Source organism: Pseudomonas sp. 2848 (assembly GCF_003253945.1).
Lineage (GTDB): Bacteria > Pseudomonadota > Gammaproteobacteria > Pseudomonadales > Pseudomonadaceae > Aquipseudomonas.
Window position 1 is genome coordinate 53,114 of record NZ_QKZD01000012.1, and the last position, 55,773, is coordinate 108,886.

At 61.9% G+C, this 55,773-nt stretch carries 50 protein-coding genes and 1 tRNA gene (2 of these 51 only partly in view); 25 read left to right on the forward strand and 26 right to left on the reverse strand.

The genetic code is table 11. The features are described from left to right. Nucleotides 1-119, forward strand: partial view of a TSUP family transporter gene (locus DFS21_RS21805; RefSeq protein ID WP_110698285.1) — the end only. Its footprint begins 643 nt before the window's first position; only the last 119 of its 762 coding nucleotides appear in the window; its start codon lies beyond the left edge, outside the window; the stop codon is at nucleotides 117-119. Between the two features lies 1 nt (nucleotide 120). Here the strand turns inward: DFS21_RS21805 and DFS21_RS21810 are convergent, their stop codons facing one another. The 5 genes from DFS21_RS21810 to lpxO all read right to left on the reverse strand — a co-directional run bounded on the left by DFS21_RS21810 (nucleotide 121) and on the right by lpxO (nucleotide 5,670). Then, nucleotides 121-1,539, reverse strand: coding sequence for a GGDEF domain-containing protein (locus tag DFS21_RS21810; RefSeq protein WP_110698283.1), 1,419 nt, complete (start codon nucleotides 1,537-1,539; stop codon nucleotides 121-123). 115 nt (nucleotides 1,540-1,654) lie between these two features. Next, the gene (locus DFS21_RS21815) at nucleotides 1,655-3,484 is read right to left on the reverse strand and encodes an SLC13 family permease (protein ID WP_110698281.1); all 1,830 of its coding nucleotides are present in this window, start codon (nucleotides 3,482-3,484) and stop codon (nucleotides 1,655-1,657) included. A 154-nt stretch (nucleotides 3,485-3,638) separates the two neighbouring features. Then, nucleotides 3,639-4,208, reverse strand: coding sequence for a GNAT family N-acetyltransferase (locus DFS21_RS21820; RefSeq protein WP_110698279.1), 570 nt, complete (start codon nucleotides 4,206-4,208; stop codon nucleotides 3,639-3,641). A 78-nt stretch (nucleotides 4,209-4,286) separates the two neighbouring features. Next, a complete protein-coding gene (locus DFS21_RS21825; RefSeq protein ID WP_046856072.1) occupies nucleotides 4,287-4,631 on the reverse strand; it encodes a carboxymuconolactone decarboxylase family protein in 345 nt (114 codons plus the stop codon). Nucleotides 4,632-4,770: 139 nt separating this feature from the next. Continuing rightward, nucleotides 4,771-5,670 (reverse strand): lipid A hydroxylase LpxO, encoded by a 900-nt coding sequence (gene lpxO / locus DFS21_RS21830; protein ID WP_110698277.1) that lies wholly within the window; start codon nucleotides 5,668-5,670, stop codon nucleotides 4,771-4,773. A 216-nt stretch (nucleotides 5,671-5,886) separates the two neighbouring features. Here lpxO and thpR point away from each other — a divergent pair, with 216 nt between their 5' ends. Beyond that, the gene (thpR, locus tag DFS21_RS21835; RefSeq protein WP_111533097.1) at nucleotides 5,887-6,432 is read left to right on the forward strand and encodes an RNA 2',3'-cyclic phosphodiesterase; all 546 of its coding nucleotides are present in this window, start codon (nucleotides 5,887-5,889) and stop codon (nucleotides 6,430-6,432) included. Here thpR and DFS21_RS21840 read toward each other — a convergent pair. The 3 genes from DFS21_RS21840 to DFS21_RS21850 form a co-directional block, all read right to left on the reverse strand. Further along, the gene (locus DFS21_RS21840) at nucleotides 6,396-7,823 is read right to left on the reverse strand and encodes an ATP-binding cassette domain-containing protein (RefSeq protein ID WP_110698273.1); all 1,428 of its coding nucleotides are present in this window, start codon (nucleotides 7,821-7,823) and stop codon (nucleotides 6,396-6,398) included. The two genes, thpR and DFS21_RS21840, sit on opposite strands and share 37 nt — an antisense overlap. A gap of 124 nt (nucleotides 7,824-7,947) precedes the next feature. Next, nucleotides 7,948-8,160, reverse strand: coding sequence for a cold-shock protein (locus tag DFS21_RS21845; protein WP_007956027.1), 213 nt, complete (start codon nucleotides 8,158-8,160; stop codon nucleotides 7,948-7,950). A 163-nt stretch (nucleotides 8,161-8,323) separates the two neighbouring features. Then, nucleotides 8,324-8,626, reverse strand: coding sequence for a hypothetical protein (locus DFS21_RS21850; protein ID WP_046856070.1), 303 nt, complete (start codon nucleotides 8,624-8,626; stop codon nucleotides 8,324-8,326). 336 nt (nucleotides 8,627-8,962) lie between these two features. On the opposite strand from DFS21_RS21850, the gene thrS reads away from it, so the two are divergent. The 14 genes from thrS to DFS21_RS21920 all read left to right on the forward strand — a co-directional run bounded on the left by thrS (nucleotide 8,963) and on the right by DFS21_RS21920 (nucleotide 23,149). Next, entirely contained in the window at nucleotides 8,963-10,885 is a 1,923-nt protein-coding gene (gene thrS / locus DFS21_RS21855; RefSeq protein WP_046856069.1) for a threonine--tRNA ligase, read from the forward strand. Beyond that, nucleotides 10,885-11,436: a translation initiation factor IF-3 gene (gene infC, locus DFS21_RS21860; RefSeq protein ID WP_172670897.1), complete on the forward strand. Its 552-nt coding sequence runs from the start codon at nucleotides 10,885-10,887 to the stop codon at nucleotides 11,434-11,436. The genes thrS and infC overlap by 1 nt, the downstream gene beginning before the upstream one ends. Nucleotides 11,437-11,499: 63 nt before the next feature. Next, nucleotides 11,500-11,694 carry a 50S ribosomal protein L35 gene (rpmI, locus tag DFS21_RS21865; RefSeq protein WP_003250667.1) on the forward strand — a complete coding sequence of 65 codons (195 nt, stop codon included), beginning with the start codon at nucleotides 11,500-11,502 and terminating at the stop codon, nucleotides 11,692-11,694. 27 nt (nucleotides 11,695-11,721) lie between these two features. Next, the gene (rplT, locus tag DFS21_RS21870) at nucleotides 11,722-12,078 is read left to right on the forward strand and encodes a 50S ribosomal protein L20 (RefSeq protein ID WP_003250671.1); all 357 of its coding nucleotides are present in this window, start codon (nucleotides 11,722-11,724) and stop codon (nucleotides 12,076-12,078) included. 111 nt (nucleotides 12,079-12,189) lie between these two features. After that, the gene (gene pheS / locus DFS21_RS21875) at nucleotides 12,190-13,206 is read left to right on the forward strand and encodes a phenylalanine--tRNA ligase subunit alpha (RefSeq protein WP_023629191.1); all 1,017 of its coding nucleotides are present in this window, start codon (nucleotides 12,190-12,192) and stop codon (nucleotides 13,204-13,206) included. Nucleotides 13,207-13,237: 31 nt separating this feature from the next. Beyond that, the gene (gene pheT, locus DFS21_RS21880) at nucleotides 13,238-15,619 is read left to right on the forward strand and encodes a phenylalanine--tRNA ligase subunit beta (RefSeq protein ID WP_111533098.1); all 2,382 of its coding nucleotides are present in this window, start codon (nucleotides 13,238-13,240) and stop codon (nucleotides 15,617-15,619) included. A gap of 4 nt (nucleotides 15,620-15,623) precedes the next feature. Continuing rightward, nucleotides 15,624-15,926 carry an integration host factor subunit alpha gene (gene ihfA, locus DFS21_RS21885; protein ID WP_009394049.1) on the forward strand — a complete coding sequence of 101 codons (303 nt, stop codon included), beginning with the start codon at nucleotides 15,624-15,626 and terminating at the stop codon, nucleotides 15,924-15,926. Next, a complete protein-coding gene (locus DFS21_RS21890) occupies nucleotides 15,907-16,263 on the forward strand; it encodes a MerR family transcriptional regulator (protein ID WP_023629031.1) in 357 nt (118 codons plus the stop codon). Before ihfA ends, DFS21_RS21890 begins: the two co-directional genes overlap by 20 nt. 99 nt (nucleotides 16,264-16,362) lie before the next feature. Next, nucleotides 16,363-16,439: transfer RNA gene (locus DFS21_RS21895), tRNA-Pro, on the forward strand. A 212-nt stretch (nucleotides 16,440-16,651) separates the two neighbouring features. Beyond that, the gene (locus DFS21_RS21900) at nucleotides 16,652-17,059 is read left to right on the forward strand and encodes a very short patch repair endonuclease (RefSeq protein WP_111533099.1); all 408 of its coding nucleotides are present in this window, start codon (nucleotides 16,652-16,654) and stop codon (nucleotides 17,057-17,059) included. Between the two features lie 37 nt (nucleotides 17,060-17,096). Then, nucleotides 17,097-18,476 (forward strand): DNA cytosine methyltransferase, encoded by a 1,380-nt coding sequence (locus DFS21_RS21905; protein WP_111533100.1) that lies wholly within the window; start codon nucleotides 17,097-17,099, stop codon nucleotides 18,474-18,476. 11 nt (nucleotides 18,477-18,487) lie between these two features. Further along, nucleotides 18,488-19,930: an McrB family protein gene (locus DFS21_RS21910; RefSeq protein ID WP_111533101.1), complete on the forward strand. Its 1,443-nt coding sequence runs from the start codon at nucleotides 18,488-18,490 to the stop codon at nucleotides 19,928-19,930. After that, a complete protein-coding gene (locus DFS21_RS21915; RefSeq protein ID WP_111533102.1) occupies nucleotides 19,930-21,672 on the forward strand; it encodes a DUF2357 domain-containing protein in 1,743 nt (580 codons plus the stop codon). Before DFS21_RS21910 ends, DFS21_RS21915 begins: the two co-directional genes overlap by 1 nt. 397 nt (nucleotides 21,673-22,069) lie before the next feature. Then, a complete protein-coding gene (locus DFS21_RS21920; protein WP_111533103.1) occupies nucleotides 22,070-23,149 on the forward strand; it encodes an endonuclease domain-containing protein in 1,080 nt (359 codons plus the stop codon). A 263-nt stretch (nucleotides 23,150-23,412) separates the two neighbouring features. Here DFS21_RS21920 and DFS21_RS21925 read toward each other — a convergent pair whose 3' ends face one another. Next, the gene (locus DFS21_RS21925) at nucleotides 23,413-23,676 is read right to left on the reverse strand and encodes a DUF3077 domain-containing protein (RefSeq protein ID WP_111533104.1); all 264 of its coding nucleotides are present in this window, start codon (nucleotides 23,674-23,676) and stop codon (nucleotides 23,413-23,415) included. A 129-nt stretch (nucleotides 23,677-23,805) separates the two neighbouring features. Next, nucleotides 23,806-24,057: a hypothetical protein gene (locus DFS21_RS21930; RefSeq protein ID WP_111533105.1), complete on the reverse strand. Its 252-nt coding sequence runs from the start codon at nucleotides 24,055-24,057 to the stop codon at nucleotides 23,806-23,808. Nucleotides 24,058-24,684: 627 nt separating this feature from the next. On the opposite strand from DFS21_RS21930, the gene DFS21_RS21940 reads away from it, so the two are divergent. Further along, nucleotides 24,685-24,879, forward strand: a complete 195-nt coding sequence (locus DFS21_RS21940; protein ID WP_111533106.1) for a DUF3077 domain-containing protein — start codon at nucleotides 24,685-24,687, stop codon at nucleotides 24,877-24,879. Between the two features lie 141 nt (nucleotides 24,880-25,020). Continuing rightward, nucleotides 25,021-25,485 carry a hypothetical protein gene (locus DFS21_RS21945; protein WP_111533107.1) on the forward strand — a complete coding sequence of 155 codons (465 nt, stop codon included), beginning with the start codon at nucleotides 25,021-25,023 and terminating at the stop codon, nucleotides 25,483-25,485. A 121-nt stretch (nucleotides 25,486-25,606) separates the two neighbouring features. Here DFS21_RS21945 and DFS21_RS21950 read toward each other — a convergent pair whose 3' ends face one another. After that, nucleotides 25,607-25,996, reverse strand: coding sequence for a hypothetical protein (locus DFS21_RS21950; protein ID WP_110698253.1), 390 nt, complete (start codon nucleotides 25,994-25,996; stop codon nucleotides 25,607-25,609). Continuing rightward, nucleotides 25,993-26,556, reverse strand: coding sequence for a hypothetical protein (locus DFS21_RS21955; RefSeq protein ID WP_110698251.1), 564 nt, complete (start codon nucleotides 26,554-26,556; stop codon nucleotides 25,993-25,995). The genes DFS21_RS21950 and DFS21_RS21955 overlap by 4 nt, the downstream gene beginning before the upstream one ends. Before the next feature lie 304 nt (nucleotides 26,557-26,860). Between DFS21_RS21955 and DFS21_RS21960 the strand changes: the two genes are divergently transcribed. Further along, complete coding sequence (locus tag DFS21_RS21960; RefSeq protein WP_110698248.1) at nucleotides 26,861-27,070, forward strand: hypothetical protein; 210 nt, start codon at nucleotides 26,861-26,863, stop codon at nucleotides 27,068-27,070. 18 nt (nucleotides 27,071-27,088) lie between these two features. Beyond that, entirely contained in the window at nucleotides 27,089-27,556 is a 468-nt protein-coding gene (locus DFS21_RS21965) for a type II toxin-antitoxin system YhaV family toxin (RefSeq protein WP_256591494.1), read from the forward strand. A 37-nt stretch (nucleotides 27,557-27,593) separates the two neighbouring features. Here the strand turns inward: DFS21_RS21965 and DFS21_RS21970 are convergent, their stop codons facing one another. The 8 genes from DFS21_RS21970 to DFS21_RS22005 all read right to left on the reverse strand — a co-directional run bounded on the left by DFS21_RS21970 (nucleotide 27,594) and on the right by DFS21_RS22005 (nucleotide 37,358). Continuing rightward, a complete protein-coding gene (locus tag DFS21_RS21970) occupies nucleotides 27,594-28,538 on the reverse strand; it encodes a carbohydrate kinase (protein WP_111533109.1) in 945 nt (314 codons plus the stop codon). 41 nt (nucleotides 28,539-28,579) lie between these two features. Then, complete coding sequence (xylB, locus tag DFS21_RS21975) at nucleotides 28,580-30,070, reverse strand: xylulokinase (RefSeq protein WP_111533110.1); 1,491 nt, start codon at nucleotides 30,068-30,070, stop codon at nucleotides 28,580-28,582. Nucleotides 30,071-30,086: 16 nt separating this feature from the next. Further along, nucleotides 30,087-31,562, reverse strand: coding sequence for a mannitol dehydrogenase family protein (locus DFS21_RS21980; RefSeq protein WP_111533111.1), 1,476 nt, complete (start codon nucleotides 31,560-31,562; stop codon nucleotides 30,087-30,089). A 365-nt stretch (nucleotides 31,563-31,927) separates the two neighbouring features. Continuing rightward, nucleotides 31,928-33,040, reverse strand: coding sequence for an ABC transporter ATP-binding protein (locus tag DFS21_RS21985; protein WP_111533112.1), 1,113 nt, complete (start codon nucleotides 33,038-33,040; stop codon nucleotides 31,928-31,930). 126 nt (nucleotides 33,041-33,166) lie between these two features. Beyond that, complete coding sequence (locus tag DFS21_RS21990) at nucleotides 33,167-34,000, reverse strand: carbohydrate ABC transporter permease (protein WP_046856056.1); 834 nt, start codon at nucleotides 33,998-34,000, stop codon at nucleotides 33,167-33,169. 10 nt (nucleotides 34,001-34,010) lie between these two features. Beyond that, entirely contained in the window at nucleotides 34,011-34,934 is a 924-nt protein-coding gene (locus DFS21_RS21995) for a carbohydrate ABC transporter permease (RefSeq protein ID WP_111533113.1), read from the reverse strand. A 70-nt stretch (nucleotides 34,935-35,004) separates the two neighbouring features. Next, nucleotides 35,005-36,315 carry a sugar ABC transporter substrate-binding protein gene (locus DFS21_RS22000; RefSeq protein ID WP_111533114.1) on the reverse strand — a complete coding sequence of 437 codons (1,311 nt, stop codon included), beginning with the start codon at nucleotides 36,313-36,315 and terminating at the stop codon, nucleotides 35,005-35,007. A gap of 137 nt (nucleotides 36,316-36,452) precedes the next feature. Next, entirely contained in the window at nucleotides 36,453-37,358 is a 906-nt protein-coding gene (locus tag DFS21_RS22005; RefSeq protein ID WP_110698234.1) for an AraC family transcriptional regulator, read from the reverse strand. Between the two features lie 177 nt (nucleotides 37,359-37,535). On the opposite strand from DFS21_RS22005, the gene DFS21_RS22010 reads away from it, so the two are divergent. Together DFS21_RS22010 and DFS21_RS22015 are read left to right on the forward strand one after the other, a co-directional pair. After that, on the forward strand, nucleotides 37,536-42,689 hold the full coding sequence (locus DFS21_RS22010; protein ID WP_111533115.1) for a RecQ family ATP-dependent DNA helicase: 5,154 nt from the start codon (nucleotides 37,536-37,538) through the stop codon (nucleotides 42,687-42,689). A 379-nt stretch (nucleotides 42,690-43,068) separates the two neighbouring features. Further along, nucleotides 43,069-43,365, forward strand: coding sequence for a DUF3077 domain-containing protein (locus DFS21_RS22015; protein ID WP_158539575.1), 297 nt, complete (start codon nucleotides 43,069-43,071; stop codon nucleotides 43,363-43,365). Between the two features lie 117 nt (nucleotides 43,366-43,482). On the opposite strand, the gene DFS21_RS22020 is transcribed toward DFS21_RS22015, so the two are convergent. The 4 genes from DFS21_RS22020 to DFS21_RS22035 all read right to left on the reverse strand — a co-directional run bounded on the left by DFS21_RS22020 (nucleotide 43,483) and on the right by DFS21_RS22035 (nucleotide 49,198). Then, nucleotides 43,483-45,162 carry an alpha-keto acid decarboxylase family protein gene (locus DFS21_RS22020; protein WP_111533117.1) on the reverse strand — a complete coding sequence of 560 codons (1,680 nt, stop codon included), beginning with the start codon at nucleotides 45,160-45,162 and terminating at the stop codon, nucleotides 43,483-43,485. Further along, complete coding sequence (locus DFS21_RS22025) at nucleotides 45,159-46,913, reverse strand: FAD-dependent oxidoreductase (RefSeq protein ID WP_110703850.1); 1,755 nt, start codon at nucleotides 46,911-46,913, stop codon at nucleotides 45,159-45,161. Before DFS21_RS22025 ends, DFS21_RS22020 begins: the two co-directional genes overlap by 4 nt. 176 nt (nucleotides 46,914-47,089) lie before the next feature. Further along, the gene (locus DFS21_RS22030) at nucleotides 47,090-47,857 is read right to left on the reverse strand and encodes a hypothetical protein (protein WP_111533118.1); all 768 of its coding nucleotides are present in this window, start codon (nucleotides 47,855-47,857) and stop codon (nucleotides 47,090-47,092) included. A 63-nt stretch (nucleotides 47,858-47,920) separates the two neighbouring features. After that, nucleotides 47,921-49,198 (reverse strand): bifunctional O-acetylhomoserine aminocarboxypropyltransferase/cysteine synthase, encoded by a 1,278-nt coding sequence (locus DFS21_RS22035; protein ID WP_110703846.1) that lies wholly within the window; start codon nucleotides 49,196-49,198, stop codon nucleotides 47,921-47,923. A gap of 179 nt (nucleotides 49,199-49,377) precedes the next feature. On the opposite strand from DFS21_RS22035, the gene DFS21_RS22040 reads away from it, so the two are divergent. Beyond that, on the forward strand, nucleotides 49,378-49,818 hold the full coding sequence (locus DFS21_RS22040; protein ID WP_111533119.1) for a hypothetical protein: 441 nt from the start codon (nucleotides 49,378-49,380) through the stop codon (nucleotides 49,816-49,818). An 86-nt stretch (nucleotides 49,819-49,904) separates the two neighbouring features. Here the strand turns inward: DFS21_RS22040 and DFS21_RS22045 are convergent, their stop codons facing one another. Both DFS21_RS22045 and DFS21_RS22050 read right to left on the reverse strand, forming a co-directional pair. Further along, the gene (locus DFS21_RS22045) at nucleotides 49,905-50,858 is read right to left on the reverse strand and encodes an SCO family protein (protein WP_111533120.1); all 954 of its coding nucleotides are present in this window, start codon (nucleotides 50,856-50,858) and stop codon (nucleotides 49,905-49,907) included. Nucleotides 50,859-51,002: 144 nt separating this feature from the next. Beyond that, on the reverse strand, nucleotides 51,003-54,398 hold the full coding sequence (locus DFS21_RS22050) for an Ig-like domain-containing protein (protein ID WP_111533121.1): 3,396 nt from the start codon (nucleotides 54,396-54,398) through the stop codon (nucleotides 51,003-51,005). A 364-nt stretch (nucleotides 54,399-54,762) separates the two neighbouring features. On the opposite strand from DFS21_RS22050, the gene DFS21_RS22055 reads away from it, so the two are divergent. Beyond that, nucleotides 54,763-55,503, forward strand: a complete 741-nt coding sequence (locus DFS21_RS22055) for a hypothetical protein (RefSeq protein WP_110703838.1) — start codon at nucleotides 54,763-54,765, stop codon at nucleotides 55,501-55,503. Between the two features lie 79 nt (nucleotides 55,504-55,582). Further along, nucleotides 55,583-55,773 carry the 5' portion of a type II toxin-antitoxin system Phd/YefM family antitoxin gene (locus DFS21_RS22060; protein WP_110703854.1) on the forward strand. The gene runs 55 nt beyond the window's last position, so only the first 191 of its 246 coding nucleotides appear in the window; it begins with the start codon at nucleotides 55,583-55,585; the stop codon falls past the right edge of the window.

Genomic DNA, 55,773 nt, shown 5'->3' on the forward strand with positions numbered 1-55,773 from the left:
GCGCGCTGACCGGCACCTGGCTAGCGGTGCGCAAGGGCGCCGGGTTCGTGCGGGGGCTGTTCCTGGTGCTGCTGTGCGTGCTGATCGCCAAGCTGAGCTGGGACCTGCTGGCCGGTTGACTCACACCACCTGGCGCTGCCCATCGGCTTGTTCGACACGGTTACGGCCCTGGGCCTTGGCCCGGTAGAGCGCCTGGTCGGCGCTGGCCAGCAACTCGTCGAGGCTGGGTGCCGGGGTGTCGGCAGCGCAGCCGCTCACACCGATGCTCACGGTGATCCGCAGCGGCTGCCCGGGCTGCGCGATGTGCTGGTCCTGCACCGCCCGGCGCAGGCGCTCTGCGGTGAACCTGGCCAACTCAGGCGCCAGCCCCGGCACGACGATGACGAACTCCTCGCCGCCCAGGCGGGCGAACAGCTCACCGTCGTGCAACTGGTCTTGCAGGGTCGTGGCGAACTGGCGCAGCACCTGGTCGCCGACAGCGTGGCCATGCTGGTCGTTGATGGTCTTGAAGTGATCGATGTCGAGCATCATCAAGGTCAGCGGCGCTTGCTGGCGGTTGTCGAGCAGGGCGTGGGCGCGGCGGATGAAGGCGCTGCGGCTGAGGGCGCCGGTCAGGTGGTCGATGGTCGCCTGGTGCGCGAGGCGCGCCATCAGGCTGCGGTTGGCGCTGCTGACGCAGGCCAGCACCAGCGGGCCGAGCACCAGCATGGCGATGCCCAGGCGCGCCGACATCAAGGTGGTGACCCCCGACTCGCTCTGCGGGATGTTGAAGTGCATGAGGTTCTGCGCCACGGCGACGATCAACGTGCTGCCCGCGGTAAGGGCCAGCAGCGAGACGAGGAAGGGCGAATAGCTGAGCGCGCACCACAGCAGCGCGGCAATCGGGAAGGCGATGGCGCCGGGCCCGCCGAAGACGATACTGACGCTCAGCGAGGCCAGCAGCACCAGCAACGGCGCCAGGCGCACCGTTTGCCCGGTACTGCCGGGGCGGGTCAGGGCCCTGGGCGATGGCGCGGTGAGCAGCACTGGAAGGACCAGCACGCTGGTGGAGAACTGTTCGCTGAACCAAGCCAGCCAGGTGGCGCGCAGCGATTGCTCGAACCACGGCGCGGCCATCACGCAAGCCAGGCTTGCGGCGACCACCGCACCGACGGCGCAGGCACCGAACAGGCACAGGGTGCCGTGCGGGGTGCGCAGGCGACGATGCACGCGCGGCAGCCGAGCCATCAGGTACCAGATGGTGGCGATGGCGCCGAGGTTGCACAGGTTGAACCACAGGGCCGGGCGCCAGGCGCTGCCGCAGGCCAGGTCGGCAGCGACCATGGCCAGGTAGATCAGGACGAAGCCAGCGGGGGTGGCCTGGCGCGGGTTGCGCAGCAGCACGCCGGCGAGCACCGCGTTCACAGGCCAGAACAGCGACAGTGATTCGATCGGGCGGGCGAGGATGCCGCCCAGGGTCAGCGCCAGGGTCAAGCCGAACAGGATCAGCGGGGGCAGCAGGCGCGACGGGACTGGAGACACCATGAGCTCGACCGGCAAGCGAAGACAGAATCCAGGAAAACGGCTGTAGGCACCTGGGACGATGTCGTGTCAGTGTCTTTCAACTGGTCAATTGATGTCAATTCGCCGCGATCGGCCCGGATCGTGCCGACGACTACAGCCCGAACACCCACGGCACCATCAGCACGGTCACCAGCATCACCAGCAGGGTGAACGGCACGCCAACCTTGACGAAGTCGGCGAAGCGGTACTGGCCGGGCCCCAGCACCAGGGTGTTGACCGGCGACGACACCGGCGTCATGAACGCCGCCGACGCCGCCAGGGCCACGGTCATGGCGAACGGGTAGGGCGACATGCCCAGCTGCTGCGCGGTGCTCACCGCCACCGGGGCCATCAGCACCGCGGTGGCGGTATTGGAGATGAACAGCCCGATCAGCGCCGTCACCGCGAACAGGCAGGCGAGGATCACGCTGAGCCCGGCGCCGCCGAGCGCACCGACCAGCGCACCGACGGCCAGGTCGATGCCACCGGTCTTCTGCAGGGCCAGGGCAAAGGGCAGCATGCCGACGATCAGCACCAGGCTCTGCCAGTGGATGGCGCGGTAGGCGCTGTTCATGTCGATGCAGCGCCCGGCGCCCATCAGCAGGCAGCCGATCAGCGCCGCGATGACGTTGGGCACCAGGCCGCTGACCATCAGCCCGACCATTACCCCTAGGCTGATCAGCGCATAGGGCGCCCGGGCGCGCGCCGGCGCGACCTGGTCGATTTCCGCCGGCAGGCTCAGCACCAGGAAGTCGCGCGGCTTGCCCTGCAACTGGCGCACTGCCTTCCACGGGCCGACCACCAGCAGGGTGTCGCCCAGGCGCAGCTTTTCTTCCACCAGTTGCCCTTCGATGGCTTGCTGGTCACGGCGCAGGCCGACCACGTTGAGGTCGTAGCGGGTACGGAAGGTCAGTTCGAGGATGCTCTTGCCGATCAGTTGCGAGCCGGGCGGCAGCGAGACCTCCGCCATGCCCAGCTCCTGGGATTGGTCGATGAAGTAGGCGGCCTTGAAGTGCAGGGGCTCGAGCAGCATGGTCTGGCACAGGCTGCGCAGGTCGTCGCGGTTGGCGAACAGGTCCAGCAACAGCACGTCGCCCTGCTGCAGCAAGGTGCCGGAGTCGGCGCTGATCACGCGGGTGGTGAACTTGTGCTGGCGCTCGATGCCGATCACGTTGGCGCCGTGGCGGGTGCGCAGCTCCAGCTCGCCGAGAGTGTGGCCGATCAGCGGCGAATGCGGGCGGATGCGCAGGCGTCGTTCGCGACCGTTGAGCTTGTAGTCCAGCACCAGGTCGAGCAGGGTGCGGCGGCTTTCGACCCGGCCGTCCTTGCGCACCTCGCCGTTGAGCCAGTGGCGGGTCAGCAGCATGTAGCCGATCCCGAGCACCAGCACCACCAGGCCGAAAGGGGTGAAGCTGAAAAAGCCGAAGCCGCTCTCGCCGTGGCGCACCAGCTCGCTGTGCACCACCACGTTCGGCGGTGTCGCCACCAGGCTCAGCATGCCACTGATCAGGCCGGCGAAGCTCAGCGGCATCATCAGCCGGCTGGGCGAAAGCTGCTGGCGCGCGGCAATGCTCAGCACCACCGGGATGAAGATCGCCACCACGCCGGTGGAACTCATCACCGAACCCAGGCCGGCCACGGCCACCATCAGCAGCGCCAGCAGGCGCGCCTCGCTGTTGCCTGCGCGCTCGCTCATCCACTCGCCGATGCGGTAGGCGATGCCGGTGCGCACCAGCCCTTCGCCGATCACGAACAGGGCTGCGATCAGCACCACGTTGGGGTCGCTGAAGCCGGCCATGGCCTGCTCCACGGTGAGGATGCCCGACAGCGGCAGGGCGACGATCACCAGCAGGGCGACCACGTCCATGCGCGGGCGGTTGAGGATGAACAGGGTGACGACGACGGCCAGCAGGCCAAGGACCCAGAGCAGCTCATGGTTCATGGGGAGGGGGTGTTCCTTCACACAGGCACGAAAGGCAATGGTCCTAGTGTGGCAGCTTGACGCGACCGCGTCGTTGACGTGCTGCAGTGTTTTGCCGGGTGATGACGCGGCCAGGGGTTGGGGCGGGCCGCTCGGCGACCCGTTGGAGCAGCCGCTAGCGACCGCGTCGCCGCGACACCCGCGCCTCGATGTTCTTGCGCCCGATCAACAGCGGCGGTTTCTCCACAACCGGCTCGTCGGCCAGCCACTTGTACATCACCAGGCAGTCGACCAGGCCGAGTTCAGCATGGCGGTAGGCCTTGGACAGGCGGCCGACGGTCTCGAAGCCGAGCTTGTGCCACAGCGCCACGGCCACTTCGTTGGTCGCCACCACCGAATTGAACTGCAGGGCCAGGAAGCCTTCCTGGCGGGCGAGCTTCTGCGAATGCTCGCACATCAGCCTGGCCACGCCACGGCCACGGGCGTTTTCGCACACCATGTAGCCGCAGTTGCCCACGTGCGCTCCGGGCCCGGCGGCATTGGCCTTGAGGAAGTAGGAACCGAGCAGTTCGCCGTCTGCCTCGGCCACCAGGGTGCGCAACGGGTTCTCCAGCCACAGCGTACGGGCCTGGTCGATATTCAGGGCGGGGTCGAAGGCGTAGGTCTGGCGAGCCTGGACAATGGCGTGGAAGGTCGGCCAGAAGCGCTCGAAGTCTTCCGGGGTCATGGGGCGAATCTGGATCATGGCGGCTCCTGCACGGGCTGAGCCGCCAAGTCTGGGTGTCAGGGCGTCGTCGCGCAAGGGCGGCGACGCCTTGGTGTGTCAGGCGCCGGCCTTGCCCACCGCGTCCAGGGCCCGGGCCGAGTAGACCAGTGCCGCACCGGCGTTCATCGCCACCGCCACGCCCAGGGCCTCGGCGATCTCCTCGCGGGTGGCGCCATGCTTGACCGCCTGCTGCGAATGCACGGCGATGCAGCCGTCGCAGCGGGTGGTGACGGCCACGGCCAGGGAGATCAGCTCGCGGGTCTTGGCGTCCAGGTGGTTGGTCTTGGCCCCGGCGCCACTGGCGGTCATGTAGCCGGCCACGGTATCGGGGGAGAGTTGCTTGAGATCGCCGATGCCGGCCATCAACTGCTTACGGTAGGCGTCCCAGTCCATCATGCTCATCGTCTTCACCTTGTCAGGTTGGCAACAGGAGCTTTCAGGCTAGTCGAAGACGGGATGTGCAGCGGGGAAAACACTCGCGGGGCAAGCCCGCTCCCACTGTTGGCAGGAGCGGGTTTGCCCCGCGAGGTTGACCACCGGATCAGATGTAGATGAACACCAGCACCAGCGCCGCGACCACTGCCCACTTCTCCAGGTAGTAGCGGGTGCGGTTGCGCTTTTTCATGGCCTTGCCGCGTTCACGGATCTTGTAGATGCGCGTGAACAGGCGGTTGATGCCGCCGGTCTTGTCATTGGCATCGTTAGGCGCGGCAGCGGCGGCCATCACGTTGCGGCTGAACCAGCGGTTGAACGCAGCCGCCCAGCGGTACTTCAGTGGACGCTCGACGTCGCAGAACAGGATGATGCGGTTGTGCTCGGTGGTGTTGGCGGCGTAGTGGATGTAGGTTTCGTCGAACACCACGCCCTCACCGTCGCGCCAGGAGTACTTCTCGCCGTCCACGTCGATGTAGCAGCCATCGTCGTTGGGCGTGTCCAGGCCCAGGTGGTAGCGGTAGGAGCCGGCGTACGGGTCACGGTGGCGTACCAGCTTGGCGCCCGGTGGCAGGGTGGCGAACATCGCCGCCTTGACTGTGCCGATGCCGGCCAGCAGTTCGGTGGTACGCGGGCACAGGGTCATCGCCGAGGGGTGGCTCTCGCCGTACCACTTCAGGTAGAAGCGCTTCCAGCCGGTCTTGAAGAACGAGTTGAAGCCGACATCGTCATAGTTGTCGGACTTCTTGATCTCGCCGGCCTGCAGCAGTTGCTGGCCTTCCTTGCGGATCTCCTGCCAGTGGTCCTGCAGCACCTGCAGCTCAGGGAAGGCGCTGACCGGCAGGTAAGGCTTGGCCGGGTGCTTGGAGAACAGGTACAGGAAGGCGTTGACCGGGGCCAGGAAGCTGGAGTGGTCACCCAGCTGGCGGGTCAGCTTGTGACGAACCCGACCGCGCAGGTGAACATAGGCGATCGAGAGGACGAAGATCAGTACGAATGCAATTTTCATGGACGTTTACTTGTCGAAAAAATGGCCATGCGCCATGGCGTAAGCCCGCCAGCATAAACAATCGTGGCCAGGGTTTGTACTTATTGTTACGACAAAACGGCCCGACTTAGGTGGCATGGCCTACAGCTTGCGCAAACGATTCATCCGCATGAGTGGGTATTTCTGACGACCCGGCGTTTACAATCCGGTGGCCGTCCATCCAGCAAGGAACTCCCGATGATTCAGGACGCACGCCCCAATGGGGCCCCCTTCAAGCGGCTGTTCTTCGCCCTGTCGCTGGGCGACGAACAGCGCCGTGGCATCAGCCAGTGGCGGCGTGGTTTGGGCCTGCGCAGCGGCAAGCCGGTACCGAGCGAGAACTTCCATGTCACCTTGCTATTCCTGGGCGATGTCGATGCCGCCCAGGTGCCGGCGGTGTGCGCCGCAGTGGATGCACTGCGGCTTCCTGAAGCCAAGCTGCGCCTGGTCCTCGACCAGTTGCAGGTGTGGCCGCGGGCTTCGGCGTTGGTGCTGGCGCCTGCGCAGGCGCCGTTGGCCCTGCGCCAGCTGGTGTACGACTTGCATCAGGCGCTGCTGCCGCTGGGCATCGAGCCGTCGGTGCGTGAGTACCGGCCGCACCTGACCCTGTCCCGGGATTTTCGTGAGCCATTGCCGGAGGCGGGCGAGGCGCCGGCGTTCCACCTCATCGCCCGCCACTTCACCCTGTACGAGTCACGCAAGGGCCGCTACTGGCCTTTGGCCGAGTGGTCCCTGGCGCAGTGAAAGTGACGGTCGATGCCCAGGCCGTCGAGGAAGTCCTGGTCGTGGGAAATCACCAGCAGCGCGTTGGGGTAATCCACCAGCACTTCCAGCAGGTGGGTGCGCATGCGCAGGTCGAGGTTGTTGGTCGGCTCGTCGAGGATCAGTAGCTGCGGCGGCCGGGCGGCGATGCAGGCCAGGGACAGGCGCGCCTTCTCGCCGCCGGACAGGCCCGCCACCGGAGTCTGCACCGCATCGGCCTGGCGGAACAGGAAGTCCGCCAGGTGTGCGCGTAGCTGTTCCAGCGGCCAATCCCGCACTATTCGCCCCAGGGCTTCCTGCACATTGGCATCGGCGGGCAGGGTGTCGTAGTGCTGGTCGATGTAGCCGACCTGCTCGGGCGCCGGCAGCAGCCAGTCGCCACGGCGCCAGACCCGCGGGTCGCCGAGGATCGCCCGCGCCAGGGTGGACTTGCCGCTGCCGTTGTTGCCGGTCAGGGCCAGGCGTTCGCCGCCTTCCAGCTGCAGGTCGATGCCGCTGAGCACCGGCGCGTCGGCGTAGCCGACGCTGCCGCCACGCACCTGGATCAGCACCCGCGACGACTGGCCCATCGCCGGCAGGTGGAAGCGCGGCACGATCACCGGCTCCGGGCGCAGCTCGGCCAACTGCTCGCCGAGCTCGCGCTGCTGCTGCAGGATCTGCGCCTGCTTGCGCCCGGCGGTGGTGTTGCCGCGGCCCAGCTTGGTCGGCGAGCGCACGGTCGCCCACTTGCTGTTCTGGATCGCCTTGACCCCGCGCTTGCGGGCGCCGGCGGCGCGGGCCTGTTCCTGCATCAGCGAGTCGTGGGCGTCGTCGCGGGCGCGGCGCACCTCGGCGATGCGCTTGTCGAGCACGCCGCGCTGCAGGTCGCGCTCGGCCATGTAGTCGGCATGGCTGCCGTTGAACACATCCAGGCGCCCGTGGTGCACGTGCCAGAGCGTGTCACAGGTCTGGTTCATCAGCGCCACGTCGTGGGTCACCAGCACCAGGGTGCCGTGGAAATGCTCGAGCATGCGCGACAGCGAGCGGCGGTTGGCGGCGTCCAGGTGATTGGTCGGCTCGTCCAGCAGCAGCAAGTCGGGGCTCAGGGCCAGGGCTTGGCTCAATGCCTGGTTGACACGCTGGCCGCCACTGAGCGACGACTCGCCGTCCAGTACCTGGGCCACATGGCCGACACGCAAACCACCGTGGCGCTCGATGTGCCCCTCGCTGGGCGCCAGGCTGCCCTGCAGCAGGCGCAGCAGTGACGACTTGCCGCTGCCGTTGTCGCCGATGATGGCGATGCGTTGCCCCCATTCGATGCGCGCGTCGAGTTCGCTGAAGAGGTGTTTGCGGCCATGGTGCAAGCCCACGCCGTGTAGTTCGATCATTGCCATGGGATGGTGGCCCTCCTGGCCACTGTCGCGCTTGATCGGCAGCGCACATGGGCACAGCCTGCCTTGGCAAGCGCCCAATAAAAAACCCGCCACGAGGGCGGGTTTTTTTGCAGCTATCCGAAAATTACTCCGGACGAACCTGCGCAGCCTGCATGCCCTTCTGGCCTTTTTCGGCTACGAAGGAAACAGTTTGGCCTTCTTTCAGGCTTTTGAAACCGTCGGTTTCGATGGCCTTGAAGTGTACGAACAGGTCGTCGCCGCCGCCTTGAGGAGTGATGAAGCCGAAGCCTTTTTCATCGTTGAACCACTTGACGGTGCCGGTTTGGCGATTGGACATGGGGTGAATCTCCAGAAACATGATTTTTTATCGGGGTGCAGTGTCGCCTAAGCTTCAGTGGCACCGACGACACTATAGTCTAATTCTTCGCATCTAGCCCCTATTACCTTCGCAGGATGTTGATCCAGGGCAAAAGATGCGACGGATCGCCGGAAAATCCGGCCTATTTCGGCTTGCAGCTGGCCTGGACCACCTGCTGGGCCTTCTGCATCAGCTTGGCGTCTACGCCGTCCTGGCTGTCGAGGTCCTCGATCTCCTTGTCGTTGAAATTCTTCTTGATGGCTTGGGCACCACACTCGCAGTGCTTCTTGGCTGTCGCCGCATCCACGCCTTGGCCGCTCGCCACTTGTTGGCACTGCGCCATATAGGACGCTTCCTTGCCGGCGGGGAAATTGCCTGCGTTGGCAGCCAGGGGCAGCAGCAGGGCGCTCGCGGCGCAGGCAGCCAGAAGGGACTGAAGTCGCATAACCGGACACTCCTTGGTTAATGGTCTCATCAAGAGTAGGTTGCTTCAGAAAGTCTGATAGGAAATTTTCCGCAAGAGTTCACCGCCACGGCGTAAATTCCAAATATTTCTGCCGGCCGCTCTAGCCCCGTGCTAGCATGCCTCCCTTGCGCCACGCCCTGTGCGGGCGCATTTCTTTTTATACCTTCCAGTCACTCTGGTTCGTCCCTGGCAGGCCGAAAGGTCTCTGCCACTGTGAGGCAGGCTTTCCCGCGGGAAAGGCAGGGCGGATCTTGTACTGGCTCATCCCAACCCACGTGACCTTTGGTAGGGGTCACCACTAGGAGAGGAGGCGCCATGCCCGTTATTACTCTTCCCGATGGCAGTCAACGCACGTTCGACCAGCCGGTATCCGTAGCCGAAGTCGCCGCCTCGATCGGCGCAGGCCTGGCCAAGGCCACCCTGGCCGGCAAGGTCGACGGCAAGCTCGTCGATGCCTGCGACAAGATCGACCACGACGCCACCCTGCAGATCATCACCCCTAAAGATGAAGAGGGACTGGAGATCATCCGTCACTCGTGCGCCCACCTGATCGGCCACGCAGTGAAGCAGCTGTACCCGACCGCCCGCATGGTGATCGGCCCGGTGATCGACGAAGGCTTCTATTACGACATCGCCTACGAGCGTCCCTTCACCCCGGACGACCTCGCCGCCATCGAAAAGCGCATGCAGCAGCTGATCGACACGGACTACGACGTCGTCAAGAAGATGACCCCGCGCGCCGAAGTCATCGACGTGTTCACCCAGCGTGGCGAAGACTACAAGCTGCGCCTGGTCGAGGACATGCCGGATGAACAGGCCATGGGCCTGTACTACCACGAAGAATACGTCGACATGTGCCGTGGCCCGCACGTGCCGAACACTCGCTTCCTGAAAGCGTTCAAGCTGACCAAGCTGAGCGGCGCCTACTGGCGCGGCGATGCCAAGAACGAGCAGCTGCAACGCGTGTACGGCACCGCCTGGGCCGACAAGAAGCAGCTGGCCGCCTATATCCAGCGCATCGAAGAAGCCGAAAAGCGTGACCACCGCAAGATCGGCAAGCAGCTCGACCTGTTCCACCTGCAGGAAGAAGCCCCGGGCATGGTGTTCTGGCACGCCAACGGCTGGACCGTGTACCAGGTGCTCGAGCAGTACATGCGCCAGGTCCAGCGTGAAAACGGCTACCAGGAAATCAAGACCCCGCAGGTTGTCGACCGTATCCTCTGGGAGCGTTCCGGCCACTGGTCCAACTACGCCGAGAACATGTTCACCACTTCGTCGGAAAACCGCGACTACGCGGTAAAACCGATGAACTGCCCGTGCCACGTGCAGGTGTTCAACCAGGGCCTGAAGTCCTACCGCGACCTGCCGCTGCGCCTGGCCGAGTTCGGCGCCTGCCACCGCAACGAGCCGTCTGGCGCGCTGCACGGCATCATGCGCGTGCGCGGCTTCGTGCAGGACGACGCGCACATCTTCTGCACCGAAGAACAGGTGAAGAAGGAAGCCGCCGACTTCATCAAGCTGACCCTGGACGTGTACAAGGACTTCGGTTTCACCGACGTCGCCATGAAGCTGTCGACCCGTCCGGCCAAGCGCGTGGGCTCCGAAGAGCTGTGGGACCGTGCCGAAGGCGCACTGGCCGACGCCCTGAACGAGTCGGGCCTGGAGTGGGAATACCAGCCGGGCGAGGGCGCCTTCTACGGTCCGAAGATCGAGTTCACCCTGCGCGACTGCCTCGGCCGTAACTGGCAGTGCGGCACCCTGCAGTACGACCCGAACCTGCCCGAGCGCCTGGATGCCAGCTACATCGCCGAAGACAACAGCCGCGTGCGCCCGGTGATGCTGCACCGCGCCATCCTCGGTTCGTTCGAGCGCTTCATCGGCATGCTCATCGAGCACTACGCCGGCGTGTTCCCGGCCTGGCTCGCCCCGACCCAAGCCGTGATCATGAACATCACCGACAAACAGGCCGATTTCGCCCTCGAGGTGGAAAAAGCCCTGAACGGTAGCGGATTCCGTGCCAAGTCGGACTTGAGAAATGAGAAGATCGGCTTTAAAATCCGCGAGCATACGTTGCTGCGGGTCCCTTATCTTTTGGTTATAGGGGATCGCGAAGTCGAAACGCAAACCGTCGCTGTGCGCACCCGCGAAGGCGCAGACCTGGGCTCGATGCCCGTCGCGCAGTTCGCTGAGCTGCTGTCGCAAGCGGTTTCCCGGCGTGGTCGCCAAGAATCGGAGTAATGACTATTAAGCGTGAAATGAGAAACGATAAACGAACTGCACCGAAAGCCCCGATCAACGAGAATATCTCGGCACGCGAGGTTCGGTTAATTGGTGCTGACGGCGAGCAGATTGGCATCGTCTCGATTGATGAAGCGCTGCGTATCGCTGATGAAGCGAAGCTGGATCTGGTGGAAATCTCTGCAGACGCGGTACCGCCCGTCTGCAAGGTGATGGACTACGGCAAGCACCTCTTCGAGAAGAAGAAGCAGGCCAACGAAGCCAAGAAGAACCAGAAGCAGATCCAGATCAAAGAAATCAAGTTTCGTCCAGGGACGGAAGAAGGGGATTACCAGGTAAAACTACGCAACCTGGTACGTTTCCTTAGCGATGGGGACAAGGCCAAGATCTCTCTGAGATTCCGCGGCCGTGAGATGGCCCACCAGGAGCTGGGCATGGAGCTGTTGAAGCGGGTCGAAGCTGACCTCGTGGAATACGGCACCGTTGAGCAGCATCCGAAGATGGAAGGACGCCAGCTTATGATGGTCATCGCCCCCAAAAAGAAGAAGTAATCTCCCGGGCACGGCAGGCCTGATGATTATTGTGTAATTTTTATTCGAATGCGGAGTTCCAACATGCCAAAAATGAAAACCAAGAGCGGTGCTGCGAAGCGCTTCCTGAAGACGGCTTCCGGCTTCAAGCACAAGCACGCTTTCAAGAGCCACATCCTGACCAAAATGTCGACCAAGCGTAAGCGTCAACTGCGCGGTGCCAGCTTGCTGCACCCGTCTGACGTGGCAAAAGTCGAGCGCATGCTGCGCGTTCGTTAATTCTGGTTAAGATAGAGGAAGTTACTCATGGCTCGTGTTAAGCGCGGCGTTATCGCTCGTAAGCGTCACAAAAAAATTCTGAAACTGGCTAAAGGCTACTACGGTGCACGCTCGCGCGTATTCCGCGTTGCCAAGCAAGCGGTCATCAAGGCAGGCCAATACGCCTACCGCGACCGTCGCCAGAAGAAGCGTCAGTTCCGCGCACTGTGGATCGCTCGTATCAACGCCGGTGCCCGCACCAACGGTCTGTCGTACAGCCGTCTGATTGCTGGCCTGAAAAAAGCGTCGATCGAAATCGACCGCAAGGTTCTGGCTGATCTGGCAGTGAACGAAAAAGCGGCGTTTGCTGCGATTGTCGAGAAGGCTAAAGCCGTACTGGCTTAAGTACCCACGACAATCATCCGGCGGCGCCTGCGCCGTCGGGTGTAAAACGTCATCGGATAGGGGAAGAGCCTTCAAAAGCTCTTCCCCTATTTTCGTATCTGGAGTCTGTACATGGAAAACCTGGACGCGCTGGTCGCCCAAGCCCTCGAGGCCGTGGAACGCGCTGAAGACATCACTACCCTGGAACAGATCCGGGTCCAATATCTCGGCAAGAAAGGCGAGCTGACCCAGGTGATGAAGACCCTGGGCAACCTGCCAGCCGAAGAGCGCCCCAAGGTCGGCGCGCTGATCAACGACGCCAAGGAACGCGTCACCGACGTGCTCAACGCACGCAAGGCCGCCTTTGAAGAGGCCGAGCTGAACGCTCGCCTGGCCGCCGAATGCATCGACGTGACCCTGCCAGGCCGTGGCCAGACCACCGGCGGGCTGCACCCGATCACCCGTACTCTCGAGCGCATCGAGCAGTTCTTCACCCACATCGGCTACGGCATCGCCGAAGGCCCTGAGGTCGAAGACGACTACCACAACTTCGAAGCGCTCAACATCCCCGGCCACCACCCGGCCCGGGCGATGCACGACACCTTCTACTTCAACGCCAACATGCTGCTGCGCACCCACACCTCGCCGGTCCAGGTGCGTACCATGGAAAGCACCCAGCCGCCGATCCGCATCGTCTGCCCAGGCCGTGTGTACCGTTGCGACTCGGATATCACCCACTCGCCGATGTTCCACCAGGTCGAAGGCCTGCTGGTCGATCGCGGCATCAACTTCGCCGACCTCAAGGGCACCATCGAAGAGTTCCTGCGGGTGTTCTTCGAGAAAGAACTGGCCGTGCGCTTCCGCCCGTCGTTCTTCCCCTTCACCGAGCCGAGCGCCGAAGTCGACATCCAGTGCGTGATGTGTTCCGGCAAGGGCTGCCGCGTGTGCAAGCAGACCGGCTGGCTGGAAGTGATGGGCTGCGGCATGGTCCACCCGAACGTGCTGCGCATGTCCGGCATCGACCCGGAAGAGTACCAGGGCTTCGCCTTCGGCATGGGTGCCGAGCGCCTGGCCATGCTGCGCTATGGCGTCAACGATTTGCGTCTGTTCTTCGACAACGACCTGCGGTTCTTGGCTCAATTCCGCTAGGCCCAATCGACGCAACTTTCAGGAGAACAGCATGAAATTCAGTGAACAGTGGCTGCGCGGTTGGGTAAACCCGCAAGTCTCCCGTGACGAACTGGTCGCCCGCCTGTCCATGGCCGGCCTCGAAGTCGACAGCGTGACCCCCGCTGCCGGCCAGTTCAGCGGCATCGTGGTGGGCGAGATCCTCACCACCGAACAACACCCGGACGCCGACAAGCTGCGCGTGTGCCAGGTAAGCAACGGCGCAGAGACCTTCCAGGTGGTCTGCGGCGCCCCGAATGCCCGCCCAGGCATCAAGATCCCGTTCGCCATGATCGGCGCCGAACTGCCGGGCGACTTCAAGATCAAGAAGGCCAAGCTGCGCGGCGTCGAATCCTTCGGCATGCTCTGCTCGGCTTCCGAACTGCAGATCAGCGACGAGAACGACGGCCTGCTGGAACTGGCCGCCGACGCCCCGGTTGGCCAGGACATCCGTCAGTACCTGAACCTGGACGACGCCAGCATCGAGATCGGCCTGACCCCGAACCGCGGCGACTGCCTGTCCATCGCTGGCCTTGCCCGTGACGTCAGCGCCCTGTACGACGTGCCGGTCACCCGCCCCGTGGTGCCAGCCGTACCGGCTGCCCACGACGAAGTGCGCCCGGTCGAAGTCAGCGCCCCGGCCGCCTGCCCGCGCTACCTGGGCCGCGTGATCCGCAACGTCGACCTGAGCAAGCCGACCCCGCTGTGGATGGTCGAGCGCCTGCGCCGCAGCGACGTGCGCAGCATCGACGCCGCCGTCGACATCACCAACTACGTGATGCTCGAGCTCGGCCAGCCGATGCACGCCTTCGACCTCGCCGAAATCAACGGCGGTATCCGCGTGCGCATGGCCGAGGAGGGTGAGAAACTCGTCCTGCTGGACGGCCAGGAAGTTGCCCTGCGCGCCGATACCCTGGTGATCGCTGACCACACCCGCGCCCTGGCCATTGCCGGCGTGATGGGTGGCGAGCACAGCGGCGTCAACACCGAGAAGACCCGCGACCTGTTCCTCGAGAGCGCCTTCTTCGAGCCGATCTCTGTCGCCGGCAAGGCCCGTTCCTACGGCCTGCACACCGACGCCTCGCACCGCTACGAGCGCGGCGTGGATTCGCAACTGGCCCGTGAAGCCATGGAGCGCGCCACCGCCCTGGTGCTGGAGATCGTCGGCGGCGAAGCAGGCCCCGTAGTCGAAGCCGTGAGCGAGCAGCACCTGCCGAACATCGCGCCGATCACCCTGCGCGACGAACGCATCACCCAGATGCTCGGCATGCAAATGCAAGCCGCGCAGGTCGAGCAACTGCTCAACGCTTTGGAGCTGAACACCAGCGCCAATGGGGCAGGGGAGTGGACTGTCACCGTCCCAAGCCACCGCTTCGACGTCAGCCTGGAAGTCGACCTGATCGAAGAGCTGGCCCGCCTGTACGGCTATAACAACCTGCCGGTCCGTTACCCGCAGGCCCGCCTGGCCCCGCAAGCCCGCCCGGAAACCCGTGGCGAGCTGCCGAACCTGCGTCGCCTGCTGGTCGCCCGCGGCTACCAGGAAGCCATCACCTACAGCTTCATCGATCCGAAACTGTTCGAGCTGTTCACCCCAGGCGTCGAGCCGCTGCTGCTGGCCAACCCGATCTCCAACGACATGGCCGCCATGCGCGCCTCGTTGTGGCCGGGCCTGGTCAAGGCCATGCAGCACAACCTCAACCGCCAGCAAGACCGCGTGCGCCTGTTCGAAAGCGGCCTGCGCTTCGTCGGCCAGCTTGGTGACCTCAAGCAGCAACCGATGATCGCCGGCGTCGTCACCGGCAGCCGCCTGCCGGAAGGCTGGGCCAACGGCCGCGACAGCATCGACTTCTTCGACGTCAAAGCCGATGTGGAAGCCCTGCTGGGTTACTCCGGTGCCCTGAGCGACTTCACCTTCGCTGCCGGCAAACACCCGGCCCTGCACCCCGGCCAGACCGCCCGCATCGAGCGCGACGGCAAGGAAGTCGGCTACCTCGGCGCCATCCACCCCGAGCTGGCCAAGACCCTCGGCCTCGACCGCCCGGTGTTCGTCTTCGAGTTGGTGCTCGGCGATGTAGTCGAAGGCCGCCTGCCGAAGTTCAGCGAACTGTCCAAGTTCCCGGAAACCCGTCGTGACCTGGCTTTGATCGCAGGACGTGATGTAGCTTCTAGCTCGGTGCTTGAAGTAATTCGTGACAATGCGGGCGAATGGCTCACAGACCTCAGGCTGTTTGACGTCTACCAGGGTAAAGGCATTGATCCTGATAGAAAAAGCCTGGCCGTCGGCTTGACCTGGCAACATCCATCGCGCACTCTTAACGACGATGAGGTGAATGAAACCCTGCAAACCATCCTCACCTCGCTTGAACAAAGGTTGAACACCACGTTAAGGAAATAACGGCATGGGTGCTCTGACGAAAGCTGAGATGGCCGAAAGGCTGTACGAGGAGCTGGGGCTTAACAAGCGTGAGGCCAAGGAGCTGGTCGAGCTGTTTTTCGAAGAAATTCGGCACGCGCTTGAAGACAACGAGCAGGTCAAGTTGTCCGGTTTCGGCAACTTCGACCTTCGCGACAAACGCCAGCGGCCGGGCCGCAACCCTAAAACAGGGGAAGAGATCCCGATCACCGCGCGCCGCGTCGTCACCTTTCGTCCAGGGCAGAAGCTGAAAGCCCGGGTAGAGGCCTATGCTGGAACCAAGCCATAACGACGAGCTGCCCCCCATCCCGGGCAAACGCTACTTCACCATCGGTGAAGTCAGCGAGCTCTGTGCGGTAAAACCGCACGTGCTGCGCTACTGGGAGCAGGAATTCACGCAGCTCAACCCGGTGAAGCGCCGTGGCAACCGGCGGTATTATCAGCGCCAGGACGTGCTGATGATCCGCCAGATCCGCGCTTTGCTGTACGACCAGGGCTTTACCATTGGCGGGGCGCGGTTACGGCTCTCCAGTGATGAGGTCAAGGATGAGTCCAGCCAGTACAAGCAGCTGATTCGGCAGATGATTGCGGAGTTGGAGGATGTGTTGGTGGTTCTGAAGAAGTGACCTGGTTGGCGACGAGTGGAAATTTTTGAAAAAAAGCTTCCATTATTCAAAAGGTTAGGTTAAATTCTTCAACGTTCTCAGCGGTATCGAGAATGATGTCGGGGCGTAGCGCAGCCCGGTAGCGCACTTGCATGGGGTGCAAGGGGTCGAGTGTTCGAATCACTCCGTCCCGACCAAAATACTCCAAAGAATCCAGTCACTTAGCGGTGACTGGATTTTTTTATGCCAGCATTTTTGATCCAGGGCTGATTTGCAGTATTTCGGTTACCGATAGGGCACCGTTAGCGAGAATCTGGTTGTTGCCTCTGGGCCCTGGCATGATTCGTAACGGTTACAACCATTTGCCCTTTGCACCAGCACCAAGATGCCCCCCCTGTTAGAATGCCTCATGGACCGCATTTCCATAGAAGAGCGGAGCAGACAAATGTCGCTCGTTCGCTCCAAAGACACTAAGCCAGAGCTATTGGTGCGCAAGCTTCTGTTTTCTATGAGGTTTCGCTATCGCCTTCATGCTAAGGATCTTCCCGGTAAGCCTGACCTGGTGTTCCGTTCGCAGAAGAAAGCGATTTTCGTCCATGGCTGCTTTTGGCATCGGCACGCCAGCTGTAGCAAAGCGACGATGCCATCGAGCAGAACCGAATATTGGTTGCCAAAGTTTGCTAGAACCCTGGAGCGCGACCAGGAAAGCTTGGGGAAGCTCCATACGATGGGTTGGCAAGTCCTCATCGTGTGGGAGTGCCAGCTGAAAAATACGGACGTCCTTGCCGCTAGGCTAAGGGCGTTTCTGAATGATTGAAAAGGCCCGAGGCCTTCTTGGGATGAGACTGCATTAAATGAAATACACGCTTGCTGAGTTCTTTTGTGGTTGCGGGGGTACTTCTCGCGGCTTTACCCGCTCGGGTCGATTCAATGTTGTGCTGGGCAACGACGTGAAGGCCGAGGCGCTCAGAACCTTTGCCTACAATCACCGAAATGATGATGTTCCCCCCGTAACAATCCGAGAAGATATCCGCACGCTGGAAATTTCGCAGATTCATAATGCCATGAAGGAACGCGGGGTTCAGCCGGGTGACTTAGACTGCATGATTGGCGGCCCGCCTTGTCAAGGGTTCTCCCAAATGCGGCGAGTCGAACATCGAGAAAAGGGAAAAATCGTTAAATTCAGCGGATATAGCAAATTGGCCCATGACCCGCGTAACGATCTTGTCTTGCGCTACTTGGAGGTTGCGGAGGCGCTGCGTCCAAAATTTTTGGTCATAGAAAATGTTCCACAAATGCTGAACCACGGTTTTGAAGGTAGGCTTGGTAAACTCTCCGAAATCGTCATCGAAATGTTGGAAAAAGATCTAGGCTACAAAGTTGAGGTCGCTGTTTTGAATGCTGCCGATTATGGTGTTCCTCAGCTGCGCGAGCGTGCCATCTTCATCGCTAGTTCAATCGGCGCTGCATCGCTTCCTCCTGCGACACACGCTGATCCATCTAAACCACATTTATTGGCACAAGGCCGTTTACCGTGGGTAACGGTGGGTGATGCAATCCGTGATCTACCATCGCCCTCTGACAAAACAGATGAGTTCGGTGGCATGGGGTTGGAACTTTATGCGAGTGCTCCGAGCGCATATGCAGCGGCAATGCGTACTTCGACCGTGTTTCCTTACAATCATGTCACCCGTTCTTATAAGCAGGCGATACTAAACATCATCAGAAAAATGCGTCCTGGCCAAACATGGGATGCTGAGAGTAAGCGAATTCGTATTGACTATGAGGTCGCCATTACCAAATTTGCGAGTGAGCAAGGGATTTCTACCGTTGCTGCTCGAGAGGTGCTAGAGAAGTCCGGTCAGATCAATCCAGTCTTTTACAAAGATTATTACTGGAGCGCATACACTCGATTAGCGTGGGATGCACCGGCTTTAACCATTACGGCCAACGCAAATTTCCTTGGTTCTGGTCGGTTCTCTCACCCAGAAGAGCTTCGCGGTATCACTATGCGCGAGGCTGCCAGACTTCAGTCTTTCGATGATGATTTCCGCTTCATCACTTCTGACAACGAACACTTGGATAGCGCTCGCATGGGGGTAGGTATGGACATGATCGGCGAGGCTGTTCCGCCAGGGTTGGCGCAAGCTATCGCCCAACACTTGGCAGCTCAGCTCGACGCACATCGTGCGGGGTCTCGACAGCAAGTACAAGAAAAAGTCGTTTACGCCTAGAAGGATTCTAAATGTCTCTTACCAACGACCAAGTTACAGAGCTGGCACGCGAAGCCATAAAAAAAATGTTCACCGAGCAGGGGCCGGACTTTAAATTTCCCGCAGATGTGATATGGCAAAATATTCGCCCAGGTGTCCAGATCCCCAGTACCGCTCGCCCACATCAACCAAAGCGACTGATGAAGGAGGGGTTGTTGGAAAAAACTGGTGCTATGGCCAAGGCCCAGTCCGAAGCGCGTAATGGCAGCTCGACAGCGGAGTATCGCTTCGGTCCCAGCCTTGTAAGTCGTAAAGCTCCAGCCACGCCACTTTCACTAGCCAATTCAACTCGAGCAAGTGACCTGCTAATTCGGCTTCAATCGAAGATTGAGTCCGAAGGTTATGCATTTTCGGTTGCAGAACTCGCTAATTTTTACTTGGCGATGATGGTGAGCCCATTGGTGATCCTCTCCGGTATTTCAGGTACAGGCAAGAGCTTGCTGCCACGAAAATTCGCAAAATATGCAAAGTCCGAGTTCAAGTTAGTCCCGGTTCAGCCGCAGTGGTCAGACAACAGCGACTTGTTCGGTTATGTGCCAACCCTTTGCCCCTCCGAGTACATCGAAGGAGCACTAATCACCAGTTTAGTAACAGCCAAAGAAAACCCTTCAACTCTTACAATCACGCTGCTTGACGAGATGAACCTCGCGCCAGTTGAACATTATTTCAGCGATTTTCTCAGCATCGCGGAGACCCGACGGCGGGACGCAGGTGCAATCGTTACAGATTCATTGCCGATTGAACTGCCAAAAATCCCAACAGAGCCGCTGAACAAGTATAGTTATTTGGAGAATATTGGCCTGCCCCATAATTTACGTGTTATCGGGACCGCTAATATGGATGAGACGACACACTCATTCAGTCCAAAAGTTCTTGATCGTGCGTTTACGATTGAATTCGACGATCCAGACTTAACCTCCTTTGCAAGCTTTACTGTGACTGCCGAGGAGGACTTTTCGAAGCTTGCCGATTTGATCATTGATGCTAAGAATCCTATCTCAATTCAGGAGGCTTATCAGAACAGTCAAGCACTATTCGATGAAGTGGCCGGCTTACTTCAAGAGGTTCAGAACATCCTCTCTCCGGCCGGCATAAAATTTGGCTATCGCACTCGCGACGCAGTGTTGTTGTACTTACATTTTTGGAAACAGCTTGGATTGGAAGACATCATAAGCGCCAATGCTGCGTTGGACTTCTGCTTGCTTCAGAAAGTGCTGCCAAAAATTTCTGGCAGTGGTGACCAATTGGCGGATGCGCTGTCGACGCTTACAGATTGGCTCAAGCACGAACGGACAAGTGATGGCAACGCGGGGGCTCAAACTTTCCTTGGACCATTCACTCGGAGCCAAAAAAAAACGGAGCGCATGACCAGCCTCCTCGATGTTGATGGTGCGACACATTACTGGGGTACGTGATGCCGCTACTCCTAGAAGCAGATGGCGTGGGCTGGAGGCTGGAAATCGTTGGGAAACTTCCAGAATTGCCTCCCTTCATTGATGTCATTCCGCAATTCTCAGTCGCAGTAACTGGCGTTCTCTCCAGCATGCGGACGCTGGAGCGTACATCCCAACAATTGGTGGCCTCGACCTCAGGTCAATTAATTGAGCCGCTATTCTTTGAGCAAGTCGCTTACGACATCCATCTTGAAAAGTCGTCGGATGTAAGCATTCTGCTGCCCCCAGGAGCGGAGGCTCGTCGAATCCGCCCGAGTTCTGAACACTACGTCATAAATTTCCGAAATAATGTCGGCTTTGCCGACATTCGCATAAATACACCAGAAGGTGTTGTAACTCTTCGCATAGAAGTGTTTTCTCGGAAAGTCGACTACCGGACTGACTACGTTTTGATGCGTGATGATGTATCCAGGATACTTCGTAACTTGGCTATGACGGCGAACGCTAAGAGCTATAGCCTTGCGGCCCCAGATCGAAACCACCGACCTACACTGGTGGAGTGGTTTGCCTTGCTTAAAGGGCACTTTGAGGAGTTAATTAAGTTGACTAATGCGGTAGCCAGAAAGCCGCATAGTGCATTGACCAGTAAAATAGTTAAGAGAAAGACGGAACAAGCACGCAAGCTTTCTCGCCATTCGATCTCACGTGCATTGCGCCGGGGCAATGGAGGGACTGTAATTCCGCGACTGAATATCGCCCTCCCGTGTAAGATTGATGAAGAGTTGACTGCCACTACCTTCGATACCCCTGAAAATCGCTACTACAAGGGATTGTTGAAAGCGACTTATCGAAACGTCCGAACTTTGTCCCGCGTACATCAAACTGCTGATGAGGATGGCGAAAAAGATTCAGAGAGGCGATTCTTTGAATCCATTCGTGTGGAGCTGAATGGGATGGAACGGCGTTTAGAGACAGCTCTAAAAGCACCATTCCTTGCTCTCGTCGGTGAGGGAACTCTGTTACGGCCAAATTCAATGGTCTTCCACAAACATTCGGCTTATTCTCGCATCGATAAGATAGCTAGATTGCTAAATGGCGGGCTTTCATTTACCGGAAATATAGTTCCTATTGGGGTGAAGGATACGGCACTACTTTATGAGTATTGGTGTTTTTTGAAAATTGTCGAGTTGCTCTGCGAGCAGTTTGAATTGGAAGAGCAATCTATAGTTAAGGTTTCTCGCTTCAGAACTACTGTCACGTTGGCGAAGGGGGTCACAGCTGCAATGCGATTCTTGCATCGTCCGACTGGTCAGAATGTTTATGTTATATACAATAGGTTGTTTAATAGACTGCCAACTATCGCGCAGAAGCCTGATAATGTAATTCAAATTGCAAGCGATAATCGATTCTATATATTTGATGCTAAGTATCGGTTGCAGTTTGATAGAGAGTACGTGGAGCAATATGGCGGGCCTGGTCCTACTGTTGAGGATATAAATACCATGCATCGATATCGAGATGCAATTGCTATTCCGCATCCAATGCGCCCCGACGAATACATAACTGGAGTCGTACAAGGCGCAGTCGTATTGTTTCCGCTTCCAGACGAAGCGGCTTACCAGGTGCAAAAATTTTACAAAAGTATTTCTCAGGTGGAAATAGGTGGACTTCCTTTTTTGCCGCGGACTACGAATTTAATTAAAGAAAAGCTTTTAAGAATTATTGATTCTGAGCTGAAATGTAAGGTTAATAGTCCCTCTTAGCTTTCTTGTTAAGCTGAACGGTTGATGTAGGTACTCAAGCTAATTAGCGATCGTGTTGATAGAAGTATGGTACGGGTTGGTAATGCTCTCCCAGTAGTTATCAGGATTGGGAGTTTGCTTTAGCTTGGTAAACGTACGGATAGGCCAGCCATGGAGGGTTAGTGCAAGTGAGCAAAGCACCTGAATGAGCGCAAGAACTAGATTCGGGCTGACTTGGCTTGATCTAAATTGAAAAGTTAAGTACCTTAAAGGGAAGAAAGCGTATTTTTAGTTAAAATCTGCAGTTGTTTTTTCTTGGTTTTCTGTAGCTGTTTCCACAGGGGCGATCCAAGTGATTGTAGTAAGAACCTTAACATCCAAAGGGCTTGGTGCAGCCATAGGTACTAAGGACAATTCAATGGAAGATGAAGCAGGTGACATTCAAAATCGACCAAAGGAACTGGAGGTGCTCCCCAACTACACTGATTTTCCTGACGAAAATTTCATCATAAAACTCGAGCATTCCACTGGGGAGTTTCTGGCGCACGACTTGCGTGAATTAATTGGTAGTCAGCCTGTAGAAGGGAAAATCCTAAGCCTTATGGGCGGTGAGTTTGACATAAATCCACCGAAAGAGGTGATAAAATTCTACGGTAAGCGTGGTGATGATTTTCAAATGGTAAACATTGTCGTCAGCTGTTACGCATTTGATAGAATTGACGGGCAATTGGTAGGCTTGCCATATCACATTTCTTTACGGCCCGCTCAAAAGCGTGGAAGCCCGCAGCATACTGGGCCAGGTACTATAGATGCACTTGATCTGGAAACCCTTCGCGATGGCTTTCCGCGATATATGGGATATAACCCATTTTCGAATGCTTTTGGCTTATTTGTAAAGGGGGCCATGGCAGTGCCGAAAGGTATGCATACTGATGTCGTTGGTATCGTGTATAACTCTTATTTCGTTTCGTCGAAGTATGATCGAAAAGATGTTCTGCTTCCGGCGAGTTGCATTGGCCTCCTCGGCGCTCGTAATGCGCTGTTAAAGGATTATCAGGACTTTCGCTGCGAGCACTATTTTAAACATTTCAAAAAAACAAAGCCCAGAAAGATCTGGGGGTGCGACTCTCCGATCGAACTATTTCTTTTGCAAGGAATGGGGGCCCTCGGGCTACGCCCGCAACTGCAAGTTATGATTTTTCCAGATGGATCGACATTTCCTCTACTGCACGAAATGTGGAGGGATGGGAGAAGAAGTAAGGCTTTTGCAAAAAAGATCACTGAGGTTGATTTCTACTTTGAGAGCAATAAATTAGCAGTGTTTTGCGACTCGGTAGCATATCATTCGTCAGAGGAAGCTATCGCGAAAGATAAAGCGATTGACGAAAAATTAGAACGGATTGGAATAAAAAGCTTGCGTATTAGTGGTCCCGATATTATGAGGTCACCCATGGAATGTGCTAAATATGTTCAGGAATGCTTGAATAGTAGGGTGTAATTGTCGATATCCAGTTCTCGAGAGTGCGTTAAAAGTCTCAAGCTATATCGCAGCGATATTTTGTGCTAGTTTATTAGTTTTTTACGGAAAGCAGCCGAGCCGCGATCAGGCAAAAAACAGGCAAGGAAGCGAATTGCGCTGGTTGCCAATGAGCATCCGAGCCTGTTTTCAACGCAGCATGGTCCGAGAGCTGGCACTTTTGTACTAGGCTAGAAGTGCAAGCGTACTTGTTGTACATGATAAGCCCGTAACAGCCTAAAATTTCAATACATCATGCCCAGCTCGGCATCGTCGAGTAAGGCTTTGGCCAAGGCGCAAAGGTAGTGAGATGCCCAGATCAGCTGAGGTTTGTCTTCCATCACACCGTCGACGGTCAAGTCCCGTGCGCAGCCCAGCAACTCGGAAGCCTGTTCTCTGGCATGCTGACAAGGGATTCCGGCTTCGATGCGGAACAGCGGTTGGGTCTGATTTTCCCCTTGGTAGAAGGTGGTCTTGCCTACTGTGAACTTGGTGTCGTCTGAGCACATTTTTCGATCTCCTTCAAATTCTTGCTGTCTAGTCTGGTCAGCTCCTATAAACAGCTCGCTTTCACACTCTGCGAAGTGTTGTAGGCATTTTTATAATGTTTCCGCGACAGCGCTATGCTAGTCAGTAAATTATTGGCTATTACTAGAGGGGCTGGGGCCGCTAGGCACCTGTAACTGGATCAGTGCAGACTCAAGCAATGCTTTAAGCGCCTCTATCTCATGCATCGACGCCATCATCAGAATCGACACCGGCGACTTGGGCTGTAATAACAATGCCTGTTGCACAACTGTCTCCGCACACAGAGCGTAATCAGTGGCCTGGATCAGAGTATCTTCAAGGGTGAGCAAACTGTGAGGGGGATCGGGAACGATCTTAAGCATGGTGTGGCTCCTGTCGTGATGGAGCAACCACCTAACGCGGCTAAACGAATAGGTGGCAGCTGTACGCGGGTTAGCCGACCGGGACGTCAGGCACCCGGCGCACCCGAAGGTGCCCCACGTACAGCCGCCATAAAGGCGCAGATGTCGATTACTCGGCATTGCACGGCTGTGGTGTCTGACGATGTCGGGCGGCTAAACCCGGTCGTTGAATAGCAACGACATGCCGAGACTAGAGCTCACTGTTGGCGCGTGCAACGGAAAATCAGCGGAGAGAGTATCTTTGGGAAATGGACTACAAGGAAGGGGCAAAATCTGATTTTTCACAACAATACCTTCAACGCCGCTTACCTGTAGCGAGCCGCATGCTCAAGTTAAATCACTAACTTTTGTGGCTTCTGCATAAGCCGGCATTTCGATAACTATCACCCGTGGCACCCGATTTTATGAGGGTGGGGTGAAGCGTGTTACAGCGTTCGTGGGCAAATGGTAGGTCTATGCCTAACCGCGAACAGGTGATAACTACCGCATGGATTGTGTAGGTAAGCATCGCATCAATGGTTTAATGGTTGAGCATCACCATACCGGTAAGACTGTCTGAACTAAGTTAGGCGATGACAGGGAGGTGGTGTGCGATACCCGCTGTTCCGAGTGGTGGCGGGGCATCCGCTGGACCATGCGGTGGAGCAGGCGACCGTGCTGATGTGTGCGGTGCACAAGATCAGTGATCTGGCGATGGTGGAGACTGATCGTCTGCCTATGCTGTTGACGGCGGTGCATTACCTCAGTGGCATGGCCAAGGCGTTGGCCCAGGATGTGAATTGAGTACATCGCCAAGGCAATGTTGCCTGGGCGCTTTCCCATTCTGACGTTGTGAGGGAATATTCAGCTGCACTAATCCAGCGCCACTGAGCAAGGTTGTGCGCTGTACCGCCGACGACACCGCTTTCAGCTATAGGCCCGCCCATGGATGCGACCATCGAACTGAAGATCAAAAACGCACTGCACGATCTCTTCGCCGCTGTCGGGCAACTGCAGGCGGCCTATCCTGGCAAGCCTTTTACCCTGGACGGCAGGTTGGTCGGCGATATCGGCGAGGTGGTGGCGAGCCTGGCGTACAGGCTGACGCTCAATGACGGGCTCACCAGGCATCACGATGCGCTTTGTGATGCGGGGCGTAATGTGCAGATCAAGACCACCTTCGGCACCACACTGACATTCCCCGTGCACCACGTGCCTGACTATTACCTCGGTATCCGCATGAACCGGGACGGCACGTTTGAAGAGGTCTACAACGGTCCGGGCTACTTGATTCAGCAGCAACTGGCTGGGCGTAGGCCTACGCGTACGGGGTTGCATGGGAATCTGATGGCCATGCTCAGGCGGCTAAATGGCACGGTGGCTGAGCAGGATCGGATACCGCGGCGTTGAGCGGGGTTGATTTGGCAGGGTAGGCCTCCAGCTCGCTACGAAGCAGGCCAAGTGGTGGATGTGGCTGCGCCGGTGTTCGCGGGCAAGCCCGCTCCCACAGGATTTGTGTTTCGCCTTGTCGCTATGGTGCCAGGTTCACCCCGTTACAGCGGCCCTTGGTGGAGAAATCGTTAATCTGCCGCGCCTTGTTCACCGACATCAGGATCGTGCAGCCGCCAGGGTGGGCCACGTCGTCCCAGTAATTGGTGTGGACCATCACGTTGCCTTGCATCTCGGCGGTGCTGCCGACCACCTCCTTTTGCACGTAGGTGGTATCGCGGTACCAGCCCAACTGCACCCCACCGCCGTCGGGCAACGGCTCCATGCGCATGGGCGGGCCGAAGAAGTCGATGGCCTGCTTGGCGTCGCGCCCTTGCCATTGGTTGCCTGCCATCAGCTCTGGCAGGGTCGGGATGCAGCCGGCCAGCGCAGGCAGCAACAGGCCAAGGATCAGCAGATGGCGTGTGCTCATCGTGGGGTGTTCGCCAGCATGTCGTCCAGCTCCTGCACCGCCTGGCTGTTGGCCTGCACGCCAATCAACTGGATGAACATGGCCTGGATGGTGGCGACCATCTTCGCCGCCGGCATCTTGCCGATCGACAGCATCTGGTTGCGCGCGCGGTTATCGGGGGCGCAGACGAAGGCGAAGGTGCGCTGCAACCAGTAGTCCTTTGGTGCGGCCCAGTCTTTGGCATTGGTTTTCACATCGCGCACGGCGCCGTCGAAGCGGCGTATCGCCCGGGCGCTGTCCAGGCGGATCTGCCGCTGTTTGCATTTGACCTGCACCTCGTAGGCGGCGAGGGTCGGGAAGGCCGGGTCTTCAAACAGTTGCATGACCTGGGCCGATTGCACCCCGCCGGGCTTTTGCAGGATGCCGGCGGCATCGGCGACGTAGACCTCGTTGTGCAAGCGTTCCCCTTTGCCGTAGATGATCCAGTAGTCGCCTGAGGCGGGGGCGGCGAGGGCCGGGGTGCTGCAGGTGAGGGCCAGGATGGCCAGCCATTGGCAGAGGGGTGGAGTTTTGTGACCCATGGAGTCCTTTCCTGGTTATTGTAATCAAGAAGGGACTATACGAGCGCTGGGTGAGCAGGGTCGATTAGGGCGGTTGTGCTAATGGCAAAGGGCCTGTGGCGTTCAGATGCGGTAATACAGAGCGTCCGTGAAAAGTTAGAGCAGGCGCCTGTGCCGATTGATCGGCAAAGGGTATGTAGTCCCGTTCTGAAACATGTAACGGTGGGCTTGGCCCTGATTTCCCTCAAGCGATTCTGCTGTACCATTCCCTTGGTCAGACCGCACATGCGGCAGCTGTCGCATGGTCCGGATGAAGGAGCAAAACATGTCCAAATCAAGGGTAAAAGTGGCCCTTCTAGCCGCCGAGCGCGAAGCGCAGGAGGCCAAAAGAGCCTTTCTCGAGCTTGTGCATGCTGACATTACCGAACACCCCGAACGTATCCAGCCCATTCCGGCATCGTTACTGAATCGCATGGCGCATCTTCGGGCCCGGGCGCAAACGAATCGCGAGCGTAACGAGCTGCTAGAGGGTTGAGACATGCCGTCAGGGACGATGACGATAGTCAACGACTGGGCGCTGTTCGGCCATCCGCTTTTTCTCGGACGCTTCGAAGCGCTGATTGCCGAAGCTGAGATACTGGCTGCTAAAGACCCGAACGGATTTCATCAGCATCCCCATTTCAAGCTTCTGGAGAAGGTCGATACCTCCATCATGGAGCGCGTTCCGGAAGATCCCAGTTCCAGGATCTACCTTCAGGGCAATACGCTCGGCAAAAATTGTCGGCACTGGCGCAGGGTGAAAGCCGGGCTTCCCAATCGATATCGCCTTTTCTTCCAGTACCGTTGCGACGCACCTAAAAGCATTATCTATGCATGGCTGAACGACGAGGCGACCCTTCGCAAAGATGGCTCTCGAACCGATGTCTATGCGGTTTTCAGGGGAATGCTCAAGCATGGCGCGATGCCGGGCACCTTCGCTAACCTTCTCGAGGCATCCCGCCCAGTGCCTGAGCATGGCTGAGCAAATCTGTTCCTTTTCGATGAAGCCAACCGGCCTCTCAGTTCAAGGGCGTCAGTTCGCGTTCGAACGGTAGTACTGGCCCAGACCGTGAACAGGTAACCGCTGCGGCACGGATTGCGTAACTCAGTACTGCGTCGATCATTGCGCGATCGAGCGTCGCCAACGTTGTTGGGTTGTCCTTGCCCAGCCGCGACAGGCAGGCAAGCACCGCCGCCTGGAAAGTATCACCAGCACCCACTGTATCGCTAACCGGCAACGAAGTATCCGCCGGACGCTGCCATGACCCATGCGCGCAATGCACGCTGGCACCGTGAGCACCATGGGTGATGAACACCAGCCGGCACCGTTCGTTCAACCAACCTCGGGCCACGTCACGCGCTTCTCGACCTGGATAGAGGATGCCGATGTCTTCCTCACTGGCCTTGATCACATGCGCATGCCCAGCAAACGCCTCCACCTGCCGTCGCCACAACGCCACATCCGGCTGCGGATTAAGCCGCACATTCGGATCCAGGCTGATCAACCGCCGGTCCCGCTCGCGCTCCACCAGCGCCATCAGCGTATCGGCCACGGGCTTCACCACCAGGGTGTACGAGCCCACATGCAGCCCCCGCACACGCTCATTCAGCACCGGCAAATGCTCCAACATCACCTGCCGATCCGCACAGCCTTCACCGCGAAACTGATACTGCGCCGAGCCATTGGCATCCAGCCCGACCATCGCCAGGGTGGTCGGCGCATCGCTGGTCACCACATAGCGGCAGTCCACCCGTTCCTCTTCCAGCACCCGGCGCAGCCGGGCACCGAGGTAGTCGCTGGACAACCCGCCAAATAACGCCGACGCCGCGCCCAGCCGACGCAGGCCGACGGCCACGTTGAACGGCGACCCGCCGGCAATCGCGGTAAACCCCAGCTCGTTGCTGCGGGTGCTGTTTTCCAGGCTGAAGACATCGAACAGGGCCTCGCCACACACCAGGTACATGCAGTTCTCCAGAACGATAGATAAGGGCAGGATACCTGCGCTCAGTGCGCAGGCAGTTGATCCCCGTAGCGTTGATAAGCAACCTCGTACTCGGCCTGTTGCGCCGGGCGGGGCAGGGTTCGGGTGCTTTCGTCGAGGGCGACGCAGCGTTCGCACAGGGCTTCGAGGCTGTCGCCCTGGCCCAGCTGGCGGCCGAGGCTCCAGGCGGCCTGGATCGCGGCGCCCAGGGCGGCGGCTTCGGTCTGTTGGGGGCATACCACCGGCAGGCCGAGCAGATCGGCCAGTGTCTGGCGCCACAATGGGCTTTTCGCCGCGCCGCCGACCAGGCGGATTTCGCTGCCTGGCAGGCCGCTGGCGCGCAGCAGGTCGAGGCCGTAACGCAGGCTGAAGCAGGTGCCTTCGAGCACGGCGCGGCAGAGGTTGGCGCGGGTCAGGTTGGCGCTGGTCATGCCGTGCAGGTTGGCCGTGGCTTCGGGCAACGCGGGCACGCGTTCGCCGTCGAAGAAGGGCTGCATCAGCAGGCCGTCGGCGCCGATCGGGGCTTGGGTGGCGAGCTCAGTGAAGCGGTCGAGGTCGAGTTCCAGCAGGTCGCGCACCAGGGCGCAGGCGCTGGTGAGGTTCATGGTGCAGATCAGCGGCAGCCAGCCGCCGCTGGAGGCGCAGAAGGTCGCCACTTCGCCCTGGGCGCTGACGTGGGGCTGGTCGGCATGGGCGGCCAGGGTGCCGGAGGTGCCGAGGCTCAGGGTGATCATGCCGGGGGCGATATTGCCGGTGCCGATGGCGCCGAGCATGTTGTCGCCGCCGCCAGTGGCTACCCAGGTCTGTGGGCTCAGGCCGAGGGCAGTGGCGGCCTGCGCGCGCAGGGTGCCGATGCAATCGCCGGATTCGACTAGCTCAGGCAGCGCAGCCAAAAGACGTTCGCCCGGCTCGATGTGCTGAAGAACATCAGGCGCCCAGGCGCGACGACGCACATCGTAGTAGCCGGTGCCGGAGGCGTCGCCGGGCTCAGTGCAGACGCGACCGGTCAGCCAGTAATTCAGGTAGTCGTGAGGCAGCAGGATATGGGCGAGGCGGGCGAACAGTTCGGGATGTTGGCGCTGGGTCCACAGCAATTTGGACAGGGTATAGCCCGGCGCGATGACCAGCCCGAGGCGTTCGAGCGAGCCTTGGGCGCCGCCGAGGGCATCGAGCAACTCCGCGTTCTCGGGCGCGCTTTCGGTGTCGCACCAGAGCTTGGCCGGGCGCAGCACCTGGCCTTGGGCGTCGAGCAGCACCAGGCCGTGTTGCTGGCCGGACACCGCCAATGCGCGAATGGCCTGGCCATCCACGCCGGCATCGCGCAAGGCAGCGGACACTGCCGTGCGCAGGGCTTGCAGCCAGTCGACCGGATCCTGCTCGCGCCGGCCATCGCGACCTTGGGGCGGTGCATGGGCAGCGCTGCCCAGGCCCAGCACCTGGCCGCTGCCGGCGTCCAGCACCAGGGCCTTGGTGCCCTGGGTGCCGCAGTCGATGCCGAGGAACAGTCCATCCATTTCGAAAGCCTCCGTGTCAGTCGCCGAGCACCTGGCGCAGGGTTTCACTCACGCCGACTTCGCGCAAGCTGTCGTACAGGCGCTCGAAGGCGCTGACGAAGGCTTTGGACGCGGGGATCGCCGTGCCGAAGATCGCCTCGTCGCCGAGCACCCGGGCAGCCAGGCCGTCGCGCTGTGCTACTCGGGCCTGGCAGTCGGCGGCGCGGGGGTCGGGGATGCTGTAGCGCGTGCCCTGTTCGTCTTCGCCGCGCAGGTACAGGGCCCAGGCGGCTACCACCAGGGCCACGCGCTCCAGGGGCTTGCCGTCGGCGATCAGGCGGTTGGCGGTGGGCACGATGAACTTGGGGAATTTCGACGAGCCGTCGGAGCACACGCGCTCCAGCTGGTCGGCGATGGCGCGGTTAGCGAAGCGTTCGGTGAGGCTGTGCTTGTAGCGCGTCAGGTCGATGCCCGGTACCGGGGCCAGTTGCGGGGTGACGTCCTGGTCCATGAAGGTGCGCATGTAGCGCTGCAGCAGTGGGTCGGCGAGGGTTTCGTGGACGAAGCGGTAGCCTTGCAGAAAGCCCAGGTAGGTGAGGGCCAGGTGGCTGCCGTTGAGCAGCTTGATCTTCATTTCTTCATAGGGCGTGACGTCGTCGGTGAACTGCACACCGACCTGCTCCCAGGCTGGGCGGCCGGCGACGAACTTGTCTTCCACCACCCACTGCAGGAAGGGCTCGCATACCACTGGCCAGGCATCGTCGACGCCGTGGCGTTCGAGCAGCTGCTGACGGTGGGCGGGGCTGGTCATCGGGGTGATGCGGTCGACCATGGCATTGGGGAAGCTGACGTGGCCGTCGATCCAGCGGGCCAGGTCGTGGTTCTGCAGGTGGGCGAAGGCCAGCAGGGCCTTGCGGGCGACGTCGCCGTTGTGCGGGAGGTTGTCGCAGGACATCACCGTGAGCGGCCCGCTGCCGGCCTCGCGGCGGCGGCGCAGGGCTTCGCAGAGGAAGCCGAACACGCTCTGCGGGGCTTGCGGGTTGGCCAGGTCGTGCTGGATCTGCGGCAGGTCGGCGCGGAATTCGCCGGTGCTGTCGTCGATGCAGTAGCCGCCTTCGGTGATGGTCAGCGAGACGATGCGGATGTCGGGTTCGGCCAGTTTGGCCAGCAGCGCTTCGGCGCCGTCCTCGGCCAGCAGCATGCCGTTGATCGCGGCGATCACGCGGACCTGGGTGTCGGGCTGGTCGCCCAGTTCGAACAGGGTGTAGAGGTGGTCTTGCGCGGCCAGGGCATCGCGCATGGCGCGGTCTTCGCGGCGCAGGCCGGCGCCGCAGATGGCCCAGTCGAGGCCTTCGCCCAGGTTCATCAGGGCGTCGGTGTAGGCGGCCTGGTGGGCGCGGTGGAAGCCGCCGACGCCGATGTGCACGATGCCCTGGCGCAATTGGCTTGGGTCGTAGGTGGGGCGGGCTACGGTGGGGGGGAGGTGGTTGAGGTTGGGGTGGTTGAGTTTCATGCTGGAGCGTTCCTTATCGAGGTCAGGTTGGATCGCGTGATGGCGGCGAAATGCTTGGCGGGAGCCTTGTGGCGTTATTGAGATCGAGCGCCGCCCACGCGGCGCATCGCGGGACAAGCCCGCTCCCACATTTGTTTCGGGCCAATCACTCCTGGGCCATTACCTGGTCCGCTTTGTTCGTACGACGCGGTTTCAGTGTGGGCACCACTGCCGCTCCGCCTGTCTCAAGGCATGCGCCAAGGCGGGCAGAGGTACCCTCACAGGACTCACTGGCCCGAAACAGATGTGGGAGCGGGCTTGTCCCGCGATGCGCCGCGCGGGCGGCGCTCGATCTCATAGGCGCCACAACCCTCTCGGCGAACACCTCAGGCCACCTTCTGCGAGCGCTTGTCGATCGCCTGCCCATTGCTATCAAACAAATGGCAATGGCCCGGATCAAAGCCCAACTCCAGCCCCTCACCAAACCCCGGCGCGAAGTCCCCGCGCACGCGCACCGTGAGCATCTCGCCGGACGCGGCGCGCACATGGCAGTAGCTGTCGCTGCCCAGCCGCTCGCTGACATCGGCCGTCACCTGCAGCGAGCCCGGCGTGCCCTGGCACACCGGGCTGATGCTCAGGTGCTCGGGCCTGATCCCCAGGGTCACCTGGCTGCCGGTATGCAGCTCGCCCGCGCACAGCGGCAGGGCGATGCGCGCACCACATTCGAGTGCCACCTCGCACTGGTTGCCCTGGTTACGGCTCAGGTGTCCGCGCAGGAAGCCCATCTTTGGCGTGCCGAGAAAACCCGCGACGAACAGATTGGCCGGATGGTGGTACAGCTCCAGCGGCGAGCCCACTTGCTCGACGCGTCCGCCGTTGAGCACCACCACCTTGTCGGCCAGGGTCATGGCCTCGACCTGGTCGTGGGTCACGTAGATCATCGTCGCGGCCAGCTCCTGGTGCAGGCGCGCCAGCTCCAGGCGCATCTGCACGCGCAGGGCGGCGTCGAGGTTGGACAGCGGCTCGTCGAACAGGAAGATCTTCGGGTTGCGCACGATGGCGCGGCCGATCGCCACCCGCTGGCGCTGGCCGCCGGAGAGCTGGCGCGGCTTGCGTTCGAGCAGCGGTTGCAGCTCGAGGATGCGCGCGGCGTTGTCGACCTTGGCGGTGACTTCTTGCTTGGCGACGCCGGCCAGGTCCAGGGCGAACGACAGGTTCTTGCGCACGGTCATGTGCGGGTACAGCGCATAGGTCTGGAACACCATGGCCAGGTCGCGCTTGGCCGGGGCGGTGTCGGTGATGTCGGCGCCGTCGAGGGTGATGCTGCCGCTGCTGACCTCCTCGAGGCCGGCGATCAGGCGCAGCAGGGTGGACTTGCCGCAGCCGGAGGGGCCGACGAACACCACGAACTCGCGGTCGCGCACGTCCAGGTCGATGCCCTTGATGATGGCGTGGCCATCGAAGCCTTTGTGCAGGTTGCGGATTTTCAGGTCAGCCATGGCTAGTCACCTCTGTGGTGGCCGGTTGATTGAATGTGGGTCTGTGGGGATCACTGGCTTGCAAAGGGGCCGCTTTGCGGCCCATCGCTGGCAAGCCAGCTCCCACAAGGGAATTGCGAAGCCAGGTCATTTCACAGCCCCGAAGGAGAGCCCGCGCACCAGCTGCTTCTGGCTGATCCAGCCAAAGATCAGGATCGGCGCGCAGGCCAGGGTCGAGACGGCCGAGAGCTTGGCCCAGAACAGCCCTTCGGGGCTGGAGTAGGAGGCCACCAGCGCGGTCAGCGGGGCGGCGGCGGACGAGGTCAGGTTGAGCGACCAGAACGCCTCGTTCCAGCACAGGATCAACGACAGCAGCAGGGTCGAGGCCAGCCCGCCGCGGGCGATCGGCAGCAGCACGCGGACGATCTCCTGCCAGGTGCCGGCGCCGTCCAGGCGCGCGGCTTCGAGGATGTCCACGGGGATGTCCTTGAAGTAGGTGTACACCATCCACACGACGATCGGCAGGTTGATCAGGGTGTAGACGATGACCAGCGCCAGGCGCGAGTCGAGCAGGCCGAACTGCTTGGCCAGCAGGTAGATCGGCATCAGCACACCCACCGGTGGCAGCATCTTGGTCGACAGCATCCACAGCAGCGTGCGCTTGGTGTGGCGGGTTTCGAAGAAGGCCATCGAATACGCCGCCGGCACGGCGATCAGCATGCACAGCAGGGTCGCCGAGAACGAGATCAGTACCGAGTTCCAGGCGTAGGCGAAGTAGTCGCTGCGCTCGTTGATGTGCAGGTAGTTCTCCAGCGTCGGCGCGAAGATGAACTGCGGCGGCGTGGCGAAGGCGTCCAGCTCGGTCTTGAAGCTGGTCAGCAGCATCCAGAAAATCGGGAAGAAGATCACCAGGGCGATGGCCCAGCACAGCAGGCCGAGCAGGGCGTTCTTCAGGGTGCGGGTTTGCTTGAGTGTCAGCATGGCGGGCTCCTCAGCTGCGCGCGGTGAGGTTCTTGCCGATCATGCGAACCAGCACGATGGCGGCGATATTGGCGATCAGCACGGCGATCAGGCCACCGGCCGAGGCCATGCCGACGTCGAACTGCAGCAGCGCCTGGTTGTAGATCAGGTAGGCAAGGTTGGTGGACTCGTATCCGGGGCCGCCGCTGGTGGTGGTGAAAATCTCGGCGAATACCGACAGCAGGAAGATGGTCTCGATCATCACTACCACGGCGATGGGCCGCGCCAGGTGCGGCAGGGTCAGGTGCCAGAAGATCGCCAAGGGGCCTGCGCCATCCAGGCGCGCGGCTTCCTTCTGCTCCTGGTCCAGCGACTGCATGGCGGTCATCAGGATCAGGATGGCGAACGGCAGCCACTGCCAGGAGACGATCAGGATGATCGACAGCAGCGGGTAGTGCGCCAGCCAGTCCACCGGTTGCGCGCCGAACAGGCGCCACACGGCGGCGAGAATGCCCGACACCGGGTGGAAGATCAGGTTCTTCCACAGCAGCGCGCTGACCGTGGGCATGATGAAAAACGGCGAGATCAGCAGCACCCGCACCACGCCTCGGCCCCAGAACTCGCCGGCCTCCAGCAGCGCGGCGATCAGCACGCCGAGCATCACGCTGATCGCCAGCACGCTGCCGACCAGGGTCAGGGTATTCAGGGCGCCAGGCACGAAGCCCGCGTCGGTGACGAAGAAGGCGAAGTTCTCCAGGCCCACGAACTGGTTTTCGCCGGGGTACAGCAGGTTGTAGCGGATCAGCGAGAAATACAGGGTCATGCCCAGGGGCACGATCATCCACAACAGCAGCAGCGCCACCGAAGGGCTGACCAGGAACCAGCCGGGGCCGACGCGGCGTTTGCCGGGGCGCGCGGTGGCGAGGCTCGGGGTGTCCAGGGCCGATGTGTTCATGGCGACTCCGTGTGCAGCAAAAAGGGGCGGTCACCGCGCCGGGGTTCGGCGCGGTTGGTGGCGGTAGGGGTTACTTGGGGTAACCGGCGCGCTTCATCTCGCGTTCGGTGGACTGCTGGGCCGACGCCAGCACCTGGTCCACTTTCATCTGCCCGGTGAGGGCGGCGGCGAACAGCTTGCCGACCTGGGTGCCGATGGCCTGGAACTCGGGGATGGTCACCAGCTGGATGCCCACGTAGGGCACGGGCTTGAGGGTGGGGTGGTTGGGGTCGACACGCTTGAGTGATTCAAGGGTGACCTTGGCGAATGGCGCGGCGGCCAGGTACGCGTCGTTGTAGGTCGAGGCGCGGGTGCCGGGCGGCACGTTGGCCACGCCTTCTTTTTCGGCCACCAGTTTGCCGTAGGCCTCGGAGGTGGCCCAGGTGGCGAACGTTCTGGCGGCGTCCTTGGATTTGGAACTGGTGGGGATCGCCAGTGCCCAGGAATACAGCCAGGTGGCGCCCTTGTCGGTGACTTCCTTGGGCGCAAAGGTGAAGCCGACCTGGTCGGCGACCTTGCTCTGGGTCTTGTCGGTGACGAACGAGCCGGCGACGCTGGCGTCGACCCACATCGCGCACTTGCCGCTGTTGAACAGCGCGAGGTTTTCGTTGAAACCGTTGCTGGAGGCGCCGGGCGGGCCGTATTGCTTGAGGGTGTTCACATAGAAGTTCAGCGCGTTCTTCCACTCGCTGCCGCTGAACTCGGGTTTCCATTGCTCATCGAACCAGCGTGCGCCGAAGGCATTGGCCACGGTGCCGATCAGCGCCATGTTCTCGCCCCAACCGGCCTTGCCGCGCAGGCAGATGCCGTACTGGCCCTGGTCGGGGTGGTTGAGCTTGGCGGCGAACTCGCCGAGCTGGGTCCAGGTGGGTTGCTCGGGCATGCTCAGCCCGGCTTGCTCGAACAGGTCCTTGCGGTAGTAGGTGATCGAGGCTTCGGCGTAGAAGGGCAGGGCGTACAGCGTGCCGTTGGCCGACAGGCCGTTGCGTACCGAGGGGAACACGTCGTCGAGGTTGTAGTCGGCGGGCAGGTCGGTCATCGGCGCCAGCCAGCCCTTGGCGCCCCACAGCGCGGCTTCGTACATGCCGATGGTCAGCACGTCGAACTGGCCGCCCTGGGTGGCGATGTCGGTGGTCAGGCGCTGGCGCAGCACGTTCTCTTCGAGCACCACCCACTTGAGCTGGATGTCCGGGTGCTGCTGCTCGAACACCTTGGCCAGGCGCTGCATGCGGATCATGTCGTTGTTGTTGACCGTGGCGATGGTCAGGGTGTCGGCGGCCTGGGCATGCAGCGGCAGGCTGAGGCAGGCGGCGGCCAGGCAGGCCTTGATCGAGTCGTTCATCAGTGAACTCCCTTATTGTTTTTGTATCGCTCGGCGCTGATTACACCCGTGCACGGCGATGCCGACAAAGCCTTGCCTGCACCTTGGCTGATACTTTTTTGCAGTGGATGAGCTGGGACTGCTACGCGCCCCAAGGCTCAGGCGCGGTTCTGCTCGGTCAGCCGCTGGGTCACCAGGCTGCGGTAGTCGGAAGGGGTCATGCCCTTGAGTTGCAGGAAGCGCCGGTTGAAGTTCGACAGGTTGCTGAAGCCCGATTCGAAGCACACCTCGGTCACCGGCAGCTCGCCCTTGGCCAGCAGCTCGCACGACTTGCTCACCCGCAGCCGGTTGACGAACTCGACGAAGCCGCGCCCGGCGGCCTGCTTGAAAAACCGCGAGAAGTAGGTCGGCGTCATGCCCAGGTGTTCGGCCACCTCGTTCTGGCTCAGGTCCTGGGCGTAGTGCTGGAAGATGTAGTCCACCGCCCGGTTGATACGCTCGACGTTGTGTTCGTCGGCCAGCTGCGAGGAGGTGACGGTGGACAGCAGTTGGTAGTCATCGCAGGCGGCGAGCTGTTCCATGAGGATAAAAAAGTATCCCAGGCGGGTCATGCCGCGGCTGTCGGCGATACATTGCAGTAGCTGGCGGCTCTCCTGGATCAGTGCCGGGTCGCGGAACTCGATGCCATAGCGTGCCCGCGCCAGCAGCGGTGCCAGCTGGGTGAGCTCGGCGAACACCTGGCTGCCGTCTTCAAGTACCTGGTCGGTGAAGTTGACCAGCATGTCGCGCTTGCCCACCACTTCGTCGGGGCCGACCTGGCTGATCCAGTTGTGCGGCAGGTTGGGGCCGGTGAGGAACAGCGTGTCGGGGGCGAAGTTGCCGATGTAGTCGCCGATGAACACCTTGCCGGCGCTGGCGACGATCAGGTGCAGCTCGTACTCCTTGTGGAAGTGCCAACGCACCAGCGGGCTGGGGAAACCGTGCTGGCGGTAGATCAGCGAGGCGCCTTCGTGGTCGTCCATCAGCTCGTAGGACGGGTCGGTGACTTTGCTCGTTCTGGGCATGGCGGTGGCTGGGCCTGGAGGGGCGAGCTGTCATCGTAGCCTGAAGTGCTCGAGCAGGGCAGAGGGGTCTAAGCCGGCATCATGACTGGCACGGGGTGGGGAGGCCCAGGGTTCTGCTGATGGCATTTAGCCTGTAATCTGGCGCCTCTGTAATATTCGGGCAAGGATTGCGTAGGAATGTTTTCGTTTACCCAGGATAAAAGTCTCGTCGTCGACCTGGAGGTCAAGCCCGCCAGGTCGGGCAAGCCGGAGGAGATCTTCAAGGTCGGTGCGCTGCGCAAGCATCCGGACAGCGAGGTCGAATGCGATGTGAACAAGGACCTGGCCCAGGTGCTGGCCAAGGTCGATGACCTTGCCGAAGGCGCCGACTACCTGCTGGGCCACAACCTGATTGCCCACGATCTGCGCATCCTGCGTCAGCAGGCGTCGAACATGCTGTTGCACGACCTGCCGAGCATCGACACCTTGCGTCTGTCGCCACTGGCCTTTCCGCGCAACCCCTACCACCGGCTGGTGAAGGACTACAAGCTGGTGCGCGACACGCTCAACTCGCCGTTGGCCGACTGCCGCCTCACCCTCACTTTGTTCAACGATCAGCGCCAGGCGTTTGCCCAGTTGCAGCAGACCGAGCCCGGCGAGTTGCTCTGCTACCAGGCGCTGCTCGCGCCCACGCCGGCGGAGGACGCCGCAGGCCTGTTCAAGGCGCTGACCGGCCGGGATTCGGTGGCGGTAGAAGAAATCGGGCCGCTGATCGAGCAGCAGATGAAGGAGAGCGATGCCCAGGCCAATCGCGACCTGAAGGTGTGCCGTACGCGCTTGGGCAAGCTGCTCGCCGAAGACCTGCAGGACCCCGACATGCACCTGCCGCTGGCCTATGTGCTGGCCTGGTTGCGGGTGTCTGGGGGCAATTCGGTGCTGGCGCCCTGGGTGCGACATCAGTTCCCCAAGGTCGGCGCGCTGATCCGCGAACTGCGCGATGTGCCTTGTGGCCGCGATGATTGCCAGTACTGCCTCACCACCCATGACCCGCGTCATGAACTCAGGCGCTATTTCAACTATCCGGATTTTCGCCTGGAGGCGTCGGGCAAGCCCCTGCAGCATGACATCACCCTGGCCGGCATGCGTGGCCAGCATGTGCTGGCGGTGCTGGCCACCGGTGGCGGCAAGTCGCTGACCTACCAGATTCCGGCGCTCAATCGCTACCACCGCACTGGCAGCCTCACGGTGATCGTCTCGCCGTTGCAGTCACTGATGAAGGACCAGGTCGACGGCCTGTTGAAAAAGGGCGTGCACTGCGCGGCGGCGTTCAATGGCCTGCTCAACATGCCCGAGCGCGCGGATGTGCTGGAGAAGATCCGCCTGGGGGACATCGGCATACTGCTGGTGTCGCCGGAGCAGTTTCGCAACAAGGCGTTCTGCAGCGCCATCGAGCAACGCGAGGTGGGCGGCTGGGTCTTCGACGAAGCCCACTGCCTGTCCAAGTGGGGCAACGACTTCCGCCCCGACTACCACTATGCCGTGCGCTATATCGCCCAGTACCACGGTGCGCGCAAACCGGCGCCCATCGGCTGCTTCACGGCCACGGCCAAGCCTGAGGTGCTGGCGGATATTCGCAGTCACTTCAAGCGCGTGCTGCGGGTCAGGTTCGATGAGTTCCTCGGCAGCCACGAGCGCACCAACCTGACCTTCGAAGTGATGCGCTGCGATCGCGGCGAAAAGGCGCAGCGGGTCCATCGCCTGCTGGAGGAGTACCTTGGGCAACAGGCTGGCGCGGCGGTGGTGTTCGTGGCCAGCCGCAAGGCGGCGGAGCAAATGGCGGAGTTTCTCGCGCATCAGGGACTCAGTTGCCGACACTTCCATGCCGGGATGGATTCGGCGGACAAGGTCGAGGTTCAGGGGCTCTACAAGAACGGCGAGATCCAGACCATCGTCGCCACCAACGCCTTCGGCATGGGGGTGGACAAGGAGGATATTCGCCTGGTGGTGCATGCCGACATTCCCGGCTCGCTGGAGAATTATCTGCAAGAGGCCGGGCGGGCGGGGCGTGACCAGTTGCCGGCGCATTGTGTGTTGCTGTACGACCCGCAGGACATCGAGACGCAGTTCGGCCTGTGCGAGCGTGCCTGCCTGAGCCAGCGGGATATCCAGCAGATCCAGAAAAAACTCAACGGTGAGTCGAAGCGGCGAGGTGGGGGCAAGCTGGTGATCACGGCGGGTGAGATCCTTATGGACGACAGCGTGCAGACCTCGTTCGACGCCGATGCCCTGGATGCCGAAACCAAGGTGGTCACAGCGGTTGCCTGGCTCGAGCGTGGCGGCTATCTGACACGAGAAGAAAACCACACGCAGATCTTCGCCTCCAGGGTGGACGTGCCGCTTGAGGAGGCCGAGCGCACGCTGCGCGCATCAGCGTTGACGGAGCGTCGTCAGGCGGAGTACCTGGCCATCCTGAGCTACCTGCACAAGGCCAGCCCCGCAGAGCGTATCGATATCCAGAAGCTGGTGGACCTCACCAGCCTGGAACCCCAGGAGGTCGGCCATGTGCTCAAGGACCTGGAAAAGCGCGAGTTGCTGGTGAGCGACACCCAGTTCACGGCGGTGCTCAGCTATGGCCAGGCGGATGCTTCGCCGCAGTTGCTGCAGCAGTTGCTGGAACTCGAGCGGGCGCTGTTGGATACCCTGGCCGAGCAAGCGCCCGACGCGCCGGGCGCGGGATGGCAGGACATCAACGTGACGGCGCTGACCTCGATGCTCAAGCTCCGCCTCGGACGCAAGAACCTGCTGCCCCTGCATGTGTTGCGCCTGTTGCGCGGGCTGTCGCCGGATCGCGATGCGATTTCCGAGCGGCGCAACAACAGTTTCGAGATGCGCCAGCTCAGCCACGAGTACATCAAGGTGCGTTTCCGTCATGCCGAAGGCTGGGCAGGCCTGAAGGCCGTCAGTGAGACCCGCGGCATCATCGCCACGAAGCTGCTGAACCACCTGATTCGCAAACTCTCCAAGCGGGGCAAGAACCAGTTGGTCGAAGCCACCTTCGGTGAGCTGGTCGGGCTGATCGAGCAGGACCTGGAGCTGCGCGACCGGGTTGCGGACAACCGTGAAAGGTATGTCGAACGGGTGCTGCTGTTCCTGCATCGCCAGGAGGTATTCAGCCTCAACCACGGCATGACCGTGATGCGCCGGGCCATGACCATCAAGGTCGATCCCCAGCGCGGTCGCTTTCTCAAGGACGACTACCAGGGCCTCGATGAGCATTACCGCGAAAAGCGTATCCAGGTGCATGTGATGCGCGAGTACGCCGAGTGCTGGCTGCAGGACCCGAAGGTGGCGCACCAATTGGTCGACGACTACTTCACGGCGGACAAGGCGGATTTCCTCAAGGACTATTTCGCCGGTCGCGAGTCGGTGCTCAAGTACTCCACCAGCGAGGCGTCGTGGCGAATGATCGTCGAGGACCTGAGCGATACCCAGCGCGGTATCGTCACCGACGATCTGGACAGCAACAGACTTGTGCTCGCCGGGCCCGGTTCGGGCAAGACACGGGTCATCGTGCACCGTATCGCCTACCTGTTGCGGGTGCGCCGGGTGCCTGCCAGCGCCATCGTCGCGCTGACCTTCAACCGTCATGCCGCCAACGAGATCCGCAAACGCCTGCTGACACTGGTGGGCGCCGATGCCTACGGGGTCAGCGTGATGACCTATCACAGCCTGGCCATGCGCCTGACGGGTACGCGTTTCCAGCGCGGCGACGAGGTGGATGAGACCACGCTGGGCAATCTGATGCAGGACGCGGTGAAACTGCTCGAAGGCTCGCTGGTGATGAACGCCGACGATGAAGACGGCGTGACCGAGGACGAGCTCGACGAAGCGCGTGCCAACCTGCGCGCGATGTTGCTGCGCGGCTACCGGCATATCCTGGTGGACGAGTACCAGGACATCGACGAGCTGCAGTACCGGCTGGTCAGCGCCCTGGCCGATCGTGGTTCGTCCGATGAAGCCAGGCCATGCATCATGGCCGTGGGCGACGACGATCAGAACATCTACGCGTTTCGTGATACCAACAACCGCTACATTGAGGCTTTCCGCAGGGACTACGAGGCGCAGGAAGCCTTCCTTGTGGAGAACTACCGCTCCAGCGCCTGCATCATCGCGGCGGCCAACCACCTGATCGGTCTCAACGGCCAGCGAATGAAGCTCGGCAATCCCATTGCAATCGACGTACGACGCCGGGACGATCCGCAGGGCGGCGAGTGGCAGGCGCTGGATCCTCAACGCTGCGGCCAAGTGTTGCGCCTGACTGTCGACCCGGCCGATCGGCCGTTCGGCAACCGCCAGGCCCAAGCCGCGCTGCAGGAGTTGCAACGCCTGCTGGTGCTCGAGAACGGTGTTTGGCAGGGCTGCGCGATACTCGCCCGCAATCACCGATACCTGCTGGCGGTCCAGGCCTGGTGCGAACACAATGGGGTGCCGTATCACCTGGCGTCGGACAAGGACAGTGGTCTGCCGCCGACCCGTCAGCGAGACTTCGTGGCGGTGGTCGACTGCCTCGCGCAACTGGCCGAGCCCCTGGCCATCGATCAGGCGTGGCAGCGGGTGCGGGCGCTGCTCGATGAGTACTCGACGGCCTTTTTCGAGGCGGCCTTCGACGAGCTCCGGGTCGAGTTCGGCGACCTCCAGGTGAAGCCTGCGACGATCAGCCAGAGCTTGTACGACTATGTGCGCGAGGTGCGCCGGCAAGCGGGCAACGGCCTGTATCTGGGAACCGTGCATTCGGCCAAGGGCCTGGAGTTCCGCCATGTGGTGCTCCTGGACGGGGGCTGGGTCGACAAGCGGGAGACACTCGAAGAGGAGCGTCGCCTGTACTACGTCGGCATGACCCGTGCCGAGCAGACCCTGACCTTGTGCGAGTTCACCGTGAACAACCTCTTCAGCGGTTGCCTGCCCGCCAGCATCCCGCGTCAGGTCTTCGCCGGATGCCACGACCCGGCCCTTGACCGGCGCTATCAGCAATTGACCCTCAAGGATGTCAACCTTGGCCATGTGGGGCGCCATGCAGAAGATGACGACATCCATTCGCGGGTGCGCGACTTGCGCCCTGGCGCACCACTGACACTGAGGCCTCAGGGCGAGAGCTACCTGATCCTCAACCAGCGGGGGCAGGTGGTCGGGCGAACTGCCAAGGCCTTCGAGCCGGGATTCTCGGTCGAGCGATGTGAGGTGGCTGATATCGTCGTGCGCTACCGGGAGGAAGGCAGTGAGGAACACTGGGACAAGTACCCCTGCCAGCGTTGGGAGGTCGTGGTGCCGCGCATCTGTGGCATGCCCGGTTAGGGCGGGGGAAGCCACAGGCTGAGTGATCGAGGCAAACCGGGGCTGTTGGCAGGCCAGTCCGGTTTGTCCATGCCGTGGTCGGTGGAACGAGCCTGCTGATGTGTGGGGCGTTTGCTGACAATGATCTTGGCGATTTATGTGGGTCCTACAGTCATTCTTCCGTTGTTTATGTAGGCCTTTTCCTAAAGGTACCTTTTCCCCCCGGTAGCCCGTTGTGGCGGATTGGCGCTCGCTTTAGTCTCGGCCTGCTCGTCGCGCTTCACCCGCTGGAACAGGCCGGACCACTGGGCAGCTTACTGCGCAGGGATCGCGCGGTTCGGTCTGGCGGTTCTGGAGGATGAACCGCGACGGGCTCTTTCTTTTTCCAGGGGGCAAGGTCATGGACAAGGACGAACACGCAAAGGGCATTGGCGATTTGAAGATCGTCAGCCTGGTCGGCCGCACCAAGCGGTACGCGGTGCGTGACTGGGTGCAGGCGATCCCGGGCATGCCGACCGAGGACGTGCTGCAGGAAACAACGATCATCCTGGGTTGCATCACCGGGCTCACCTACCAGGCGTTGAGCCAACCGAAGGAGGCACAGACGCTGATGCGGGCGACGTACTACCTCAGCGGCATGGCCAAGGCGATGATCGATGGGCAGTTGCCGGTGAAGCGGGAACAAAGCGACAGTTGAACGTCGGTGTAACGACACGGGCCGCTTTCGAGCAATCGAAAGCGGCTGTTTTCGTCTAGGTGTCACACGTGGCGTGGCACCGGCTTGTCCCGCGATCAGCAGCGCAGCTGGTACCTCTCAACTCACCCCGGCCAGCCGCTTGATCTGCTCGGCGAAGTCCTTCTCGGCAATCTTCACCTCCACCAGTACCGGCCGCTGCACCACCATCAGCAACTGCGGCAGCAAGCGTTCCAGTTCGTCCACCGTTTCCACCCGATACCCCAGCGCGCCATAGCCGCTGGCCAGCGCCGTATAGTCCAGCGCGGGCAGGGTATCGAACGGCGCGAACTCACCCTCGGGCGTGAACGCGTCGGGGTCGACGAAGGCCTGCTCGATCGCATACACCTGGTTGCTCATCACGAACACCACGGCATTGATCTTGTTGCGCGCCAGCGCTGCCAGCGACTGGCTGACCATCATGAACCCGCCATCGCCGGCCACCACCACCGGGCGCCGGCCGCTGCCCAGCGCCACGCCCAGGGCGCAGCCGGTCTCGTGGCCGAGCGAGCCCCAGATGGCGTCGGAGATGAAGCTGCCGCGGGGCATGCCGTTGATGTTGCTGGCCACGTACAGCGACGAGCTTTCGCCGAGGATCAACGTGCTGGTCTGCCACAGGCGATGCTCCTGGGCGAAGTTCACCAGGCTGTCGAAGAAGCTCGCATAGCTCAGCGCGCTGGGCACCGCGCCGCTGCCCAGCAGCGGGCGCGAGGCGGCCAGGGCGGTGCCCGGGCGGGGGAACTGGGTGTCCACCTTCAGGGCCTTGAGCAGGGCCTCGACATAGTCGGGCAGGCGCACGTTGGGGTAGTAGTCGGCGCCGGCGCGGGCCAGCTCGCAGTTCACCTGGACGATTTCGCCATAGCGGGCCTTGAGCAGGTCGAGGTAGTCATCGGTGAAGATCACGCCGATGGCCAGGATGCAGTCGCAGGCATCCACCCGGGCCGAGGTTTCCGGGCGCGAGGCGGGGCCGGCGTAGGTGCCGATGAACGGCGCCTGGCTTTCGTCGAGCACGGTCTTGGCGTCGAGGGTGGTGGAGAAGGGCAGGCCACAACTGTCGATCAGGCGTTGCACGGCGTCCTGCAAACCGTAGCGGATGATCTCCACGCCCAGCAGTACCAGCGGCTGGCGCGCCGTGGCCAGGCGTTGCACGGTGGCCTCGACCAGGCTTTGCAGGGCTTGGGGGTTGGACGGGCGCGGGGCTGGGGTCAGTTGGCCGTGGGGGCGGCTGACCTCGGCGCCCCAGATGTCCTGGTAGGCCTCCAGGTAGATGGGCTGGCGGTGGGTGAGGGCGGCGATCAGCGCGTTGTCGATCTGCCACGGCGCGCGGTGCGGGTCGGCGAGGATCTCGCAGGCCACGGTCACCTGCTCCAGCACGTTGCGGTCGGCCTCGAAGTTGCCGGTGGAGTGATGGAACAGCACGTTCTGGGCATTGGCCTTGAGCCGGTCGCTGGTCGAGGGGCTGGCGGAGATCACCACCACCGGGTTGCGCTCGACGTAGGCGCCGGCGATGGCGTTCACCGCGCTGAAGGTGCCCACCCCGTACTGCAGCGACACCGCGCCCAGGCCGTGCACACGGGCGTAGCCGTCGGCGCTGTAGGCGGCGCCCATCTCATAGACTTCGCCCACGGCGTCGATGCCGTCGAAGGCGTCCAGCGCGCTCATGAACCTGGAGCAATAATCCCCCGGCACCTGGAACACCTTGTCCAGGCCCAACTCCTTGAGCCGGGTCAGCAGGTAGTCGGCCACGGTAAAGGTGCTCATGGCTTGACCCCCGCGCAGATGGCCTGGGTGATGGCCTCGAGCACCTGCGGCGCGTGGCCGGGCATGGGCGGCGTGGCGTAGTCGATTTCTTCCGGTGCCGGGGTCGGCAGCAGTTGGTAGGAGGCCGGTAGCCAGTTGGGGCGCGGCAGTTCGAAGAACTCCTGCAAGGCGGACTCGGCGGTGGTCAGCGCGCCTTCGACCCAACCCTGGCCATAGGAATAGGCTTCGCCGACGATGAACACCTGCTGGTCCTTCACCGGGTGGCGCATCTTCTGGATGATCAGGTCCAGGCGGTAGTTGGCCTTCCACTCATGCCAGCCGCCACCGTAGGGGTCGGCATCCCAGGCGTGGTACACGGCGCTGTAGGGGGCCGGCAGCTCGACCTGGGCGTGCAGCTGAGTGACCTGGCGCTGGGCGATGCGCACCATCTCGTCGCTGATCTGGAACTGCGTGCGCGGCACCACCGCGTCACTGGCGATGCGCCCTTCGAGGCTGCGCGGGGTGTAGCCGATGAATTCGGGGCCGTCTTCCAGGCCTTTCCAGAACGGTACGGTGCCGATGTCGTTGTAGGAGGCCATCAGCAGCGAGTTGAAGGTGTTCTCGCCACCGGCCTGATCGCACTCCGTGCCCATGTAGTAGCACTGGCGGATCGGCAGGTCGGTGACCGAGCGCCCGGCCACCAGGCCCAGGTTGCGCCACCAGGGTTGCTCGTAGGCCAGGAACAGCTTGAACGCTGACTGCACCAGCACCGAGCCGAGGTTGTCCTTGAGCCACGGGTCGTCGAACAGCGGTGAGTCGATCAGCTCCAGCGCGCGGCGCGGCAGGGCGAGGATCACCTGACGGGCGTGGACGATGTCCTCGCCTTCGAGGTCGTGGGTCTTGCCGTTGACGGTCTCGGTGTGGCGCAGGTGCAGACGGTAGGGGTACTCGGTGTCGTCGCTGTAGCTCAGGGCGGCCAGGCGGCGGTTCATCTGGATGCGCTGGTCGGCGGGCACCCGGCCGCCGGCCTGTTCGCTGAAACGCTGGGCCAGGGTCAGCGGCAGGCTCTGGAAGCCATCCTTGAGCGTGCGGAACACGGTGGCGTCGCTGTATTCGGTGGCGGGCAGCTGGGTTACCGCGCTGGCGTTGGCGACGTTGGCCTCGTAGCCGCCGGCGTCCTTCATGAACTGGTAGCCCTCGTTGCTCAGCACGCGGTAGAGCAGATCCCAGAAGCCATAGCGCCAGATCGGCTTGCCGAACACCTGCACCTGCATCTGCTCGGCCAGGCTCAGCTTGTCGAAGCCGGGGTAGATGCTGTTCATCACGTTGACCTGGAGGTCTTCGGGGTTGTAGCCGCGCTCGGTCCAGCCCAGGTCGTAGGGAATCTTGTGCGGCGCCTCGACGAAATCGCGGAATCGGAAGCGCTGGCCGCGCAGGTAGAACAGGTTGTCCTGGGCGCCGATGGGCGCGTCCTTGGGCAGTTCGTTGCCCATGGGGAAGTCCTTGCTCGGCAGGCCCAGGTGCTGCACCAGGGTGTCGACCATCACATGGCCGTCGGCGCCGGGCATGTAGCGCATGCCGCCCACCTCGGCGACCACGTTGGGCAGGCCGGGCAGCTTGACGCTGAACAGCCGCCCGCCGATGCGGTCGCCATATTCGAACAACTGGATACGCATGCTGTCGCCGTGGGCCTGTTGCAGGCGCCAGGCGCTGTAGGTACCGGAGACACCGCCGCCGATGATGGCGACGTCCAAGGGTTGGGGCTGGCTCATCGCAAAATCCCTTTTGTTGTTGTGGGCAAGGAATCCATGTGACGAGCCAGTATTGTCGAGGTTTGGCGGAATGCCAGTTTGCCATCATCGATTTTTCGAAGGGGCCCAGGCCCTGGCGCAAGACGCGGTACGGGGTATCAATGTCCGTGATACCAATGTGCCGTCGATTGCGGCAGCTAGGTACGCCCTTTCAATAGTGCTGCCAGGGCGATGGTCAGGCCAACGGCGGTCGCCATCGCAACCAGCATGGTAATGGCGACGCCCGTATGTTCGAGCAACCCCGCCATCGCCAGGTAGAACGCAATCACCCCTACCGCGCCGATGGCATTACCTCGCACCATCGCCGCCATCCCGGCGCGGCCGCCCTGTACATGGGCGAACACCACCAACGGCCAGGCGATCACCGGGATCGGCGCCAACATTCCGCTGGTCGCCGGCCCCAGCCAGCTGGCCAGGCTGGTGGTGAGCATCAGCAGCGCGGTGGCGGACACCATGCGCAGGGGGATCTCCCAATAGCGGTGCCGGGGCTGGGCAAGCGTATCGGGGCTTGGCTCGCGGCCACTGGCGCGGATCAGCACGCCGATCAGCAGCAGCGCCACGCCGATCGACAGGTACAACCCGCCCCAGTGGGTAAAGGCATAGGCCGCCAGGCCATAGAACAGGATCGCCAGCGATACCGCCGCAGCGATGCCGAGCTTGCGCGTGGCGAACAGGTAGAAGGTGTAGGTGGCCTGCACGGCCGCCAGCCCACCCAGCGCACCCGGCACCGCGCCCAGGGCGAAGGCCGTGCCTTGCTCCAGGCACAGGAAGGTCATCACCAGCGCCGAGGTGATCGGCAGGCCGGACAGCAAACCGCCGAGCAGGCCGCCCCAGCGCCGTGAAGCGAGTGAGATGGTCCACATCAGCAGCGGGGTGACGAGGAGTTTCAGGTAGAAGAGGGTCATTGCGCGCGGTTCCGGTTCTGCAAGTGGGCGCCCGCCGTCGGCATTGGGTGGGGCGCGGGTGGATCAGCCGCGGCTGGCCTCCAGGGCCTGGGCGAGGTCGGCGATGATGTCATCGCTGTGCTCGATACCGATCGACAGGCGCACCATGTCTCGCGGCACACCGGCCTTTTCCAGCTCGTCGTCGTTGAGCTGGCGGTGGGTGGTGGAGGCGGGGTGGCAAGCCAGCGACTTGGCGTCGCCGATGTTCACCAGGCGCACCACCAGTTGCAGCGCATCGATGAAGCGCGCCCCGGCGGCCTGGCCGCCCTTGATGCCGAACGACAGGATCGAGGCCGGCTTGCCGCCGGTGTAGCGCTGGGCCAGTTGGTGCTCGGGATGATCGGGCAGGCCTGCGTATTTCACCCAGGCCACCTGGTCGTGTTCCTGCAGGTAGCGGGCAACCTTGAACGCGTTCTCGGTATGGCGCTCCATGCGCAGAGCCAGGGTCTCCAGGCCTTGCAGGATCAGGAAGGCGTTGAACGGCGACAGCGCGGCGCCGGTGTTGCGCAGCGGCACCACGCGGCAGCGGCCGATGAAGGCGGCGGGGCCGAAGGCTTCGGTGTAGGTGACGCCGTGGTAGGACGGGTCGGGAGTATTGAGCAGGGCGAAACGTTGCGTGTGATCGGCCCAGGGGAATTTGCCCGAGTCGATGACGATGCCGCCGATGCTGGTGCCGTGGCCGCCGATGTACTTGGTCAGCGAGTGCACGACAATATCAGCGCCGTGCTCGAACGGGCGGCAGAGGATTGGCGTGGCCACGGTATTGTCGACGATCAGCGGCACGCCGTGGCGGTGGGCGGCCTCGGCCAGCGCGGCGATATCGACGATATTGCCGGCAGGGTTGCCGATGGACTCGCAGAACACCGCCTTGGTGCGTTCGTCGATCAGCGCCTCGAGGGCGGCGATGTCGTTGTGGGCGGCGAAGCGGGTGGTGATGCCCTGGCGCGGCAGGGTATGGGCCAGCAGGTTGTAGGTGCCGCCGTACAGCTTGGCTACCGAGACGATGTTGTCGCCGGCCTCGGCCACGGTCTGGATGGCATAGGTGATGGCGGCCATGCCCGAAGCCACTGCCAGCGCGCCAACCCCGCCTTCGAGGGCGGCCATGCGCTGTTCGAGCACATCGTTGGTGGGGTTCATGATGCGCGAGTAGATGTTGCCGGCGACCTTGAGGTCGAACAGGTCGGCGCCGTGCTGGGTGTCGTCGAAGGCGAACGAGGTGGTCTGGTAGATCGGCACGGCCACCGCCTTGGTGGTCGGGTCGGGGCTGAAGCCCGCGTGGATGGCGAGTGTTTCCAGCTTCATGCGGTCATTCCTTGAGCGTGGGGTGGAAGCGGTCGAGCATGGAGTGGGCTGGACGCGCTGGTCAAGGGGCCAAGGTGGGGGGACCTGGCAGTTTTGCCAGTAGTTGCCGGAGGGAAGCCTGCGCCATCATCGGCGCACGCACCTGGCCATGTGGGCGGTGCACGCTCAGGAGCCATGCAATGTCGACCCTGATGGTCGCTTCATCGTCTTTCTACGGCGCCGCCTTGCTGCTCGTTCTGTTTGTAGGTGTGGTCTACAGCACGCGCAAACAGTTCATGCCCTATCACAGCGTGGCGCTTTCGCGCAGCTGGCGCGATCTGGATGACGCTCAGCGGCTACTACTGCTGGCATTGATCCACTTGGTTGGCTGGGGCTGGATGGTCATTGCCTTCGCCGGTTTTGCCTTGTTGTTGGGCGCCTGGTACTACCAGCCTGCGCAGCCTGGCCTGCTTATGGCATTGCAAGCGTTGATCACGCTGGGCACTGCGCCGGTCATCAGGGTGTCCAGTGGGGTTAGGCAGCGTACGGGCGCCGCGCCGCCCATTTATATCGGTTGGATCATTCTGTGCCTGAGCCTGGCCGGTTTTCTGCTCGCCTGGCCGCTCTGGTCGCAATCTTGACGGTGTGCAGTGCCATCAAGCGCGCATCCCTCTGGATGTCGGACACAACGTTTGGCAAGCGCTGCAGGGTGGCCGCCAGCAGGCATCTACTGCCCATTCAGCCGAGTGGTTTCTTCGTCCAGATACCCCAGTAAGGCGGCCACCTCGGTTTCCCCCAATCGCATGTTGGGCATCGCCAACTGGTTGTACTGCGTGAACAGCAGCATCGCCAACGGGTCTTTCTCCGCGAGCATCCGATCAGGCTCCATCAGCCAGCGCTTCAACCACAGTTCGTCCCGTTGCCGGGTCACCCCCAGCAGATCCGGGCCGATGCCACGGGTGGCGCCTGGCTCCGCGTCGCCCAAGGTATGGCACGACGAGCAGCGGGTCCTGAACAGTTGTTCGCCTTTGCTCGGCGGGCGGATGTCGGGGGCCAGGGTGTAGTCGCGGTGCTGGGCGCTGGCGGTTTTCCAGTTGTGCAGGCTGTTGGCCAGGCGGTCGGCGAGGATGTACGGGCTTTCGAAGGGCGAGGCCTTCATCCAGCGGCCGGTGGCCTGGTTGCCTATTATCAGGCTGAGGTTGTGGTCCTTGCTGCGGCCATTCTCCAGGCCTTCGATGTACAGGCCCAGGCTGCGGCGCAGCTGTTCGATGTCGGCGGCCTCGCCGGTGAGCAGGGACCAGCCGGGGCCGATGGCGAATTTTTCCGCGTAGCGCTTGAGGGTGGCGGGCGTGTCGTTGTAGGGATCGATGCTGATCGAGTAGATGAAGATGTCCTGGCCGACGCGTTCGCCCAGCAGCTTCTGTACCTGGCGCAGGCGGGCGGTCTCCACCGGGCAGGAGTCGCCGCAGCCGGTGAAGATGAAATTGATGGCCACCACCTTGTCCTTGATCAGGTCGTCGAAGAAATGCACCTGGCGGCCGTCCTGGGTGAGCAAGGGAATGTTGGGGAAGTAGTTGGCACCCCAGGGGCTGGAGGGCGTTGCGCGGGTGCTGGGGGGCAGCGACCAGGCGAGGCTGAGGGTAAGCAGCAACAGGAGCAGCAGGCGGAAGAGGCGGGGCATGGTTTTACCCTCTGGTCAGGGGCAGGCCAGGGCAGCGTGGGAGCGGGCTTGCCCCGCGAACACCGGCAGAGCCGGTGCCATGCGGTGCGTTCATCGCGGGGCAAGCCCGCTCCCACGCCAATTCCCTGTCGGGTCTTGGCGATATCAACGTATGCTCAACGGTACCGTCACGCTCTGCCCCAGCGCCGACTTGACCGTTACCGCCGGTGGCGAGGCCGGGCCGCTGCCGGTGGTGGTTACCGACAGTTTCCAGCGCGCGCCGGAACCGCTGGCGCTCAGCGTTGCCAGGCCCAGGTCGAGCGGCCCGCTGGTGGTGTTGCTGGTCACCCGGATGCTGTTGCCGGCGGCCACCGAGGTGGTACCGGAAACCTCCCAGGTCCAGCGGCTGTTGCTGCGCAACTGCACCGAAGCGCTGGTGACCTGGATCTCGTCCATCGGCACGGCGGGCGAAACCGCGATGCTCACCGTGGCCGGGGCCAGGGATTCGAGGCCCTTGGCGTCGCGTGCGGCGTAGGTGAAGCTGGCGGTGAACGCCGTGGCGACGGTGCCCGGTGGGGTGTAGGTGACCTGGGTACCGTTGCTGCTGACCGTGCCCTGGCCGGAGTCGGGCTGGGCCAGGCTGCTGACGCTCAGCGGCAGGTTGCCGTCGGGGTCGGTGTCGTTGGCCAGCACGTTGAGCACGATCGGCCTGCCGGCCATGGTCGCGGCGCTGTCGTTGACCGCCACCGGCGGCTTGTTGCTGTCGTTGCCCGAGCCGCTGCTCGAGGTGCGGAAGGTCGGCAGGGCCGCGGAGTTGACATACTCCACGCCATCCCAGCCAGGCAATGGCGTCGGCATCATCTGGAACTGGCCGGGGTGCTCGAGGTCCCAGCGCAACAGCATCGAGGTGTCTTCGTGCTGGGTGTTGTGGCAGTGTTCCATGTAGGTACCGGCGAACTCACGGAAGCGGATGGCCATTTCCACTTCTTCCGAAGAGTCGCTGTCCGGGCCGATGCGGTAGACGTCCTTGCGTGCCCATTTTTCCCATTCCGGCGGGGCCTTGCCGTCGCGGCTGAGGATCACCCCTTCCTCGAAGTGCACGTGCACCGGGTGGCTCCAGCCGTTGCCGCCGTTCTTGATCTTCCACACTTCCAGGGTGCCGTCGCCGCTGAAGCCGCCGTCGGTGGCCTCATTGGCCAGTTGCGGGGCGGCGCTGATGCGCCGTGGGTCCATGGTGTAGCCGAAGCCGCCGTCGGTCTTGATGGTCCAGGGGGTGCTGTCGGTGCCGTCGGAGCGGCCGAAAATGAACTCGCGGTGGCGGGCGGCCTTGATCTTGGTCTGGTCACTGGCGCTGTTGCGGTCGATCGACAGGGGGATCATCACCAATCCGGCGGTTTTGCCGGGCTTGGCCGGTTCATACAAGCTCGGGTCCATGCTGAGGTCCTGGCCGGTATAGGGTTGCACGATCAACTGCATGAACTTGCCGACAATCGGGTCGCCGCCATCCCATTCCGGGCCTTTGCTGGTCTGCTTGATCACCGCCTTGTACTTCTCCGACAACACGTCGGCCAGGGGTATGGACTGTTTCGGGCCCTTTCCGGTGTCGTGCTCCATGAGGTTGACGAAGTACAGCTTGTCGCCGACCTTGATCCCGTTTTTGGCGAAATTGATGATGATGTCGTAGCGCTCGGCGATGCCCTGCAGCGGCAGGATGGCGTTGTTGTCCTGCAGGTTGCCGTCACCGTTGAGGTCGAGGGTGCCGTCGAACGGCACGGCATGTTCCATGATATTGCCGTCGTTGGCGATCATGTGGAACGGCACGCGGGCATAGGAGACGTTGGAGCCGCTCGGGCCCTTGAACTCGCCGCCGTTGCCGGCGATTTCACGCACCACGGCAAACTTGAAGTAGCGCGACACCGAGCCGTTGAGGAGGCGAAAACGATAGCTGCGCGCGCGCACCTTGAGCTTGGGCTGATACTGCCAGTTGACCAGGATCTGGTCGCCGAGGAAACCGTCGGTGTTGAACGGGTTGAACCACAACTGGCCGTTGGCGTCCCACGCCTTGTCGGCGATCACCAGGTTGACGTCGTAGTCGCGGTTACCCCACGGCATCGCCGCGCCGCTGGGGAAGCGCAGGTTGACGCCGTCCTGCAGGGCTTCGTTGCCACGGTCGATGGCCGAGTAGTAGTTCATCATCACCGCGTTGCCCTTGTAGACGTTCTGCGCCGTGAAATCGAGCATGTGGTCGTGGAACCAGTGGGTGCTCATGGTCTCGCGCCAATCGCCGCGGATCTTGATGCTGCCGTTCTCGCAGGTCTTGAGGCCCGGGGAGGCATCGTTGACGTACAGGGTTTCGCCCGGCGCGCAGGGGAAGGCGGCGCGCGGGTCCTGGGCGCGGGTGTTGATGGTGTCGTAGCCGGCCAGCTGGATCGGCCAACGGTAGTCGTAGTACTGGCCGGGGAAGAAGTAGGCGTTGGCGAAGCCGTCGCTCTCGGCCGGCGAGTGGCCGTTGTGCTCGTGGGTGGAGATGGTGTGCAGGCCGAAGCCGTTGTTGGCCGAGGGGTCGATCGGCAGGGCGTTGTAGTGGCGCATCAGCACCGGCTGGCCATAGCGCACCATCAGCAGCTTGACCGGGAAGGTGCCGTCGAAGGTCCACAGCGCCTTGTGGCCCTGCAGGGGCATTTTCGGGTGGAAGCGGGTATCAATACCCTTGGTGGTACCCAGGGTGGTGGGGATGTCGGAGGTCTGGTAGTACAGTCCGCCCGGGGCGAATTCGCCCTTGGCGTAGTTGTGCAGTTGCTTGCGGTCGCGCAGGCCCTGGTTGATGCGTGCTCCGGCCTGCGCAGTCTTGAATGCGGCCTGGGGGTAGAACTCGTTCCAGCGCTGGTGCGACCAGCCCTTTCCTGGTGGGCGGCCCTCGGCGGGAGAGCCGACCCCGCTGCGGTTGAGGAACATCTCGATCTGCGCCTTCCACGGGTTGCGGTCGAGCACGTTGGCGTACTGCGACGGGAACGGTGTCAGCCCCGGTTGGGTGAGGAACGCCTCCAGGGCATTGCCGTTGGGGCTGCTGCGCGCGGCGTAGTCTGGGTCCTGCGCGGGCGCGGCACCGAGCACCGGGGGCGGGAAGGTCAGGCTGTAGGGCGGGGTGGCCGGGTCGAGTTTCTCGGGGCCGAATTCTTCGAACAGCAGCAGCTGCTGGGTAAAGGGTTCGGCGCCGAACAATGGGCTGGGCTTGCCATTGGTGGGGTATTTACGTGAGGTCTGCTGCGCCGGGGGCAGGGCATTGTCGCTGGTCACCGTGGCACGGGTGCCGTAGACCCCGTTGCTCAGTTCGAGCGAGCCTTCGTTGGCCTCGGGCATGTTCTTTAAGGCCTCCAGCGCAGCCGCCTGGGCTACCGGATCGGCGGCCGGGTCGCTGAAGGCGGAAGGGTCGGTGGGCGGTGGTTGGCTCACGTCGTCAAGCGACCCAGCGAACACGTTGGCCATCCCCAGGCTGAGCAGCAGCGCCGTGAGGGAGGACAACCTGAACACCTGGGTCGATGTTGCCACTGGTTTCTTCATTGCCGTATGCCCCGTGTTGTGCAGGTTGGCATCTGTTGCCACTGCGATAAGTGGCGATGTGCCTTGAACAGGGGTCAGCAACCGCTGTGCCAATCGGCAAGTGGCTAAACGCCACGTGTTTCAAGATGTTGCAGGAGTGCGAATGAGACACGCTCGGGCAACTGCCACAAACCTGGGGATAGACACCCGAGGCTGGGTGGGGAATGCTCCCCACCTCACGAACACGAGGTGGGCTAGGCTCCTGTCGCGGGCTTGCCCCGCGATAGTGTCGTCACAGGCAGCCAGGCCTTGCCCGCAACCGGTGTTCTTGGCACCCTTGCCTGCCTTGCGTCTCGTCACGCCCATCAAACAAGGAACCTTCAAGGTGAGTTGGGAGAAAGTCGGTAAATCCCTGGTGGGCCTGCTGGCCCTGGTTGCCGTCGGCGCCACGCTTTATATGGCGTTGCGCGACGACGACCGTTTGCAGGCGCGCCTGACCTACGCCCATCTCACCTACCCGGGCCAGTTCAACGAGCGCATCAGCCAGGCCAACGACCTGCTCAAGTACGAGCGGCTGCATTCCCAGATCAGCGAGATCGGCGCAGGCGCCCTCAGCCACCCGCAGATCGACAAGCTGGTCGACTTGGCCCAGGCGCCGTACCTGCACCTGTTCGCCAGACCCTTCGAGGCCGGCTTGGTGGACCACCGCACCGGTCTGCTCATCGAGCTGTCCAACCCCGCCCGTGTACCGCTCAAGGCCGTGCACATTCGCCTGCCGGCCAAGGGGCTGGTGCAGGTGCGCGATGCGGCCGGCAACGACACGCTGGTGCCGACGCCGACCAGCAGCATCGACCTGCCGGCCATTGACGGGGTGAGCGAGAGCAAGGTCTGGGTGTACTTCGACGCTGACTATTCGCAGATCCGCCAGGGTGGGATCAGCATTCGTGATGCCGATGGCAGTGCCGATATCCAGGTGGTTCGTGAAGTGACGGGGTTCCCGGCGCTGTTGGCGCGTTACAGCCAGGTGGTGGTGGCGGTGTTCGCCGCGCTGGGGCTTGGGTTGCTGGCGCTGGCGTATATCTGGTTGGGGCGGGCGCGGGTCACCGGGGTATCGCATAGCCTGTAAGCGATAAGCCTATGGCGCGCCGGCTTGAAAAAGACCTGAATTCAGACCAATCTATGGCTCTTGAATGAGGGCGATCGATATGCAGAACATCTTTGCCGACGTGACCGTCAGCGTCTCGGAACTAAAGAAGAATCCTACGGCGGTGATGGCCGATGCGCAGGGGAAACCGGTGGCCGTTCTCAACCATAATCGCGTCATGGGTTACATGGTGCCCGCTGAACTCTACGAGGCGATTATGGAGCGACTGGAAGACATGGAGCTTGCGGCATT

What these genes read in the sequence shown, in the direction of transcription:
- DFS21_RS21890 (WP_023629031.1), top strand. Translation starts at nt 15,907, where the DNA reads ATGCTGGAACCAAGCCATAACGACGAGCTGCCCCCCATCCCGGGCAAA.
- DFS21_RS22050 (WP_111533121.1), bottom strand. Translation starts at nt 54,398, where the DNA reads ATGAAGAAACCAGTGGCAACATCGACCCAGGTGTTCAGGTTGTCCTCC.
- DFS21_RS22025 (WP_110703850.1), bottom strand. Translation starts at nt 46,913, where the DNA reads ATGAGCCAGCCCCAACCCTTGGACGTCGCCATCATCGGCGGCGGTGTC.
- DFS21_RS21825 (WP_046856072.1), bottom strand. Translation starts at nt 4,631, where the DNA reads ATGAGCATGATGGACTGGGACGCCTACCGTAAGCAGTTGATGGCCGGC.
- thrS (WP_046856069.1), top strand. Translation starts at nt 8,963, where the DNA reads ATGCCCGTTATTACTCTTCCCGATGGCAGTCAACGCACGTTCGACCAG.
- DFS21_RS22030 (WP_111533118.1), bottom strand. Translation starts at nt 47,857, where the DNA reads ATGACCCTCTTCTACCTGAAACTCCTCGTCACCCCGCTGCTGATGTGG.
- ihfA (WP_009394049.1), top strand. Translation starts at nt 15,624, where the DNA reads ATGGGTGCTCTGACGAAAGCTGAGATGGCCGAAAGGCTGTACGAGGAG.
- DFS21_RS21915 (WP_111533102.1), top strand. Translation starts at nt 19,930, where the DNA reads ATGCCGCTACTCCTAGAAGCAGATGGCGTGGGCTGGAGGCTGGAAATC.
- DFS21_RS21920 (WP_111533103.1), top strand. Translation starts at nt 22,070, where the DNA reads ATGGAAGATGAAGCAGGTGACATTCAAAATCGACCAAAGGAACTGGAG.
- DFS21_RS21815 (WP_110698281.1), bottom strand. Translation starts at nt 3,484, where the DNA reads ATGAACCATGAGCTGCTCTGGGTCCTTGGCCTGCTGGCCGTCGTCGTC.
- DFS21_RS22015 (WP_158539575.1), top strand. Translation starts at nt 43,069, where the DNA reads ATGGACAAGGACGAACACGCAAAGGGCATTGGCGATTTGAAGATCGTC.
- DFS21_RS21850 (WP_046856070.1), bottom strand. Translation starts at nt 8,626, where the DNA reads ATGCGACTTCAGTCCCTTCTGGCTGCCTGCGCCGCGAGCGCCCTGCTG.
- DFS21_RS21955 (WP_110698251.1), bottom strand. Translation starts at nt 26,556, where the DNA reads ATGGGTCACAAAACTCCACCCCTCTGCCAATGGCTGGCCATCCTGGCC.
- DFS21_RS21925 (WP_111533104.1), bottom strand. Translation starts at nt 23,676, where the DNA reads ATGTGCTCAGACGACACCAAGTTCACAGTAGGCAAGACCACCTTCTAC.
- DFS21_RS22005 (WP_110698234.1), bottom strand. Translation starts at nt 37,358, where the DNA reads ATGCCCAGAACGAGCAAAGTCACCGACCCGTCCTACGAGCTGATGGAC.
- DFS21_RS21970 (WP_111533109.1), bottom strand. Translation starts at nt 28,538, where the DNA reads ATGTACCTGGTGTGTGGCGAGGCCCTGTTCGATGTCTTCAGCCTGGAA.
- DFS21_RS21900 (WP_111533099.1), top strand. Translation starts at nt 16,652, where the DNA reads ATGGACCGCATTTCCATAGAAGAGCGGAGCAGACAAATGTCGCTCGTT.
- DFS21_RS22020 (WP_111533117.1), bottom strand. Translation starts at nt 45,162, where the DNA reads ATGAGCACCTTTACCGTGGCCGACTACCTGCTGACCCGGCTCAAGGAG.
- DFS21_RS21985 (WP_111533112.1), bottom strand. Translation starts at nt 33,040, where the DNA reads ATGGCTGACCTGAAAATCCGCAACCTGCACAAAGGCTTCGATGGCCAC.
- DFS21_RS21990 (WP_046856056.1), bottom strand. Translation starts at nt 34,000, where the DNA reads ATGCTGACACTCAAGCAAACCCGCACCCTGAAGAACGCCCTGCTCGGC.
- rpmI (WP_003250667.1), top strand. Translation starts at nt 11,500, where the DNA reads ATGCCAAAAATGAAAACCAAGAGCGGTGCTGCGAAGCGCTTCCTGAAG.
- lpxO (WP_110698277.1), bottom strand. Translation starts at nt 5,670, where the DNA reads ATGAAAATTGCATTCGTACTGATCTTCGTCCTCTCGATCGCCTATGTT.
- thpR (WP_111533097.1), top strand. Translation starts at nt 5,887, where the DNA reads ATGATTCAGGACGCACGCCCCAATGGGGCCCCCTTCAAGCGGCTGTTC.
- DFS21_RS21930 (WP_111533105.1), bottom strand. Translation starts at nt 24,057, where the DNA reads ATGCTTAAGATCGTTCCCGATCCCCCTCACAGTTTGCTCACCCTTGAA.
- xylB (WP_111533110.1), bottom strand. Translation starts at nt 30,070, where the DNA reads ATGGATGGACTGTTCCTCGGCATCGACTGCGGCACCCAGGGCACCAAG.
- DFS21_RS21960 (WP_110698248.1), top strand. Translation starts at nt 26,861, where the DNA reads ATGTCCAAATCAAGGGTAAAAGTGGCCCTTCTAGCCGCCGAGCGCGAA.
- DFS21_RS21905 (WP_111533100.1), top strand. Translation starts at nt 17,097, where the DNA reads ATGAAATACACGCTTGCTGAGTTCTTTTGTGGTTGCGGGGGTACTTCT.
- DFS21_RS21965 (WP_256591494.1), top strand. Translation starts at nt 27,089, where the DNA reads ATGACGATAGTCAACGACTGGGCGCTGTTCGGCCATCCGCTTTTTCTC.
- DFS21_RS21995 (WP_111533113.1), bottom strand. Translation starts at nt 34,934, where the DNA reads ATGAACACATCGGCCCTGGACACCCCGAGCCTCGCCACCGCGCGCCCC.
- DFS21_RS21980 (WP_111533111.1), bottom strand. Translation starts at nt 31,562, where the DNA reads ATGAAACTCAACCACCCCAACCTCAACCACCTCCCCCCCACCGTAGCC.
- DFS21_RS21820 (WP_110698279.1), bottom strand. Translation starts at nt 4,208, where the DNA reads ATGATCCAGATTCGCCCCATGACCCCGGAAGACTTCGAGCGCTTCTGG.
- DFS21_RS22010 (WP_111533115.1), top strand. Translation starts at nt 37,536, where the DNA reads ATGTTTTCGTTTACCCAGGATAAAAGTCTCGTCGTCGACCTGGAGGTC.
- DFS21_RS22040 (WP_111533119.1), top strand. Translation starts at nt 49,378, where the DNA reads ATGTCGACCCTGATGGTCGCTTCATCGTCTTTCTACGGCGCCGCCTTG.
- infC (WP_172670897.1), top strand. Translation starts at nt 10,885, where the DNA reads ATGACTATTAAGCGTGAAATGAGAAACGATAAACGAACTGCACCGAAA.
- DFS21_RS22000 (WP_111533114.1), bottom strand. Translation starts at nt 36,315, where the DNA reads ATGAACGACTCGATCAAGGCCTGCCTGGCCGCCGCCTGCCTCAGCCTG.
- DFS21_RS21945 (WP_111533107.1), top strand. Translation starts at nt 25,021, where the DNA reads ATGGATGCGACCATCGAACTGAAGATCAAAAACGCACTGCACGATCTC.
- DFS21_RS21840 (WP_110698273.1), bottom strand. Translation starts at nt 7,823, where the DNA reads ATGGCAATGATCGAACTACACGGCGTGGGCTTGCACCATGGCCGCAAA.
- DFS21_RS22045 (WP_111533120.1), bottom strand. Translation starts at nt 50,858, where the DNA reads ATGCCCCGCCTCTTCCGCCTGCTGCTCCTGTTGCTGCTTACCCTCAGC.
- DFS21_RS21845 (WP_007956027.1), bottom strand. Translation starts at nt 8,160, where the DNA reads ATGTCCAATCGCCAAACCGGCACCGTCAAGTGGTTCAACGATGAAAAA.
- DFS21_RS22035 (WP_110703846.1), bottom strand. Translation starts at nt 49,198, where the DNA reads ATGAAGCTGGAAACACTCGCCATCCACGCGGGCTTCAGCCCCGACCCG.
- DFS21_RS21910 (WP_111533101.1), top strand. Translation starts at nt 18,488, where the DNA reads ATGTCTCTTACCAACGACCAAGTTACAGAGCTGGCACGCGAAGCCATA.
- rplT (WP_003250671.1), top strand. Translation starts at nt 11,722, where the DNA reads ATGGCTCGTGTTAAGCGCGGCGTTATCGCTCGTAAGCGTCACAAAAAA.
- DFS21_RS21950 (WP_110698253.1), bottom strand. Translation starts at nt 25,996, where the DNA reads ATGAGCACACGCCATCTGCTGATCCTTGGCCTGTTGCTGCCTGCGCTG.
- pheT (WP_111533098.1), top strand. Translation starts at nt 13,238, where the DNA reads ATGAAATTCAGTGAACAGTGGCTGCGCGGTTGGGTAAACCCGCAAGTC.
- pheS (WP_023629191.1), top strand. Translation starts at nt 12,190, where the DNA reads ATGGAAAACCTGGACGCGCTGGTCGCCCAAGCCCTCGAGGCCGTGGAA.